45 protein-coding genes and 1 tRNA gene are annotated in these 40466 nt (G+C 65.0%); 19 read left to right on the top strand and 27 right to left on the bottom strand.

The features are described from left to right. Positions 1-140: 140 nt before the first annotated feature. Complete coding sequence (locus RBB42_RS23920; RefSeq protein ID WP_305971942.1) at positions 141-920, top strand: TerB family tellurite resistance protein; 780 nt, start codon at positions 141-143, stop codon at positions 918-920. A gap of 96 nt (positions 921-1016) precedes the next feature. Here the strand turns inward: RBB42_RS23920 and RBB42_RS23915 are convergent. The 6 genes from RBB42_RS23915 to RBB42_RS23890 form a co-directional block, all read right to left on the bottom strand. Then, positions 1017-1091: transfer RNA gene (locus RBB42_RS23915), tRNA-Gln, on the bottom strand. Positions 1092-1151: 60 nt separating this feature from the next. After that, entirely contained in the window at positions 1152-2150 is a 999-nt protein-coding gene (locus RBB42_RS23910; protein ID WP_305971941.1) for a GGDEF domain-containing protein, read from the bottom strand. After that, a complete protein-coding gene (locus RBB42_RS23905) occupies positions 2147-2749 on the bottom strand; it encodes a heme NO-binding domain-containing protein (RefSeq protein ID WP_305971940.1) in 603 nt (200 codons plus the stop codon). The genes RBB42_RS23910 and RBB42_RS23905 overlap by 4 nt, the downstream gene beginning before the upstream one ends. Positions 2750-2861: 112 nt before the next feature. Next, positions 2862-4436: a trimethylamine methyltransferase family protein gene (locus RBB42_RS23900; protein ID WP_305971939.1), complete on the bottom strand. Its 1575-nt coding sequence runs from the start codon at positions 4434-4436 to the stop codon at positions 2862-2864. Between the two features lie 83 nt (positions 4437-4519). After that, complete coding sequence (locus tag RBB42_RS23895; protein ID WP_305971938.1) at positions 4520-5227, bottom strand: HAD family hydrolase; 708 nt, start codon at positions 5225-5227, stop codon at positions 4520-4522. Next, a complete protein-coding gene (locus RBB42_RS23890; protein WP_305971937.1) occupies positions 5224-5508 on the bottom strand; it encodes a DUF3572 domain-containing protein in 285 nt (94 codons plus the stop codon). Before RBB42_RS23890 ends, RBB42_RS23895 begins: the two co-directional genes overlap by 4 nt. A gap of 127 nt (positions 5509-5635) precedes the next feature. On the opposite strand from RBB42_RS23890, the gene RBB42_RS23885 reads away from it, so the two are divergent. After that, the gene (locus tag RBB42_RS23885; RefSeq protein WP_305971936.1) at positions 5636-7084 is read left to right on the top strand and encodes a diguanylate cyclase; all 1449 of its coding nucleotides are present in this window, start codon (positions 5636-5638) and stop codon (positions 7082-7084) included. A gap of 16 nt (positions 7085-7100) precedes the next feature. On the opposite strand, the gene RBB42_RS23880 is transcribed toward RBB42_RS23885, so the two are convergent. The 4 genes from RBB42_RS23880 to RBB42_RS23865 all read right to left on the bottom strand — a co-directional run bounded on the left by RBB42_RS23880 (position 7101) and on the right by RBB42_RS23865 (position 9285). Continuing rightward, entirely contained in the window at positions 7101-7634 is a 534-nt protein-coding gene (locus RBB42_RS23880) for a periplasmic heavy metal sensor (RefSeq protein WP_305971935.1), read from the bottom strand. Between the two features lie 3 nt (positions 7635-7637). After that, positions 7638-8042, bottom strand: coding sequence for a hypothetical protein (locus RBB42_RS23875; protein ID WP_305971934.1), 405 nt, complete (start codon positions 8040-8042; stop codon positions 7638-7640). Next, positions 8035-8622: an RNA polymerase sigma factor gene (locus RBB42_RS23870; protein ID WP_305971933.1), complete on the bottom strand. Its 588-nt coding sequence runs from the start codon at positions 8620-8622 to the stop codon at positions 8035-8037. Before RBB42_RS23870 ends, RBB42_RS23875 begins: the two co-directional genes overlap by 8 nt. A gap of 84 nt (positions 8623-8706) precedes the next feature. Then, positions 8707-9285 (bottom strand): EF-hand domain-containing protein, encoded by a 579-nt coding sequence (locus RBB42_RS23865; RefSeq protein ID WP_305971932.1) that lies wholly within the window; start codon positions 9283-9285, stop codon positions 8707-8709. Between the two features lie 220 nt (positions 9286-9505). Here RBB42_RS23865 and RBB42_RS23860 point away from each other — a divergent pair, with 220 nt between their 5' ends. The 3 genes from RBB42_RS23860 to RBB42_RS23850 are packed head-to-tail and all read left to right on the top strand — an operon-like array spanning position 9506 to position 11429. Next, positions 9506-9895, top strand: coding sequence for a DUF983 domain-containing protein (locus RBB42_RS23860; RefSeq protein WP_305971931.1), 390 nt, complete (start codon positions 9506-9508; stop codon positions 9893-9895). Positions 9896-9904: 9 nt separating this feature from the next. Further along, positions 9905-10618, top strand: a complete 714-nt coding sequence (locus RBB42_RS23855) for an NUDIX hydrolase (RefSeq protein WP_305971930.1) — start codon at positions 9905-9907, stop codon at positions 10616-10618. Between the two features lie 46 nt (positions 10619-10664). Then, positions 10665-11429 (top strand): alpha/beta fold hydrolase, encoded by a 765-nt coding sequence (locus RBB42_RS23850; RefSeq protein WP_305971929.1) that lies wholly within the window; start codon positions 10665-10667, stop codon positions 11427-11429. A 147-nt stretch (positions 11430-11576) separates the two neighbouring features. Here the strand turns inward: RBB42_RS23850 and RBB42_RS23845 are convergent, their stop codons facing one another. After that, a complete protein-coding gene (locus RBB42_RS23845; protein ID WP_305971928.1) occupies positions 11577-12542 on the bottom strand; it encodes a LysR family transcriptional regulator in 966 nt (321 codons plus the stop codon). A 65-nt stretch (positions 12543-12607) separates the two neighbouring features. Between RBB42_RS23845 and hisD the strand changes: the two genes are divergently transcribed. The 3 genes from hisD to cuyB are packed head-to-tail and all read left to right on the top strand — an operon-like array spanning position 12608 to position 15597. Further along, entirely contained in the window at positions 12608-13921 is a 1314-nt protein-coding gene (hisD, locus tag RBB42_RS23840; protein ID WP_305971927.1) for a histidinol dehydrogenase, read from the top strand. A 3-nt stretch (positions 13922-13924) separates the two neighbouring features. After that, positions 13925-14935, top strand: a complete 1011-nt coding sequence (gene cuyA, locus RBB42_RS23835) for a D-cysteate sulfo-lyase (RefSeq protein WP_305971926.1) — start codon at positions 13925-13927, stop codon at positions 14933-14935. Beyond that, positions 14932-15597, top strand: coding sequence for a cysteate racemase (gene cuyB / locus RBB42_RS23830; RefSeq protein ID WP_305971925.1), 666 nt, complete (start codon positions 14932-14934; stop codon positions 15595-15597). Before cuyA ends, cuyB begins: the two co-directional genes overlap by 4 nt. A 9-nt stretch (positions 15598-15606) precedes the next feature. Here cuyB and RBB42_RS23825 read toward each other — a convergent pair whose 3' ends face one another. From RBB42_RS23825 to RBB42_RS23815, 3 genes are all read right to left on the bottom strand, one after another. Then, positions 15607-15960, bottom strand: a complete 354-nt coding sequence (locus RBB42_RS23825) for an arginine transporter (protein WP_305971924.1) — start codon at positions 15958-15960, stop codon at positions 15607-15609. An 88-nt stretch (positions 15961-16048) separates the two neighbouring features. Beyond that, positions 16049-17716 carry a tetratricopeptide repeat-containing sulfotransferase family protein gene (locus RBB42_RS23820; RefSeq protein WP_305971923.1) on the bottom strand — a complete coding sequence of 556 codons (1668 nt, stop codon included), beginning with the start codon at positions 17714-17716 and terminating at the stop codon, positions 16049-16051. A 62-nt stretch (positions 17717-17778) separates the two neighbouring features. Further along, complete coding sequence (locus tag RBB42_RS23815) at positions 17779-17970, bottom strand: hypothetical protein (RefSeq protein ID WP_305971922.1); 192 nt, start codon at positions 17968-17970, stop codon at positions 17779-17781. 196 nt (positions 17971-18166) lie between these two features. Between RBB42_RS23815 and RBB42_RS23810 the strand changes: the two genes are divergently transcribed. The 3 genes from RBB42_RS23810 (at position 18167) to RBB42_RS23800 (ending at position 21370) form a co-directional block, all read left to right on the top strand. Then, positions 18167-18787: a hypothetical protein gene (locus tag RBB42_RS23810; protein ID WP_305971921.1), complete on the top strand. Its 621-nt coding sequence runs from the start codon at positions 18167-18169 to the stop codon at positions 18785-18787. Positions 18788-18949: 162 nt separating this feature from the next. Beyond that, entirely contained in the window at positions 18950-20755 is a 1806-nt protein-coding gene (lepA, locus tag RBB42_RS23805; protein WP_305971920.1) for a translation elongation factor 4, read from the top strand. Between the two features lie 291 nt (positions 20756-21046). Continuing rightward, positions 21047-21370, top strand: a complete 324-nt coding sequence (locus tag RBB42_RS23800; RefSeq protein ID WP_305971919.1) for a hypothetical protein — start codon at positions 21047-21049, stop codon at positions 21368-21370. A gap of 15 nt (positions 21371-21385) precedes the next feature. Here the strand turns inward: RBB42_RS23800 and RBB42_RS23795 are convergent, their stop codons facing one another. Next, entirely contained in the window at positions 21386-21664 is a 279-nt protein-coding gene (locus tag RBB42_RS23795) for a hypothetical protein (RefSeq protein ID WP_305971918.1), read from the bottom strand. Between the two features lie 95 nt (positions 21665-21759). After that, the gene (locus RBB42_RS23790) at positions 21760-22602 is read right to left on the bottom strand and encodes a DUF1353 domain-containing protein (RefSeq protein ID WP_305971917.1); all 843 of its coding nucleotides are present in this window, start codon (positions 22600-22602) and stop codon (positions 21760-21762) included. A 140-nt stretch (positions 22603-22742) separates the two neighbouring features. Between RBB42_RS23790 and RBB42_RS23785 the strand changes: the two genes are divergently transcribed. Next, the gene (locus tag RBB42_RS23785; RefSeq protein WP_305971916.1) at positions 22743-22922 is read left to right on the top strand and encodes a CTP synthetase; all 180 of its coding nucleotides are present in this window, start codon (positions 22743-22745) and stop codon (positions 22920-22922) included. Here RBB42_RS23785 and RBB42_RS23780 read toward each other — a convergent pair. Beyond that, positions 22913-23362: a low molecular weight protein-tyrosine-phosphatase gene (locus tag RBB42_RS23780; protein WP_305971915.1), complete on the bottom strand. Its 450-nt coding sequence runs from the start codon at positions 23360-23362 to the stop codon at positions 22913-22915. The two genes, RBB42_RS23785 and RBB42_RS23780, sit on opposite strands and share 10 nt — an antisense overlap. 46 nt (positions 23363-23408) lie before the next feature. Between RBB42_RS23780 and RBB42_RS23775 the strand changes: the two genes are divergently transcribed. Further along, the gene (locus RBB42_RS23775) at positions 23409-24107 is read left to right on the top strand and encodes an NAD-dependent deacylase (protein WP_305971914.1); all 699 of its coding nucleotides are present in this window, start codon (positions 23409-23411) and stop codon (positions 24105-24107) included. A gap of 32 nt (positions 24108-24139) precedes the next feature. Here RBB42_RS23775 and RBB42_RS23770 read toward each other — a convergent pair whose 3' ends face one another. The 4 genes from RBB42_RS23770 to meaB all read right to left on the bottom strand — a co-directional run bounded on the left by RBB42_RS23770 (position 24140) and on the right by meaB (position 26610). Continuing rightward, positions 24140-24619 (bottom strand): copper chaperone PCu(A)C, encoded by a 480-nt coding sequence (locus RBB42_RS23770; protein WP_305971913.1) that lies wholly within the window; start codon positions 24617-24619, stop codon positions 24140-24142. A gap of 43 nt (positions 24620-24662) precedes the next feature. Then, positions 24663-24971 (bottom strand): hypothetical protein, encoded by a 309-nt coding sequence (locus RBB42_RS23765; RefSeq protein WP_306043439.1) that lies wholly within the window; start codon positions 24969-24971, stop codon positions 24663-24665. A 144-nt stretch (positions 24972-25115) separates the two neighbouring features. After that, positions 25116-25403: a 50S ribosomal protein L28 gene (rpmB, locus tag RBB42_RS23760; protein ID WP_305971911.1), complete on the bottom strand. Its 288-nt coding sequence runs from the start codon at positions 25401-25403 to the stop codon at positions 25116-25118. A gap of 226 nt (positions 25404-25629) precedes the next feature. Beyond that, positions 25630-26610 (bottom strand): methylmalonyl Co-A mutase-associated GTPase MeaB, encoded by a 981-nt coding sequence (gene meaB, locus RBB42_RS23755; protein WP_305971910.1) that lies wholly within the window; start codon positions 26608-26610, stop codon positions 25630-25632. A gap of 109 nt (positions 26611-26719) precedes the next feature. Here meaB and hrpB point away from each other — a divergent pair, with 109 nt between their 5' ends. Beyond that, positions 26720-29179, top strand: a complete 2460-nt coding sequence (hrpB, locus tag RBB42_RS23750; RefSeq protein ID WP_305971909.1) for an ATP-dependent helicase HrpB — start codon at positions 26720-26722, stop codon at positions 29177-29179. A gap of 69 nt (positions 29180-29248) precedes the next feature. Here the strand turns inward: hrpB and argF are convergent, their stop codons facing one another. The 3 genes from argF to RBB42_RS23735 form a co-directional block, all read right to left on the bottom strand. After that, positions 29249-30175 (bottom strand): ornithine carbamoyltransferase, encoded by a 927-nt coding sequence (gene argF / locus RBB42_RS23745; RefSeq protein ID WP_305971908.1) that lies wholly within the window; start codon positions 30173-30175, stop codon positions 29249-29251. A gap of 74 nt (positions 30176-30249) precedes the next feature. Next, complete coding sequence (locus RBB42_RS23740) at positions 30250-31431, bottom strand: aspartate aminotransferase family protein (protein WP_305971907.1); 1182 nt, start codon at positions 31429-31431, stop codon at positions 30250-30252. A gap of 217 nt (positions 31432-31648) precedes the next feature. Next, a complete protein-coding gene (locus RBB42_RS23735; RefSeq protein ID WP_306043846.1) occupies positions 31649-32770 on the bottom strand; it encodes an acyl-CoA desaturase in 1122 nt (373 codons plus the stop codon). Between RBB42_RS23735 and RBB42_RS23730 the strand changes: the two genes are divergently transcribed. Both RBB42_RS23730 and RBB42_RS23725 read left to right on the top strand, forming a co-directional pair. Next, positions 32769-33749 carry a membrane dipeptidase gene (locus RBB42_RS23730; RefSeq protein WP_305971905.1) on the top strand — a complete coding sequence of 327 codons (981 nt, stop codon included), beginning with the start codon at positions 32769-32771 and terminating at the stop codon, positions 33747-33749. The genes RBB42_RS23735 and RBB42_RS23730 overlap by 2 nt on opposite strands. A gap of 21 nt (positions 33750-33770) precedes the next feature. After that, positions 33771-34808, top strand: a complete 1038-nt coding sequence (locus RBB42_RS23725) for a zinc-dependent alcohol dehydrogenase family protein (protein ID WP_305971904.1) — start codon at positions 33771-33773, stop codon at positions 34806-34808. Between the two features lie 2 nt (positions 34809-34810). Here RBB42_RS23725 and ybiA read toward each other — a convergent pair whose 3' ends face one another. Together ybiA and RBB42_RS23715 are read right to left on the bottom strand one after the other, a co-directional pair. After that, positions 34811-35251, bottom strand: coding sequence for a riboflavin biosynthesis intermediates N-glycosidase (ybiA, locus tag RBB42_RS23720; RefSeq protein ID WP_305971903.1), 441 nt, complete (start codon positions 35249-35251; stop codon positions 34811-34813). A gap of 56 nt (positions 35252-35307) precedes the next feature. After that, a complete protein-coding gene (locus RBB42_RS23715; RefSeq protein ID WP_305971902.1) occupies positions 35308-36450 on the bottom strand; it encodes an amidohydrolase in 1143 nt (380 codons plus the stop codon). 101 nt (positions 36451-36551) lie between these two features. Here RBB42_RS23715 and RBB42_RS23710 point away from each other — a divergent pair, with 101 nt between their 5' ends. The 3 genes from RBB42_RS23710 to RBB42_RS23700 all read left to right on the top strand — a co-directional run bounded on the left by RBB42_RS23710 (position 36552) and on the right by RBB42_RS23700 (position 39581). Continuing rightward, positions 36552-38201, top strand: coding sequence for a hypothetical protein (locus RBB42_RS23710; protein ID WP_305971901.1), 1650 nt, complete (start codon positions 36552-36554; stop codon positions 38199-38201). Beyond that, positions 38198-38719 carry a hypothetical protein gene (locus tag RBB42_RS23705; RefSeq protein WP_305971900.1) on the top strand — a complete coding sequence of 174 codons (522 nt, stop codon included), beginning with the start codon at positions 38198-38200 and terminating at the stop codon, positions 38717-38719. The genes RBB42_RS23710 and RBB42_RS23705 overlap by 4 nt, the downstream gene beginning before the upstream one ends. A 64-nt stretch (positions 38720-38783) precedes the next feature. Continuing rightward, a complete protein-coding gene (locus RBB42_RS23700) occupies positions 38784-39581 on the top strand; it encodes a phytanoyl-CoA dioxygenase family protein (protein ID WP_305971899.1) in 798 nt (265 codons plus the stop codon). A 54-nt stretch (positions 39582-39635) separates the two neighbouring features. Here RBB42_RS23700 and truA read toward each other — a convergent pair whose 3' ends face one another. Further along, a complete protein-coding gene (gene truA / locus RBB42_RS23695) occupies positions 39636-40403 on the bottom strand; it encodes a tRNA pseudouridine(38-40) synthase TruA (RefSeq protein WP_305971898.1) in 768 nt (255 codons plus the stop codon). Positions 40404-40466: the final 63 nt, after the last annotated feature.

The following is a 40466-nucleotide window of genomic DNA, read 5'->3' as shown; positions in this document are numbered from 1 at the left end:
AACCAACCCGATCAGCAGGTGCAACGAGTAGCTTAAATTACGCCAGTTCCTATCCAAAAGATGGGGAGTAGCTCAATGTTGTCGAGGACGATCTTCGGTTCAAAGCACAACTCGGTATCGGAGATGACGTCTATGCCACGGTGCGGCTGAAGAAAGCAGTCTTCGAGGCCTGGGATGTTGCTGGAGTTGCGGCTACAGGAGCTCAAGTCGCTAGTTCGGCTTTCGTCGCGCAGAAGTTTTTTGCTGCTCCGAGTTTGCTGGCTTCCATCGGCATCGGAACCGCAGCCACACCTATCGGATGGGTTGTCGCTGCGAGTGTTATCTCGGGTGGAGCGTGGGTGGGCATCACAAGATATCTCAAGTCCGACGGCGGCAAGACCAAGGTCATACCCGAGTTCATCAACACGCCTATCGATGTTCTGGGGCTCGGGCTCTTCGACCTGATGGCACCGCTGGCACTGAAGATTGCCGCAGTGGACGGCCATGTCCACGAACAAGAACTCAGGGCGATCAAGGACTACTTCGTCCGGCAGTGGGGATACTCGGAACAGTTCGTGGACGCAGGACTTGAGTTCGTCAGCCAGAAACGCGACGACTACGAGATCAGGGCGACCGCCGCCACTCTCTCAGCATTCGCGCGGGACAATCCGGACTGCAAAGCCGATGTGATGCTGGGCGACATACTCGCTTTCCTGCGGGAGGTGATGGAGGCCGATGGACGGATAGACGAGCGTGAGGAAATGGCAATCGAGCGCGTCGAGACGGTGTTTTCTGAAGAGATGCGTTTTTCGGTGTCCAGAAATGTTGCGCCTATCGCAGAGGCAACGGGTCGGTTGGTAGGCCGCGTCAGTTCCGGTATCGGTTCAGCTCTTCGAAGTCGGACGGTCCAACAAGATAAAGGCTCGCAAGGATCAGACTAGGAGCAGACCGTCTGGGGCATCGTTTGGGTCACTGAGGCCGCCCCCCAAGAGCCTGAAGCCCTTGAAGCGCAAGACGTTACGAGCGAAGCGAGTAACTGGCTGGGGTGGTAGGATTCGAACCTACGGTACGCGGTACCAAAAACCGTTGCCTTACCACTTGGCTACACCCCAACCGTGGCGCGCTACTTACGATGAGGATTCAGCGGGATCAAGACCAAAATTGCAGGAAATTCACTTACTCGCCACCTTCGTCGGACCTTCCCCCGCGGGGCCTTCTCCGAAGAAGCAGAACTGCGCACGCCCAGCGCGTTTTGAGGCGTAGAGCGCCATGTCTGCCTGTTCCAGCAACTCATCCGGATTGTCGATACCCCCGCCGGCGGTCGCAATGCCGATACTGGCGGAAACCCGGCACTCCCGCCCATCGTAGCTTACTGGTTGCTCGATCCTGTCAATGAGATCGCCGGCAATCTCGCCAAGGCGCTCGGGCTGCATCGAACCGCCGAAAACAATCAGGAACTCGTCTCCACCGACGCGGACCGCGGTATCATCCTTGCGGATCACATCCGTCATGATGCGAGCGACATGCCGCAACACCAGATCGCCGGCCGCATGCCCCAAGGTATCATTGACCTGTTTGAAGAAATCGAGATCGATATGCATCAGGGAAAACGGCCCCCGTCCACGCTTGAAACGCTCCAGCACGGCGTCAAGCGCACGGCGGTTGCGCAGCCCGGTCAGCGTGTCCGTGTAGGCCCTCTCCTCGGCGGCAACCATTGCGCCCTGAAGCCGGGTGTTCAGGTTCCGAGAGGCATCCATCGCAGCGGATTTTGCCTCGACCAGGTACAGCATTTCGACAGCGAGATCCGTGGGCGCAAAGTCCGAGCTCGTCAGAGCATAGTCGCGCACCGCGCTCATCACGTGGATGCCGAAAGACAGGTTGATCACGGCGCCACCCTGCCCATCGGCAACAAGCACGCCGTAGAGTTGTGTACGGACGCCCCCCCGCAGCCGCAGGCGAATCTTGCGGCCTTCGGTCTGCATGAGTTGTTTCATGCAGGTCACGGCGCGCGGGCGAAACACCTCGAACACCTCCAGGAAGAGCGCGCCCTCAAGCGGTTCGGGACTGATCTTGTGCAAGGTCGGACCGGCCTGCCGGATATGGCCCGAAGGCTCCAGCAGCAGGTGCATCGGACAGATCAGATGCAGGATTTCCTCGGGGAGGATGCTCATCCCTCGCCCCCACCACCGCTGCTTGCGGCCAGTTCGAACTCGCGCCCCTCGGCATAGGCGGTCTCGATCACCGTTACCATCAAATACTGTTCGCCCCGACGCCCGCTTTCGGTATCGAGAAGAACCAGCGCGCCGTAGTCGTCGGCCATCGCCCGCAAGACCCCCATCATGACGTATCCGAACCCGGGCAGGCCATCGCCCACCCGCAACTTGAACTGGGTGCTGCCGTTATCCGTCAACTCCAGGTCAGGCAGGACAAGATCGGCGACCACCAGGCGGCTCCGGTCCGGGAGGTCGTCCAGGGAATGCAAGAACTCGATGAAATCGACGCCCCCGAAGCGCAGCAGGCGGCGCAAGCCCTCGCTGTTGGGGTGCGACACGAGGTAGGTACCCACGTCCTCCCAGATCGCCTCGGCAGGCTTATCAAGCACGGTTTCCGCCGCACTGATCAGCGCGCTGTAGGTTTCGGGCGCATAGTTCAGCATCGCCTCGAAGTCGGGCATCTCAAGACCCGCCTTCTCGGCAACGTCGGCCCATATCCCGGGGCCATATGTATCCTCCACAAAGACCTGGAAGGTCCGCAGGATCAACCCATGCATCTTGCCATTCCTCAACGCCTTGGTCGGAGCATGGCGATCAGCGATTAAGAATCCGGAAACAGGTACAATTGCCCGAATTTCCGCAAGGGAACTCTCCACCTCAGGTCCTGGGTCAGAAGTCCGTCGGCGCCCCACCCTCTGCCTTGCGGCGCGCGACAAAGTCCTCCAGTTCCTCGCGGATCGCCTGATCCATCGGCGGCGCCTCGAACTCGTTCAGGATGCGTTTGAACAGCGTGTGCGCGCGTTCGGCCGTCCAGACGGCACCAGTCGCCTCCCAGGCCTCGAAGTTCTTCCAGTCCGACAGGAAAGGTTGGTAGAAAGCGGTTTCGTAGCGCTCTTGCGTGTGGTCAACACCGAAGAAATGGCCGTTGGGTCCCACTTCACGGATCGTCTCGACCGCCAGCGCATCGTCCGAGACATCGCAGATCTCGGGTTCGAGGTAGCGCTGGATCTGCTGCAACACCTCGCAGTCCATGATGAATTTCTCGGGACTGGCGACCAGCCCGCCTTCCAGCCAGCCCGCCGCGTGATAGACCATGTTCGTGCCCGACTGGACCGCGGCCCAGAGAGAGTGTTCCGTTTCCCACATGGCCTGTCCATCCGGCACGTTGGCGGCGCAGACCCCCGAAGACCGCATCGGCAACCCGTAGAAACGCGCCATCTGGCCGGTCATCTGGGTCGCGCGCATGTATTCCGGCGTGCCGAAGGCCGGGGCGCCGGTCTTCATGTCGACGTTCGAGGTGAAGGTCCCGATCACGCAGGGAACACCCGGGTTGATGATCTGCGCCAGCACCACTGCCGCCAGACCCTCGGCCAGGGATTGCGCCACTGCGCCCGCCATCGTCACCGGCGCCATCGCACCGGCCAGCGTGAAGGGGGTCACAACCAGCCCCTGCCCGCGCCGGGCCAAGCGCATCCAGCCGTCCATCATCGGGTAGTCGTGTTTCAGCGGCGAGGTCGAGTTGATGTTGGTATACATCCGCGGAAGCGCCTCGAACTCTTCGTGGCTGATCCCCTGGCTGATGCGCACCATTTCCATCACGTCCTCGACCCGCTCCTGGCCCAGGGAATAGGCGTGCATGACCTTGTCCGTCAGCGTCAGCTTGTCAAAGACCACATCCAGGTGACGCACGCTTGCATGCACGTCCACGGGCTCGACCGGATAGCCGCCCGCGAAATGGATACAGTTGAAATACTGCGTCAACTTCAGCAGGTTCGCGCATTGCTGCCGGGTGCCCGAGACCTTCTTTCCGATCTCCAGGTCATAGTAATTCGGCGGAGAAGAAACGTTGCCGAAGAGGATGTGCCCGTCGCCGATGGTCAGTTTGCGGTCCGGATTGCGCGGCATCAGCGTGAACTTCGCCGGGGCCTTGGCGAGCATCTCCATGACCATGTCACGTCCGATGCGGACGTTCTCGCCCTGGACGGTGCAGCCCGCGGCACGCAGGATCTCGACCGCCTCGGGGTGCAGGAACTCGATCCCGATCTCTTCGAGGATGCGCATTGTCGCATGGTGCAGGCGTTCCACGCCTTCCTCGGTCAGCGGTTCCGTGGGGCGATCGATGTTGAGTGGCAGGCGCCAAGGCATCTGTTCGATTGCCGCGCCGTCGCGGCGACGGTTGCCCGCGCGCCCCCCGGTCCGGCGGCGTTTCTGGGCGGTCAAGGTAGCTTCAACGGCATCCGGCATGGTGGCTCTCCGTGTCTGGTGCCCACCATCACACAGCGCCCGCACCGCGCCTTCCTTCGCAAAACCGACGAAATCGGTCGCTTTCAGGTTCCGTGTGCAGCGAGCCAGTCCGGAAGATACCCGATGTCGGGCAGAACCACGTCCGCCATCGGCGCCAGGGTGTCCGCATCCGCCATCCCGGTCAGCACGCCGGCCGTCCACATGCCTGCCGCCCGACCGGCGGCAAGGTCGTGAAGGCTGTCACCGACCATGATCACACGGTCCGGCGCATGGCCTGTCGCCGAGGCAAAGGCCAGCAAGGGCGCCGGCGACGGCTTGGCGCCGTGGCCGCTGTCGGCCCCGGCGACGAAATCGAACATCCCCTCGATCCCGGCGGTTCGCAGGTGCGCACGCGCCACGGATTCGCTGTCGTTGGTCATCACCCCCAGGCTGAGCCCGCGCGCAGCCAGACCGGCGAGATAGGGCACCAGCGCCACCGCCTCGCTCAACGGGGCGTCAGCCGCTTCGGCGATGATCGTCGATTCAAGCTCTTCGATACTGCGTTCGGGCAGGATGGGCGCGATCAGTTCCGCCACCTCGCGGTTGGTCCCCGCGATCACCGGACTGCCCGGCAGGAAACGGCCCGTTTCCAGATCGAACATCAGGACCCGCGCCAACCCGTGTCGCCTCAGGTCATCTCCGCCGGCCAGATTTACGATCAGACGCGCCGCAAAGGCGTTCCAGGTTTCTGCAAAATCGAAAAGGGTGCCGTCCTTGTCGAAAAGCACCGCCTCGATCGCGGCTAAAGTCATGTCCAGTGCACCGTTTCCCCGCCCGGCAGGGCCATCCGCGCAGCCATAGGATCCTGCGGTCGAAGGCCTTGCGCCTCGCAGAACTCCATCACCCAGGCGTCATCCATCAGGAGGAAATCGAGAACGGACCCTTGGAAGGTGGGGTCCTGCAGCCCCTCCCGGAAATCCTCCTGAGAGGCCCCGGTTGCGCCTAGAAAGACCTGCAACAACTCGTCATTTCCGGCCAGCCAGGCCACAGCCTGCAAGCCGACGGTTTCGGCGGCTTCCCGCGACAGATCCATTTTGATCTCTCTCCGAAAGGGTTTCTTAACCAATAATCATCAAAGCTGAGTGTTAAGAAAAGTGCAAGCGCAGCTAACTGCGGCTAACCTGCATACGCGGGGGTATCGAAAGATGACCGGAAGGATATTGATAGTCGATTCGGTTCCGACGAACCGCATCATCCTGCGTGTCAAATTGTCAGCCGCCTACTACGACGTGATCCAAGCCGACAGCGGCGAGACTGCGCTGGCCCTTCTGCGCAAGCTCTCGCCCGATCTCGTGATTACTGCCACCGAACTCCCCGACATGACCGGGCGTGCGCTCTGCGCCGAAGTCAACAAGTTGCCATCCAGCGTGCGCATCCCCGTGGTGATCCTGCATGGCGCCGATGACCCCGGTGAACGGCTCGCCTCGCTTGCGGCGGGCGCTGACGATGTGCTGACCCGTCCGGTAGATGACCTTGTCATGCTGGCCCGGCTGCGCTCTCTTCTGCGTGCCCGCGACGCAGAGGCCGAACTGCAACTGCGCGACGACACCCAGCGCGCGCTCGGCCTTGCGGAAGAGGGGGCTGCTTTCGTGGCACCGGGCCTTGTGCGCCTGGTCTCGCCGCCAAAACTGCCCGAGACGAAGGTCCTGAGCGAAGGGCTGGCCACCCGCATTTCCGACCGGATCGAGGTCGTCGACCCCGAGGACGCGCTGCGCGAACACGCCCGCGCACCGGATGTCGTGATCGTCACCGAGGCGCCGGGCAGTTCCGGCGAGGCCCTGACGCTCTTGCCGCAACTGCGCGCCAGCCGTCACACCCGCCATTCGGCGCTGATCTACATTGCGCAGCCCAACCAGCAGCGCGAGGCGGCAAGCGCGCTGGACATGGGGGCGAACGACCTGCTCAGTTCGGGCCTCGACCTCGACGAACTGGCCATCCGGCTGAAGAAACAGATCGAACGCAAGCGCACCAACGACCGGCTGCGCGCCAACATGCGCGACGGGCTACGCGCAGCGGTCTGCGACCCTCTCACGGGGTTGTACAACCGACGTTACGCAGTGCCGCATCTGTCGCGTCTGGCAGACCGCGCGGCGGCTCAGAAACGCCCCTATGCCCTTCTGCTGGCGGATCTCGATTTCTTCAAGCAGGTCAACGACAACCACGGCCACGGCGCCGGAGACGCGGTTCTTGTCACCCTGGCGCAGCGTCTCAAGGACAATCTGCGCGCCGCCGACCTGATCGCGCGTTGGGGAGGCGAGGAATTCCTGGTCGCCATGCCAGACGCCGGCCGAACCGCGGCCAAGCGCACGGCGGAACGGCTTTGCCGGATCATGTCGCGCCAGCCAGTGACCCTGCCCGACGGCAGGCAGCTGACCGTGACGCTGTCGATCGGGGTCGCGATCGGTCGCCCCGGCCATGACACCAGCCCGCTGGAACTGATCGAACGCGCGGACGAGGCGCTTTACGCGGCCAAGGACAAGGGACGCAACACGGTGGTCATGGCCGACACGGTACGTCCATTACCCACGGTTGGGTCCACGTCACTGGCCAAATCCCTACCTGTCAGCAACGACAAAGAAGCCGAGGCGCGGCGCGCCGGGCTGACTTGACGAAAATCCGCCGCGCTCAGTCGCGCGGCGGTTTCGGCGACTGGCGTCCGTCCTTGTCGCCATCCCGCCGGTTTCCGCGGCTGCGCATCCGCTCCAGTTCGGATTCCAACCTGTCGGCATAGGCGCGACGCTCTTCCGGGCTCATCTCGGCCAGGAACTTCAACAGGACCTCCTGACCGCGCGCCCGCACTTCGACGCCGCGGGCGGCCTGATCCGCCAGCAACGCTGCAAGAGCGGCCTGGTCGAACGGGTCCTGCCGCAGCAGGTCAAGACCGCGCTGGTAATCCGCCAGATAGCCCGCCCGCATGGTACCGGCATCCTTGCGCATCGCCCGCCACAGCCCGCGGCGCAATTCGCGCCGCTGGTCCTCGTCGAAGGCACGCGTGTAGGGCAGCACCGGATCGCTTCGGTCGCCACGCGGCGCAGGCGGCCCGTTGAGGAAGAATCCCACCGCCGCGCCAACCACCAGCAGGTTGAGCGCCAGCGACATGAACAGCAGAATGCGCAGCCAGCGTCCGGGCCGAGCCGTGTTTTTCTTTTCCGACGCCATTGCCTACCCTTCCATCAACGCAAGGTCGAAACCGCTCAGAGGATCGACACCGAGCGTTCCCAGCCCGGCGGCATCGCCGCCCCAGAAAACCGACAGACTATCCTGCGAGCTGACCCCGATCAGGATCCCCGCCGCGCAGGCAGTCGCCAGCCCGGTCACCCCGATCCAGCCGCCGAGCGCCTCGCGCAATTGCGCCAACCGTTCCGGCCTGCGCGGCAGGACAACCGGCGCCGGGGACGACACGCGCGGCTGCTCGGCCAGCGCCTGTGCCTCGATCCGGGCCAGGAAATCGCCGCCCGGTTGCGGCGTCTCGGCGCGGGCGGCGGCAAAAAACAGCCCCAGCGCATCGTCCTCCTGCCTGCCTTTGGGCAGCACAGGATCGTCCCGGTTGTCCTTGCGCTCAGTCATCGTCTTCATATCCCAGTTCTGCGCGGCGCCCGATCAGCGCCGCCTCCAATGCCCGCTTGCCCCGCGCCACCAGACTCTCGACCGCGCGCGGCCCGATGTCCATGATCTCGGCGATCTCGGGGTTGGGCAGCCCCTCGATATGACGCAGGATCACCGCCTGGCGCTGCCGGTCGGGCAAGGCATCCAGCGCCCCCTGCAGAGCCTCGGCGCGGGCCTGCTGCTGCAGTCCCGCCGCCGCCGAGGGCGTCTCGTCCACCGGCTCGGGTACCGAGTCGATGTCCGTCCCCCCACGCCGCCGCCGGATGCGATCGATGCAGAGGTTCGCCGTCACCCGGTACAGCCAGGTCGAGACCTTGGCCTCGCCCATGCGCCACCCCGGCGCCGCACGCCAGAGCCGCAACAGCGCTTCCTGCGAAACGTCCTCTGCCTCGGCCCGGTCGCCGCCCAGCATCCGCATGGCATGTGCGAAGACGCGCGGCGCAAGGCGCTGGGTCAGAACCCGCGCCGCACTGGCGTTGCCGGCAGCGTAATCCGCCAGCAGGTCTTCGTCGGCTGCCGTACTCATGGCTTCGAAAGGCATATCCCGTCCATCGTTCCGCGCTATCCCGGCAGCTCGCCGTGTGCAACGGTCCGGGCGGCGGCCTGCGCCGCCCGGTCTCTTCAATCAGCTGTCGTCCGACATGTTGGGGCCACCAAAGAACGGAAAGCCCATGCCGCCGTGATGGCCATGCCCGCCACGCTGACCGTGTTCGCGGTCCTTGTGCCCAAAGCGGGCCTTGCCGCCGCGATGGAAGGCACCACGCGCCTTTTCGATCTCTTCCAGGGTCAGCGCGCCATCATCGTCAGCATCCAGCCGGTCGAACATGTCCTGGGGCGCGCGCCGGTCCGGACCTGCAGCCAGTTCATCGGCACTCAGCAGCCCATCGCCGTCCTGGTCCAGCCGCTCGATCATCTGCTGCATTCGCGCAACGCGGCGGGCATCGCGGGCTGCCGCGATTTCTTCGCGCGACAGCTTGCCGTCACCGTCGGTGTCCGCGGCCTCGAACCGTGCGGTCTTGAAGGCCTCGATCTCTTCCTTGGTCACCTTGCCGTCGCCATCGGTGTCGATCTCGGCAAACATTTCCTGCATGACGGCGCCACGCGGCCCGTGGTCGCCAAATTCCATGCCCTTGGCCGAGGCCAGACCCGCGGTGCCCATCACCACGACCATCGCGCCAGTGATCCAGAGTGCAGTCGTTTTCATTTCCTTGTCCTTCCAGAGTTTGTCTCGGGTGTACAAGCCGCCCGCTCTCCGGGCGTCTCTGCAGGCTATCACGGCCCAGCCCGGCAATTCCGTCGCAAGAAATTTCGGCTTTGCCTTCACGCTGCCGTGATCTGTGACATCCGGACGCAATGACGTTTTGCACCCTTCCGCAGCATCGTCCGCGCCCCCATCCTGCATCACGGTAACGCGTATAACTGAGATGGACGACATGCCGGACACTCCGGAAAAAGACAGCCTGTGGCCGACGCTTTGGCGGGGCTGGAGGCGACGCTGCCCCAATTGCGGGAATGGCCCGTTGTTGTCGGGATACCTGACCGTGCGAGATCACTGCCCGGTCTGTCGCCAAGAACTGCACCATCACCGGGCGGACGATGGCCCGGCCTACCTGACGATCCTGATCGTCGGGCACCTGATGGCGCCCCTTCTGCACGTGGTCTTTACCACCTGGCGCCCGGAACCACTGGTCCTGTTCACGATCTTTGGCGTTGGCTGCGTCGCGCTCTCGCTCTATCTTCTGCCCCGATTGAAAGGGGTGATCGTGGCCTTCCAGTGGGCACGCGGCATGCATGGTTTTGCGCCCCCAAGCTGAGGGACGCAGATGACCGAGACGACGACCAAGCCCATCGACAAGACCGCGATCCGCGATGCCGCCACGGTGGTTGTCCTGCGCGACAGGGCCACGCGCCCGCGCGTCCTGATGGGACAGCGCGGCGCCAAGGCCGCCTTCATGCCCAACAAGTTCGTCTTTCCCGGTGGCGCGGTCGATGCGCAGGACGCGCAGATACCGCTGGCCCGCGCCCTGCCGCCGCTCTGCGCCGCGCGGCTGAGCGAAGATTCCTCGCCGGAGATGGCCCGCGCGCTGGCCGTCGCCGCCGTGCGCGAACTGTGGGAGGAAACCGGGCAAATCCTGGGCGTTCCCGCCCCCTGGCCCGAATCGATCCCCGAAGACTGGTTGAAGTTCGCCGGCACTGGGCACCGCCCCTCGGCCGAACCGCTGCAGTTCATTTTTCGCGCCATCACCCCGCCGGGACGTCCGCGCCGCTTCGATGCGCGGTTCTTCCTGCTCGACGCGGATGAACTCGCCTCGGACCCGGATGATTTCGACGCCGCCACGGACGAACTTTCCCACCTGCAATGGATCGCCGTGGACGAGATCCGCGATTACGACATGCCCTTCATCACCGAGGTCGTTCTGGCAGAAGTGGCGGCGCGCGCGACGGACGCCACCCCGCCCGCCTCCGTCCCCTTCTTCCGCAACGACGATGAAGAAAGCCTGTTCCTGCGCCTACACGGCACGCCGATGCGCGATTGACGCGCGACCACTGGCCCTTGACCACCGCGCATCGTATGTCTTGCCCATGTTGAACACGCTTTCTCACGGCACGCCCGACGGTATCCCCCTTGTCATCGTTCACGGGCTATACGGCTCGGGGCGTAACTGGGGAGTGATCGCCAAGCGCCTGTCCGACCGCTGGCACATTTTGACCCCGGACATGCGCAATCACGGCGACAGCCCCCGGACTGAAACCCACAGCTACCCCGACCTCGCGGGGGACTTGGCAGAACTGATCGACGCCCACGGCGGACGCGCGCATGTGGTCGGGCATTCAATGGGCGGCAAGGCAGCAATGGTCCTGGCCTTGCAACACCCCGAGAAGCTGGCCTCTCTTCTTGTCGCGGACATCGCGCCCGTTGCCTATACCCACAGCCAGATCCAGTTTATCGAGGCCATGCGCGCGGTTGACCTCTCCCGCGTCGAAAAGCGCTCTGACGCGGTGGAACAACTGGCGCAGCATGTCGACGACAAGACGCTGCAGAGTTTCTTTACCCAGTCTCTGGACGTGCAGAACAAGCGGTGGAAGCTGAACCTGGACACTCTGGCCCGGGAAATGCCCAAGATTCTGGGGTTTCCCAAAATCGAGGGGCGCTACGAAGGACCGACGCTGTTCCTCTCGGGCGGTCAGTCCGACTATGTGCAAGCTGAACACCGCCCCCGTATTCGCAAACTGTTCCCCAAGGCGCGGTTTGCCAAGATCCCGAAAGCAGGGCACTGGCTGCACGCCGAAGATCCGCGCGGGTTCGAGGCCTCTGTCCGGGCTTTCGTGGACCACGTCGAAGGCTAGCCGACCAAGGGCAGTTTCACGATTTTCGAAACTGCGGCATTTCCTTCCCAAAACAGACGATTGCCCCGTGGACAGGGCATGCCCTTAGGGCAATCTGGCGTCATGCGACAGGTCAACGTGCTGTTCGCGCGCCGATGCCGCGCGCCGTCAGCTTTCCATCACCCTCAGCTCGCCCTCCAGCCAGGGCAACTGCGCCAGCGCCGGGGCAATGACCATGTCGCTCACCAGCATCCGCATGGTGCGCGCAACGTCGCGCGGCACCCGGTCCGCCCAGTCCGTTCCGGCAAACAGCGAAATGGTGCGCGAGAAGGGTTTGAAGGGCACGGGATGCGCCTCCATCTGCTCGTGGTAGCGCCCGGCGCGCATGTATCCCAAGGGCGTGGTGATCGCCCAGCCCATGCCACGCGCCACCAGGGTCATCAGCGACAGGTGTGCCCCGATCTCGAATCTTTCGGCGAATTCCAGCTTTTGCCGCGCCAGGTGAGCCTCGATCTGGCGCCCGATCAGCTGTGCACGATCGTAGCGCAGGATCGGCAGCGCCCGCATCATCGCCTCGACCCCGCCCGCCGCCTCGACCGCACCGCGGGCGCAGACAAGGATGTAAGGGTCTCTTACCAAAGGATATTCGACGATTTCCTCCATCACCTCGCCGCTGCTGGCAGAGATCGCCAGATGCAGTCGACGCGCCTTGATCTCCTCGGAGATCTCGTGGCTGGGCGCGGTGATCAGCTTGAACCGGCAGCGCGTCATGCTCTCGGCCAGGATGGTGACCAGGCGCGGCGTCAGGTCGTTGTCGAAATCGTCGATCACCCCAAGGCTCAGCGTGCTGAGATGGGTGAGATCCATCACTGTCAGTTCATTCTGAGCCAACCGCAACTGCCGCAGTACCGCCTGGGTCCGCCCCAGGAACGACCGGCCCGCCGGGGTCAGCTGCATCGGCCGACGCCCGTGATCCAGAAGGTCCACGCCCAGCGCCCCTTCAAGGTTGCGCATCTGCTGGCTGACCGCGGGCTGGCTCAATCCCGTCATCTCGGCCGCTTTGGCGACCGAGCCAGTTTCCGCCAGCGCCTCGAAGACCTCGAGCCCGCGCAACGTCACGCCTTTCATCAACATCGCAGAATCTCCGAGGTCACAATTTCCGTTTTTGTGAACCTGTCCGCCCACGTCAAGGAAAACGCATGTCCCGCCTGATCAAATCCGCCCCCGGCCTGCCCCCCGCCTCGATCGCGGAAATTTCCGACACCGTGCAAATCATGTTGGCCCGCCTCAAGAGCGGCGGCGCAGAGGTCGCGCGTGACTATGCCGGCCGCCTTGATGGTTGGACCGGCGACATCACGGTATCGCCCGAAGAGATGCAGCACGCCGCCCGCCAGGTGCCCGATGCATTGAAACAGGCGCTGGCCTATGCACATGACAACATCCGCCGGTTTGCCGAGGCGCAGCGCGCTTCGGTCCAGGACTTCGAGATCGAACTGCATCCGGGCCTGACCACAGGTCAGAAAAGCCTGCCGGTTTCGGCGGCCGGTTGCTACGTCCCCGGCGGGCGGTACGCGCATATCGCATCGGCATTGATGACCATCGCCACCGCCCGCGCCGCCGGCGTGCCGCATGTCACCGCTTGCGCCCCACCCCGTCGCGACGCGGAGGGGACCGCGTTGGGAATAGATCCGGCGACGCTTTATGCCATGCAACTTGCCGGGGCCGACACGATCCTGACCCTGGGCGGCGTGCAAGGGATCGCCGCGATGGCTTACGGTCTTTTCGGAACACCCCCCGCCGACGTGCTGGCCGGCCCCGGAAACGCCTATGTCGCCGAGGCGAAGCGCCAGCTTTACGGTCCCGTGGGCATCGACATGTTCGCCGGACCGACGGACGTGTTGATCCTGGCCGATGCCACTGCCGATCCGGAACTGGTCGCTCTGGATCTGGCAGGACAGGCCGAACACGGACCGACCTCGCCCTGTTGGCTGGTGACGGATCACGAACCGCTGGCCAGCCGCGTGGCAGAGATCATGCCGCGCACCTGCGCACGCCTTGGCGGCGACAATGCCCGCGCCGCCCGCGAGGCCTGGGAGGCGATGGGCGAAATCGTCCTCTGCCGCAGCCGCGAGGAGATGGCATCCGAGGCCGACCGCTATGCCCCTGAACACCTGCATGTCCAATGCGCCGACCTGCTCTGGTGGCAAGCGCGCCTGTCCAGCTACGGCTCGCTGTTCCTGGGGGCCGAGACCACCGTCGCCTTTGGCGACAAGGCTTCCGGCCCCAACCACGTCCTGCCCACCGGCGGCGCCGCGCGCTATACTGGCGGGCTCTCGGTGCACAAGTTTCTCAAGACCGTCACCTGGCAACGTGCCCGCGACGAGGCCCTGCCCGCCCTGGCCCATGCCACCTCTGTCATCTCGCGGGCCGAAGGCATGACCGGACACGCCTTGACGGCAGAAGCCCGCCTCGCAAACCTGTCCCCACGCGCCTGTGCCGCAAATGAAAGTTGAAAGATGAACCTCGCCAAATTCCCCCGTGTCCGCCTTGCCCATCTGCCCACGCCGCTGGAACCGCTGCCTCGTCTGACCGAATTCCTTGGCGGCCCGGAAATCTGGATCAAGCGCGACGATTGCACCGGCCTGTCGACCGGCGGCAACAAGACCCGCAAACTGGAATTCCTCATGGCCGAGGCGCTGGAGCAACGCGCCGACGTCGTCCTCACCCAGGGCGCAACCCAGTCCAACCATGCCCGCCAGACGGCGGCGGCGGCGGCGAAACTGGGCATGGAATGTCATATCCTGCTCGAAGACCGCACAGGCTACAATCACGAGAACTATCGCTACAACGGCAACGTCCTGCTGGACGTGCTCCACGGCGCCTCGATCGAACATCGTGGGCCTGACCTGGACATGAACGCCGAAATGGAGGCCGTGGCCGAAACCATGCGTGAGCATGGCAAGCGTGCCTACACGATTCCCGGCGGCGGATCGAACGCGACAGGCGCGCTCGGCTACGTCAACTGCGCGCTGGAAATGCTGAACCAGTTCGCCGAGACAGGTCTGCGCGTCGATCACATCGTCCACGCCACCGGCTCTGCCGGGACACAGGCCGGACTGATCACCGGGCTGTGCGCAATGAACGCCGGTATCCCGCTGCTGGGGATCGGGGTGCGTGCGCCCAAAGCGAAACAAGAGGAAAACGTGTACAACCTTGCCCTGAAGACCGCCGACAAGCTGGGCTGTCCGGGGGTGGTCGCGCGCGAGGCGGTGGTTGCCAACACGGACTACGTCGGCGACGGCTACGGCATTCCCGCCGAAAGCACGCTGGAGGCGATCGACCTCTTTGCCCGGCACGAGGCGATCCTGCTGGACCCGGTCTATTCGGCCAAGGGGGCTGCGGGACTGATCGACCTGATCCGCAACGGCCATTTCAAGAGCAATGAGCGCGTCGTCTTCCTGCACACCGGCGGCGCCATCGGGCTGACCGGCTACACCCATGCATTCGACGTGAAATCCCGCGCATGAAGCCCGTCGGCATTCTCGGCGGGATGGGGCCACAGGCCACCATCCTGCTGATGCAGAAACTGCTCGATGCGGTGCCGGCGCAGGACGACGCGGATCATGTCCCGGTGATCGTGCATCAGAACCCGGGCGTCCCCTCGCGCATCGCCGCCCTGATCGATGGCACAGGTCCCTCGCCCCTGCCCGTCCTGCAAGAGATGGCCCGCGACCTGGCCGCTGCGGGGGCGACCGCGCTGGCCATGCCTTGCAACACCGCGCATCATTATGCCGCAGGTATCCGCGCGGCCACCGATCTGCCGTTTCTCGACATGCTGGCCGCCACCGCGCAGACGCTGGAGGGCAAGGGGCGCGTCGGCATCCTGGCCTCGCCGGCGACACGGTTGACCGGGATCTTCGATACCTACCTCGACATGCCCTTCACCGCGCCGCCGGACGACGCGCCGCTGCTGGGGATGATCCGCGCGATCAAGGCCGGTGCGCCACCCGAAGAGATCCTGCCGGCGTTGACCGAAGAGGCCCGGCGCCTGCAAGAGCGCACCGATCACATCCTGATCGCCTGCACCGAGCTTTCGCTGGCCGCCCCCTTGCTGCCAGGGGACGTGGCCTGGACGGACAGCCTTGATTGCCTGGTTGCGCTAATCCTCGCACACGCCCGGTCCGGGTGACGGTCCGGCCTACTGCCCGCGGCAAACCTGTTCGGCGCGGGCGGCAAAGGCCTTGTATTTCTTCCAGAACACCTCGTGCCGCGGGTTGTCCGATTGCCGGATTTCCTGCGCCCGATGCGGATCGGAAAAGAAAGAGACCGCCAACCTCTGATCCGACACCGAAAGGTCCTGATCGGCGACCCCCTGTACGCACCCGCACAGGCGTCGCGTCGCCCCCTGCCGACCCGCCGCCACGCAGGCGTTGGCGATCGGCCCCGAACTGATGCGCACTTGCGGCGCGGCCCCATAGCTGCGTTTGGATGCTGTTCCGCCACCACAGGCTGCCAGCCCAAGGCAGGCAGCCAGAATAACTGCTTGCTTCATCTCACCTGTCTCTCGTTGCCCGGACGCGAATTTTTCGTCTACCCCGGCACTGCCCTCGGGCGCATCATGCGCCAAACAGGGAAAAGCTTCAAGAATCAACGCGCAGCCGGGAAAAGGCTTTGCCGACCCAGGGCGCATAGGGCGCCCAGGCATCGGTTGGCACCTTGTAGACCGACTGTCGCACCTGCCCCGCCGACGCCGTGTGCACCCGGCGTCGATTATCCTGCGGCGCAAGGCAGGCGGCGTCCCACTCCAACCCCAGGTCGGCGATCAACGCCCGGATCTCGGCCCCGGGGTTGGCGGTCAGCGCGGCATGGTCCAACCGCCGAACCCTGCCGGGCCATGCTGCTTCGCACCGGTCCGTCCAGTCGCGGTACAACCCGTGATAGGCCACGACGTCATCGAGGTCATAGCAATAGCCCAGCGACTGCGCGGTGAAATACTGCCGAAGGTTGGACCAACAGACCGAAGCAGCGTCCCGCACCACGTGCACGATCCGCGCCTCCGGCACGGCAGCGCAGATCAGCGGCAGAAAGCAGAAGTTGTGCGGCATCTTGTCGGTCACGCACCGCGCACCGCCACCCAGAGCCGCCAACCCCTGCAGGTAGCCCGCGCGCAAGTCCTGCAGGGCCGCCTGGGTCACGGGCGCCCCGGACAGGAAATCCCGTGCCAGATCCGCAAAGAGCGAGAGCTCCCCGGCACCTGCGACCTCGGCATGGGACGAGATGATCTGTTCCGTGAGGGTCGTCCCGGATCGGGGCATCCCGAGGATGAAGATGGGCACCACCGGCGCCGGCGCGACCTCTTCCAAAGGAGTAGCTTCCAGCGCGCGCAACCGTTCGAACAGGCCCCGATCCTGCGAAATATCGTAGCCCATCAGCGCCTTGCGCAGTGCATTCCCCTGCTCCAGGTAAGGCCAGGCCCGATCCGGTTGTCCCAGTTTGTCAAAGGCGTGAAACACCCCGAAGCAGATGCGCGCCCGGTCCATGGGCGATTGCGCCGGATCATCGTGCAGCGCCAGCATCTGCGCCAGTTGCGCATCTTCTCCTTGCCAGGTCTTCAATCCGGCAAGGTTCCGATGCGCCTCGGCAAAGCCCGGCGCAACCTCGATCGCTTTCAAGTAGCAGGCCTGCGCCTCTTCGAAACGGCCCTCCTCGTAGGCAGATACGCCAAGGATATTGTGCGCCACAGCCACGTCCGGCACCCGCGAGATCACCTCACGGCACAGGCTGGCGGCCTCGGGCAGATCGCCCCTGTCCGCCAGCACCGCAGCGAGTTCCATCATGGCACCCGTATGCCCCGGCGTGAACCTCAGCGCGGCGCGCGCCTCTGCCTCGGCTGCATCCATGCGGCCAACCGCACGCAGGGCCACCGAATGGTTCACACGCGCCTCCGCCAGGTCCGGGCGCAGCTCTGCCGCCCGAGCCAAGGAGGTTTCCGCCTGGGCGTAGGCCCCCAATTCCAGCAGGACACCCCCGTGGATCTGCCACAGAACATAGCTTTCGGGATAGATCGGCAGCAGGCGCGCCGCCTGTTCGGCCACAAGTAGCGTCTCCCCGGCCTTGTGCGCCTCGACGAGTTTTTCCAGCAACTGCTGCGACGGCGCGAGCTCTGGCAGGCGGGCAATCAGGGCCCGCGCCCGCGAGTTGCCGGGATAGCGCGCCAGCACGTCACGGCAAAGCGCACGTGCCTGTGCCATGTCGCCCTTGCGTTCATGTGACCTGGCCCGTGCCAGAACCGCCTCGACCTTTGCCATCGCCTGCCCCTTCTTGCCCGGGGCACCCTAGGCATGTCGGGGTAAACAGCGGGTTTCCCGGATCAACGCGTCCCGCCAAGACCGCCGTCGCTGGCAAAGCCGCCCGCAAGGGTCTTTCCCGTCCCCGAAGCCCCGGCAAACCCGTCGATCCGGGCGCTTCGATCCGTGGTCTTACGTTCTTGGGGCTCCGCTTCGACGGCAACGGCGGACAGACCCGCAAGAACAAGAATGGCGATGGCAACGGTACGGGTCATCAAACTTCTCCAATCAACTGTGAGGACCATATGGGCGCAAAATTCGGCGGCACGGTCCGGAAATCCCCCAGAGACGCCCATGCCCCCATTCAACCTGTTGCCGTTTCCCACCATCCCGGCGCCGCGTGAACCGCACAGCGTTGCCCCGGGGACGTCCATTTGCCAAGGAAATCCCGTCAAAGAAGGACCTTCGGAAATGCGTCAAAAGGCTCTGCTGGCCTGCTTCCTGGGCACAATCGGACTGGCCGGCTGCGATGTCGATAGTGGCGGACTCGACCGTGCACGGCAAAACTTTGGCGTGACCGATCCCAAGCCTGGCGCTTTCCAGGTTTGCGGCAGTTACAACTGCCGCAAACGCGTCGCCGTTTCACTCAGCCCCGCCGAATGGTCCAGCGCCAGAGCGCCTCTGCGCAGCCACCCGCGCAACGCTGGCGCCGAGCGCCGCGCCCTGGCCGAGACCCTGCGCCGGCTAGAGGTCGTGGTGGGACGCAAGACTGGATATGACCGCGACAGGGCCGGATCGACCTTGCAGATGGGCGTCAAGGCGCAGGATTGCGTCGACGAAATGGTGAATACCGCCGTCTACCTCAAGATGCTGGACGACGCCGGCGACCTTCGCTTTCACCGTCCCGGCCAACGCGTCACGATCGGCTTCATGACGCGCGAATTCTGGACCCACACGGTTGCCTCGATCTTTCAGAAGGACACGGGACAGGAATTCATCGTCGAGACCTGGGCCGTGGACTTCGGCGAAACACCCTACATCATGGATCGCAAGGACTGGGCGGCGAACGAACCGCTGCGACGGGACTTCTGAAGGGCCTGCCCGCTGCTTCGGCCTCCGCTTCCCGGCAAGATACGGCGATGGCCAAGCACCGGCGCGCAATCGCTGTTGCGCGCCGCATCAGCACGACCATGCCCGGGACGCCCCGCCCATCTCCACTTGACCAAACCCTTGTTCCACAGCATATCGCACGTCATGAGCACACCCCTGTCCCGCATCCGCAACTTCTCCATCGTCGCCCACATCGACCACGGGAAATCCACCCTGGCCGACCGGCTGATCCAGCTGACCGGAACCGTCGCCGAGCGCGACATGAAGGCCCAGCTTCTCGACGCAATGGACATCGAGCGAGAGCGCGGCATCACCATCAAGGCCAACACCGTCCGCATCGATTACCCGGCGCAGGACGGGAACACCTATGTCCTCAACCTCATCGACACCCCCGGGCACGTCGACTTTGCCTACGAGGTCTCCCGCTCCATGCGCGCGGTCGAAGGCTCGTTGCTGGTGGTCGATGCTTCGCAAGGGGTCGAGGCGCAGACTCTGGCCAATGTCTATACCGCCATCGACGCCGACCACGAAATCATCCCGGTCCTGAACAAGGTCGATCTGCCCGCCGCCGAGCCCGAGCGCGTGGCCGAACAGATCGAGGACGTCATCGGCATCGACGCAAGCGATGCATGCCTGATTTCGGCAAAGACCGGTATCGGTATCCCCGACGTGCTCGAGGCGATCGTCAACCGCCTGCCGCCTCCGCATGGCGGCGACCCGGACGCGCCGCTCAAGGCGATGCTGGTCGACAGCTGGTACGACCCCTACCTTGGCGTGGTTGTCCTGATCCGCATCATGGATGGCACCCTGAAAAAGGGCGACAACATCCGCATGATGCAGACTGGGGCGAAATACGGCGTCGACAAGCTGGGCGTCTTCCGCCCCGCCATGCAGGACGTCAAGGAACTGGGCCCCGGCGAGATCGGCTTTTTCACCGGCTCGATCAAGCAGGTCCGCGACACCAAGGTCGGTGACACGATCACCCATGACAAGAAACCCTGCGCCGAGCCGCTACCCGGGTTCAAACCCTCGATCCCTGTGGTCTTCTGCGGTCTCTTCCCGGTCGACAGTTCGGAGTTCGAGGACCTGCGGGACGCGATCGAGAAACTGGCCCTGAACGACGCCAGCTTCTCCTACGAGATGGAAACCTCGGCGGCGCTCGGATTCGGCTTCCGCTGCGGTTTCCTCGGCCTGTTGCACCTTGAGGTCATCCGCGACCGGATCGAGCGCGAATATGACATCGAGCTGATCACAACGGCCCCTTCCGTTGTCTACCATGTCTACATGAAGGATGGCACGCGCACCGACCTGCACAATCCGGCCGACATGCCTGACCCGTCCAAGGTCGACCACATCGAGGAACCGCGCATCAAGGCCACCATCATGGTGCCGGACGAGTTCCTGGGCGACGTGCTGAAACTCTGCCAGGATCGGCGCGGGCTTCAGCAAGACCTGACCTATGTCGGCGGCCGGGCGATGGCGGTCTACGACCTGCCGCTGAACGAGGTGGTCTTTGATTTCTACGACCGGCTGAAATCGGTGACCAAGGGCTATGCCAGCTTCGACTACGAGATCACCGATTACCGCGAAGACAACCTCGTCAAGATGCAGATCCTCGTGAACGACGAGCCGGTGGACGCGCTCTCGATGATGGTGCACCGCGACCGGGCCGAGATGCGCGGGCGTGCCATGTGCGCCAAGCTCAAGGACCTGATCCCGCGCCAGATGTTCAAGATCCCGATTCAGGCGGCCATCGGCGGCAAGGTCATCGCGCGCGAAACGTTGAGCGCCCTGCGCAAGGACGTGACGGCGAAATGCTACGGCGGCGACGCCACGCGGAAGAAGAAGCTTTTGGAAAAGCAGAAGGCCGGCAAGAAGAAGATGCGCCAGTTCGGGAAGGTGGAGATCCCGCAAGAGGCGTTCATTTCGGCGCTCAAGATGGACGAATAGTCCATCCCGGGCCTTGAACGGCTGAATGGATCACTCTGTACCCGACCCCGGAATTTCGACGGACTTCCATCACGCAAGCACATTGCGTTACCGTAGGATGTCGCTTGCCATTCTCTACGCTGCGCAGGGTCTCCGATCCATCCCCTGCCGCACACGGGGCGGGGAGGTCGGGGTGGCAAAACTCCATCCTGCCCGGTCGCGGCGCCGCCGCCTCCCAGGGCCCTGTAACACGCCGCCTCTCTTCGAATCCCCCTTTGCCCCGGGCGCGCGACCCCCTAATGTCCCGGCCTCATGCGACTGCCCCTTCGACTCGCCCTGCTCTCCGTCACCCTGCCCGGCCCGCTGGTTGCGCAGGAACCGGGGGAGTGTATCGGGCATGACCTGAAAAGCCCCGACCAGCGCATCCAACTGCTGGCGCCCACGCATACTTGGACGCTCTACAATCTTGGCCCCGGACAGGTCGTGATCCATGCCAGCAGTGGACAGAGCCTGCCCGGCCCCGCCCCCAGCAGCGAGCCGCAACCCAGCCCCTTCCGGGGCGAGGCAGGCACCAGCTATGCGCTGTCGCTGGACGGGCCGGGGCTGACAATCGTCTATATCTGTCCGGGCACCTGATCCCGGAACAATCTTTCAGCCGGACGCGCCGCGCGCCGCTTCGGGGTGCTCTTTCAGGAAATGGTGCAGCACGCCGTAAAGCTCCTTGGCGTGCGACTTGTCCCCCCGGTGCAGTGCCTCGCGGATATCCTCGCAGATCATCTGCTGGAGCCTGGCCGGCCCGTGGTGCTGGTGCATCATGTATTCGGCAAGACAGGTGGCGCTTACCTGTGGCAGGTGATCATGCTCGGCCACCGCCTCGATCTCTTCGCGCGTGAGGCAGGTCATGTCCTCGATATCGTCCAGCGTGATCATGTTTTTCTCCTCCCGGATCGCCGCACATCGGGGAGAGGATAGACCAAGGCCGCAAAGGCGACCTTGATCCGGATCAGGCGGGGAAAGGGATCGGCTCAGGTGCCGTTGACGCCAAGACCCGGGTCGGTGACTTCCGGGTCGTCCGAATTGAACTCGTAGAAGAAGCTCTCTTCGTCGTCGTACTGGAATTCATCGCTCGCGTCAGGCCGCTGGTTGTGTATCATTTCCTTTTCGAGCCGGCGCAGGTAGGCGATCAGCCGCGGCAGGGGCGGGCGATTGCGCTCGATGTAGCGCTTGGCCTTGCGCATCGCATCCTGCTTCTCCCAGACCGGGACCGTGTCGAGCGGATTGTAGAAGGCCGGCCCTCGCGGCGCCCCCTGGCCCTGCGTCGACACGACCGCCCCCGTGGGATCGGCCCAGCGCGGGCCGCCCAGCCAGACAGCGGCGAACATGATCTTGGCGCGGATTTCCGGCGTGCCGCCAACGATCAACCCGTCGTAGAACATGACGTGGACGTCTTGCCATTTCGCACGGTGAAACACCGGTCCCCGTTCGTTGCCGACACCGCAATAGGCGTCATGCACGGCCGCGGCATTGATGTACTCGGGCGAGGTCGGATCCCCGACGATGCTGATGAATATCTGGGGGATCGACGCGCCATCCGTCAGGGTTCTCGGCGGGGCATTCCACGACTTGCCCTGGGCATCGACAAAATCCAGAGGATCGGCCGTCGGGAAGAACTTGTACGGGCGTCGCGGAAGTTCGACAGGCTCATCAAGGACACGCAGCGGCGACTGGCTGAAGGTGCAGCCCCCCTGCGGTCGGGTCAGGCAGGAAATCTCGGGCGCCTCGGCGCGGCTGCTCTGGGCGATGTAGGTTGTCGGGTCGCATCCCGCCACGGCGAGGGCACAGGCCGACAGTAAGGCAAGTTTGCGCATGGTCTATCCATTGGATCAAAATTGATGCCGTGAACCTACGAGAGTCGCCAATGCCGATCAAGCGGCACCTGACCCAGATCAAGGATTCCGCATGCAGCCCTCAGTATGTGTCGCAAGAACACGCACATCCGGAGGATGCCATGCTTCGCCTCGCCAGTCTTCTGCATTCCCTGATTTCAACATCCTTGGCCGGGACATTCATCATCGTCGCGCTGGTCGCGGGACAGGTCACGCTATATCCGATCATTGCCGCGGCCATTGCCGGGTTCGTGATCGCAGCCCCGGTCTCGTGGTTGGTCGCACGTCAGCTCTACAACTGATCCAACAACCCGTCGGCGCAGCGCTCGATCAGGTCCAGCGTTCCGTCGAAGTCACGCGTGTAATAGGGATCGGGCACCTCGACGGCGCCAAGCGATGGGGCATAGTCCGTCATCAAGCGCAGCTCTGCCCCACCCGTTGCCGGTGCCATCTCGCGCAGATCGCGAAGGTTCTGTCCGTCCATCGCCACGATCAGGTCGAAGCGCCCGAAATCGCGCGGCGTGACCTGCCGCGCACGCAGGGCCGACATGTCATACCCGCGCAAGCGCGCCGCCTTTTGCATCGCGGCATAAGGCGGCTCTCCGATGTGCCAGCGACCGGTGCCCGCGCTGTCCAGGTCCACCGCCATGCCGCGCGCCTCTGCCCGCGAACGGACCACGGCCTCGGCGGAAGGAGACCGGCAGATGTTGCCGAGGCAGACAAAGAGGATACGATGAGCCATGTCACGGTCCTAGCGAGCCGTGGGAAACAGGGCAAGGACCGAGAACATGACCGGCAAGATCGTCATCCTGACCGGGGCCGGGCTGTCCGCGGAAAGCGGGCTGGGCACCTTCCGCGACGAGGACGGGCTTTGGGCAAGGCACAAGATCGAGGACGTGGCGACCCCCGAGGGCTTTGCCCGCAATCCATCCCTCGTCCATGAATTCTACAATGCGCGACGGCGGCAATCCGCAAGCGCCTCGCCCAATGCCGCGCATGAGGCCTTGGCGCGCCTGCAAATGTACTGGCCCGGCGAGGTCGTGTTGGTGACCCAGAACGTGGATGGGCTGCACGAAAACGCCGGAGGCGAAGCGATCCACATGCACGGCACGCTGGCCGGGGCGCTCTGCGCCGCCTGCGGGCACCGCTGGAGCGCCCCCGAGAGAATGCAGCCCGAGGACCCCTGCCCCGCCTGCGCCGCGCCCGCGACGCGACCGGACGTGGTCTGGTTCGGCGAGATCCCCTATCACATGGACGAAATCGCGGAGCACCTGCAGGACTGTGCGATTTTCGCCGCTATCGGAACCTCCGGCCAGGTCTATCCGGCGGCGGGATTCGTCGTCGAAGCGGCGCTGGCCGGAGCTGAAACCGTGGAATTGAACCTGGAACGGACTGAGGTGTCACGGGCCTTTACGCGGCACCACATGGGCAAGGCCACCGAGGTCGTGCCCCCCTGGGTGGACAGCCTGCTGGCCCGGCAGGTGTAAGGGCAGGCCCACAGGCCTGCCTCATCACGTCTTCAGTTGCTCGCGCCCATCCCGGCGCCGTGCCCCATCCCGTGCCTCGGCTGGCGGTCCAGATCGACGGGAATTTCGACGACCATATCGCCCGCTTTTTCAAACGTCAGCGTCACGGCAACCGTCTCGCCCTGTTCCATCGGGCCTTTCAGCCCCATGAACATGACGTGATCCCCCCCACGTTGCAGCATGTGCGCGCCACCGGCCGGCACGGGAAAGCCCTCCTCGACTTCCATCATGCGCATCACGCCTTCGCCCATGTCCTTGTGCGTGTGCAATTCGACGCGCACGGCGATGTCGGACTTGGCGGCAATCAGGCGGTCATCTTCCGCACCGGTGTTCTCGATCATCATGAAGGCGGCGCCGGCCTTGGCCAGCGGGCCAGAGCTGCGGGCGTAGGGATCCGTGATGACGATTTCGGCAAAGGCGGGTGTGGCAAGGGCCAGCGCGCAGGCGCCGGCAAAGAAGGTCTTCAGGGTCATTTCAATATCCTCGGAATTCTCTGTCAGTCATGTGGTCTGTCTGTCAGAGAATAGGTGGAGGGCCCCGCACCCGGACCTGCGCCTTGGCCTGCCGGGGCAGAATCTCCTCGGGCTGCTGCCAATCCACAGTGCGCCAAGTCAGACCCGGAGCAAAGGAGAGCGCGATGGCGCCGGTCTCTACGAAAAGAGCCGTCGCGGCATCGGGACAGATGTGCGGCGGTTCGACCGGCTGACCCTCGGCATCCACGAGGACTGTCACAACGGTCAGCCCCCGGCAGATCACGATGCTGCCCGCCGGGTCCGCCTGCCCGCGTGCATAGGCGGCAGACAGGCCCGTAAGGGCCAGCACCATCGCCAGCAAGATACCTATTGAGGTCCGGAGTTTCCGCATCGTTCCGGTGATATAGACGCCCTTTCCGGGCATCCCAAAGCGACAAAAGGAAACAGCCCCGTGACCTATGCCACGGGGCTGTCTTCACTGTCCCTCAGGAAAGCTTCAGGCTTCGGCCTGTGCCTTCATGATCTCTTTTTTGACCTTCAGGGCGCGATCCGAAAGCTCGGCATCTTTCGCCTTGGCCAGGAACTTGTCCAGGCCGCCACGGTGGTCCACCGAACGCAGAGCATGCGCAGTGATGCGCAGCTTGATGCCGCGGCCCAGCGTCTCGGACTGCAGGGTCACGTCATTCAGGTTCGGCAGGTAACGCCGCTTGGTCTTGTTGTTGGCGTGGCTCACATTGTTGCCCACCATCGGGCCCTTGCCGGTCAGTTCGCAGACACGCGACATCGCTTCGTCCTCATCCACTGGTGGCAAGGCCTTTGCCCCGCCGGTCTCATCCTTGCAGCATACCCCGGTTCGAAGCGAATCGAGGACCCTGCCAATATCAAAGGGCGCCGCCCGTTTTGGTTATTCGGGGGGCGCCCGGAATCTGGTCTGACGGTGCATATGCAGATGCGCGGGTTTCGTCAAGTCCCTGTTGCAAGGCTTTCCGCGCCGCACCTGACAAAGCGGCTCATCCCATCTGCAGGTAGTCGCGCAACAACTCCTCCGCTGCGGCCGAGGGCGTCAGTCCGCCTGCCTCGACGTCGCGCGCAAGCGCCTCCAGCGCGCCCTTGACCGGTTCCCGTTTCAACCTTGCCAGAAGGCGCTCACGCACTTCGGCCTCGAACCAGAATCGCGCCTGTTCGGCACGGCGGCCGGCGAAATGCCCGGTCTCACGCCGCCAATCGGCGAGCGACTGCATCTCTTCCCAAGCCGTCACCAGGCCCGAATCCTCCAGCGCCGAAACCGTCATCGCCTTCGGAAAACCCTCGGGGTCCTGCGGACGCTTGCGCAACAGGCGCAGCGCACCGGCGTAATCCGCACAGGTTCGAACGGCGGTCGCCTTGAGATCGCCATCGGCCTTGTTGACCAGCAGGATGTCGGCCATCTCCATGATGCCCCGTTTGACCCCCTGCAACTCATCGCCACCGGCCGGCGCCAAGAGCAGCAGGAAGAGGTCGGACATTTCCGCCACCATCGTCTCCGACTGGCCGACGCCCACGGTCTCGATCAGCACCACGTCGAATCCCGCCGCCTCGCAAAGATCGATCGCCTCACGCGTGCGGCGGGCTACACCGCCCAACTGCGACTGCGACGGCGAAGGCCGGATAAAGGCGTTGCGCTCGCGGCTGAGCCGTTCCATCCGTGTCTTGTCACCCAGGATCGACCCGCCCGAACGCGCGGAACTGGGATCCACCGCCAGCACGGCGACCTTGAGGCCCTGTGCCGTCAGCATCATCCCGAACGCCTCGATGAAGGTGGACTTGCCCACGCCGGGCGTGCCCGACAGACCGACGCGCAGCGCCTCGCGGCCATGTCCCTTGACAGCCTCGAGTAGCGCCAGAGCCTGCGCGCGGTGATCTGCCCGCCCGCTTTCCACCAGCGTGATGGCACGCGCCAGGGCACGCCGTTCGCCCGCCAGGATGCGGGTCTTGAGATCCTCGATATCCATGTGTCCATTTCCCGCGCCCGCGTGGAAAAGTCCAGAGCCGCGACGTCGCTGTCGGGCCCCATTCCCGCCGCCACTTTCCAAGCCTCGCATGGTCGCTCATAACGCGACCATGACCAGACTGCCGATCGACGACGCCCTGCCAGGGCTGATCTCTGCCCTGCGTGACCACGCGCGCGCGGTACTGCAAGCGCCCCCTGGTGCGGGCAAGACGACGCGCGTGCCGCTGGCGATGCTCGACGCCGGACTGACATCCGGCAAGATCGTCATGCTGGAACCCCGCCGTCTTGCCGCGCGCGCCGCCGCTCAACGACTGGCGGAACAACTGGGCGAAGAACCCGGCCAAACCGTCGGCTACCGCATCCGGGGCGAGTCGAAAGCTTCGAAAGCGACCCGGATCGAGGTTGTCACCGAGGGCATCCTCACCCGCATGATCCAGTCCGACTCGGAAATGACCGGCATCGGCGCCGTGTTGTTCGACGAATTCCACGAAAGGTCCCTGAACGCCGACCTGGGCCTGGCGCTCTGCCTCGAGATCGCCGATGCACTGCGCGATGACCTGATCCTGCTCGCCATGTCCGCCACGCTGGACGCGCAGCCCGTGGCCGACCTGATGCAAGCGCCAGTCGTGACCTCCGAGGGCCGCAGCTTTCCGGTCGATACCCGCTGGCTGCCCCAGCCCCTGGCCAAGCGGCAAAGATTCGACCAGGCAATGGCCGACCTGATCCTTAAGGCCCACGACGAGACAGAGGGCGGTATCCTCGCCTTCCTGCCCGGCGAGGGCGAAATCCGCCGGACCGAGGCATTGCTGAAATCACGTCTGCCCAAGGACACGCATCTGCGGCCGCTCTTCGGCGCGATGGACCTCGCCGCGCAACGGGCCGCCATCCGCCCGGAAACCTCCGGGCGCAAGCTGGTGCTGGCGACCTCGATTGCCGAAACCTCGTTGACGATCGAGGACATTCGCGTGGTCGTCGACGGCGGCAAGGCGCGCCGCGCGCGCTTCGATCCCGGCTCAGGCATGTCCCGGCTGGTCACCGAACGCGTCACCCGTGCCGAGGCGACGCAACGCGCCGGTCGTGCGGGCCGTGTCGCGCCCGGGATGGCCTACCGACTCTGGACCAAAGGTGAGGAAGGCGGGCTAAGCCCCTATCCTCCCGCAGAAATCGAGGCCGCTGACCTGGCGGGACTTGCGCTGGAAATCGCGCTCTGGGGCGCAGATCCCACGGAAATGCCCTTTTTGACGCCTCCGCCTGATGGCGCCTTTGCCGAAGCGCAAGCCCTGCTCGGATTCCTCGGCGCGCTGGACAACGAGAACCGGATTACCACGCACGGCAGGGTCTTATCCACATTGCCACTTCACCCAAGGCTTGCACATATGGTGACTCTTGGCGGGCAGAAGTCCGCCAATCTGGCTGCACTCTTGTCCGATCGCGATCCACTCACATCGGCATCCACAGACCTTGCCCTACGCCTTGATGTGCTGCGCGATCCGCGCGGATTTTCCGAGCGAAGGCCCGAGCAGATCAACCGTGGCGCCCTGGAACGCATCCGTGCAGAGGCGAAACGCCTGTCGCAAAGCATAAGGAAGCGCAACAAACCCCCTGAAATGGACCAGGATTTCAGCGATGCGGAACTGGCGGCCCTGGCCTATCCCGACCGCATCGGGCTGCGCCGCAAAGGAGAGGCCGCCCGCTTCCAGCTGTCCGGCGGCAAGGGCGCGGTCATGGAGGACCATGACCCGCTGGCCTGCGAGCGCCTGATCGTCGTCACCGACACGGACGGCAACCCGCGCGAGGCGCGCATCCGCCAGGCCATCGCGATTTCCCTGGCCGAGGTTCGCGCGCTCTTTGCCGACCGGATCGCCTGGCAGGATCTCTGCGAATGGTCCAAGCGCGACCGTCGCGTCATTGCCCGCCAGCAGGAACGGCTGGGGGCCATCGCTCTGGATGATCGCATCTGGAAAGACGCCCCCGAAGAGGCCGTGGCCCGCGCCATGCTGGACGGCGTTCGCGACCTGGGGATCACCCTGTCGGATGCCGCCCGAAGGTTCACAGCCCGCGTCGCTTTGGCTCGCGAGGCCGGGCAGGACCTGCCCGACATGTCCCCCGAGGCGCTCATGGAGACGCTCGAAGACTGGCTCCTGCCCTACCTCGGCGGCGTCCGCACCGCCGCTGACTGGAAACGCTTTGACCTGTTGCCGCCCCTTCGCGCCCGGCTGGACTGGCCCCAAACGCAGGCACTGGACGCAGCCATCCCGGCGCATTTCACCACGCCGCTCGGCCGCAAGGTGCCAATCGACTATTCCGGCGAACACCCGGAGATCCAGTTGCGCCTGCAGGAACTCTTTGGCCAGACGTCACATCCGATGGTGGGACGTACCCCGCTGCGGATCACCCTCCTGTCACCCGCCCAGCGTCCGGTGCAGACCACGATGGACCTGCCCGGCTTCTGGTCCGGGTCCTATGCCGACGTCCGCAAGGACATGCGCGCGCGCTATCCCCGGCACCCCTGGCCCGAGGACCCGACGCAGGCCGACCCCACGCTGCGGGCAAAACCGCGCGGCACATGACAGGCGTGGCTGGCGGGTGGGCCGCTGACGCGCGCAGGCGCGGCAGTCGGGGCGCTCGGCAGCCCGCCTTCAGGCCCCGAGGCAGTAGCGCATGATGGCCTTCTGCGCGTGCAGCCGGTTTTCGGCCTCGTCCCAGATCACCGAATGCGGCCCGTCCATGACCTCCGAGGTCACCTCCTCTTCGCGATGCGCGGGCAGGCAATGCATGAACAGGGCGTCAGGCTTGGCCGCTTCCATCAGCTTGGCGTTCACCTGGTAGGGGCGCAGCATGTTGTGGCGCCGTTCCTTCGCACTCTGCGCGTCATGCATTGACACCCATGTATCCGCGACGATCAGGTCCGCGCCTTCGACCGCACGCATCGGGTCGCGCTCGATGGTGACTGTGGCACCCTCGTTGCGCGCCCAGCCGACGAACTCCATCTCAGGGTCCAATTGAACCGGGCCGGAAAAGGTCAGGTCGAATCCGAACTGGCCGGCCGCGTGCAGGAACGAGGCACAGACGTTGTTGCCATCGCCGCACCAGACCACCTTCCTGCCCGCGATCGGGCCGCGGTGTTCCTCAAAGGTCTGGATGTCGGCCATGATCTGACAGGGATGTGTGCGGTCGGTCAGGCCGTTGATGACCGGCACGCTGGCGTATTCCGCCATCTCTTCCAGCACGGATTCGTCAAAGGTCCTGATCATGATGAGGTCGACATAGCGCGACAGCACGCGGGCGGTGTCGGCGATGGTCTCGCCGTGGCCCAGCTGCATCTCGCTGCCCGAAAGGACCATGCTCTGTCCGCCCATCTGGCGCACGCCCACGTCAAACGAGACGCGCGTCCGGGTCGAGGGCTTCTCGAAGATCAGTGCCACCATGCGGCCCGCCAGCGGTTGGTCGTCATCGGGGGCTGCCTTTGGCCGCCCGTCGCGGGCGGATTTCATCGATTTGGCCTGATCGATGATCGACCGCAAGGCGGCCTTGTCGGTTTTGTGGATATCAAGGAAATGGTTCATGTCATTGTTCTTCTTGCAATTCGGGGGCACGACGGGCGCCACCCCCGATGTCCCTTTTCGGCCCGCGGCCGGTTTCAGGCAGAGACCGTCGTTACGGCGGAGGCAGCAGCATCCAGCCGCTTGAACGCCTCGCCAATCTCATCTTCGCTGATGTTCAGCGGCGGCAGCAGGCGCACGATATTGTCCGCGGCCGGGACGGTGATGACCTCGGCATCATAGCCCGCCTTGACCACATCCACGTTCGGCAGCTTGCACTTGAGCCCCAGCATCAGACCGTTGCCGCGCACCCCCTCAAAGACATCCGGATGCGCCGCGACCAAGCCTTCGAGTTTTTGCCGCAAGAGGCCCGCGCGGACGCGGACCCCCTCGAGGAATTCGGGATCGGACACAATGTCCATCACGGTCTTGCCCACGGCACAGCCCAGCGGGTTGCCGCCATAGGTCGAGCCATGCGTGCCCGCGGTCATGCCGAAGGCTGCCTCTTCCTTGGCCAGCACGGCACCCAGCGGAAAGCCCCCGCCGATGCCCTTTGCGACCATCATGATGTCCGGTTCCACGCCCGCCCATTCATGCGCGAACAGCCGTCCGGTCCGTCCGACACCGCATTGCACCTCGTCGAGGATCAGCAGGATGCCCTTTTCGTCGCACAGCGCACGCAGGCCTTTCAGGCACTGGTCAGGAAGCGTGCGGATGCCGCCCTCTCCCTGCACCGGCTCGATCAGGATCGCGCCCACGGTCTCGTCGATGGCGGCGTGCAGCGCGTCGTGATCGCCCCAGGGCAGGGTCTTGAACCCGCCCAGCACCGGGCCGAACCCCTTGACCATCTTCTCCGAACCGGAGGCCGCGATGGCCGCTGAGGAGCGCCCGTGGAAACAGCCCTCGAAGGTCAGGATCGTGGTCTTGTCCGGCTGGCCTTTCTCGTACCAGTACTTCCGAGCCATCTTGACCGCCAGTTCGCAGGACTCGGTTCCGGAATTGGTGAAAAAGACCGTATCGGCAAAACTGGTTTCCACCAGCTTGTCGGCCAGCGCCTGCTGGTTGGGAATCTCGTAGAGGTTCGAGACATGCCAAAGCTTGCCCGCCTGGTCGGTCAGTGCCTTGACCAGCTCGGGGTTCGCATGGCCCAGCGCGTTGACGGCGATGCCGCTGCCCAGGTCCAGGAATCGGCGCCCGTCTTCCTCTGTCAGCCAGCAGCCCTCGCCCTTCACGAAATGCAGGGGCGCGCGGTTGTAGGTGGGCAGAACGGAGGGGATCATGTCGCAGTCCTCGAAAGTGTGGAAGCCCGATTGGTGGCAAGGCCGGGGGGCCAAGTCAAGAAGGGCCATGTTTTGAAGGGAGATATGACGCAGGACGTCACGCCCGGTCAGGGGCGCGGAAACGATGAGCTCAGGCTCGTCGGGTTCGGGTCGCGTGCATCATGCTGCGCAGATAGACGGATAACGGGCGAAAGAAAAGCGTTAAAACACGGGCGTCTCAGTCTAGCCGCCGCAGACCGGCGCGCGGCGGGGCGCTGTGCGGCAGGCGGATGCCGCGGGCCAGCCCCAGCCAGGCCAGCGACTGGATCAAACGAAAGCCCGGATCCGACTGTCCCGGAAGGACGCCCAGCCGCGCGGAATGCGGAAAGGCATGGTGATTGCCGTGCCAGTTCTCGCCGAAGGTGATCGGGCCAAAACAAGGCAGGTTGTACCCCTGCACCGGCAGTCCGTCGATGGTCCAGTCCTGCTGCCCACCCTTGTGGGCCGCGTGGCCGATGGCCCAGTGCCCGGTCAGCGAGACCACGATCCGCAGCGACACCCCCCAAAGCACCCAGCCCCAGCCGCCCAAGGCAAACAGCACCAGCGCGACGGGAAGTTGTTGCGCCCACCACAGGCGTTCGATCCCGCGATAGACCTGGTCCTGCGCAATCTCCGGTTCGATCTCGAAAACCGGCGGATGGTCGAGCCGGAATTCGCAATGCATCTGCCACCAAGCGTCTTTCAGCGGCCCGGCGCCGTGCGACGGAAGCGGCGGGCAGTTGGCCTGTCGCTGGTGCCAGTCGCGCATGTCATGGGCGCGGATCATGCCAAAGGGCCCCGCCATGCCGACAAGGACACCCAACCAGACAAGTAGATACTCCAAGGGCTTGGAGGTCTCGAAACTGCGATGGATCAGCAGGCGGTGCATGCCGACGGAATGACCCGCGCAAATGGTGATCCCCGTCAGCAGCAGGAATACTGCCAGACCACCCCAGGACGGAAAAACCGTAATCGCCAGAACACCGCCAAGGGCATGCACAAACCACCAGATGGACTTTGCCGGTGCCCAGTGGATGCGCCCGGTGCAGGGGTCAGTGCCCGGCACGACCCTCACCCGTTCACTGGACACAATACCCATCGTCGGGGCCGGGCTTGCACCCGCGTCCATGTCTTGCGCTGCCTGGAACATTGCGCCCTGCACCTTCTGCCACGGTTGCCGAAGGATCGGCCAGAGCCTGCCTTCAGCACAAGTCAGGGATTCCGCCGCGGGTGCCTCCGGATCATCGGGACGAACGGGCAGCCAAGGGGCGCTGTTGACGGCATTGCGTGAAACAGCGCACAGGGCTAGCGTCTTCGTCATGACAGCACCGCTTATCGACAACCTGCAATACTGCAACTTTTCCGAAAAGGTCTTTCGTCAATTGCGCGCGGGCGGCGTGGACGCGATCCATGTCACCATCGCCTACCACGAAAGCTTTCGCGAGATGGTGCTGAACCTCGAACGCTGGAACCGCTGGTTCGAACGCTATCCCGATCTGATCATGCGCGGGACAGAGGCGGCGCATGTCCGCGAGGCCCAGGAGACCGGCCGCACCGCCGTCTTTTTCGGGTTTCAGAATCCCTCGCCCATCGAGGATGACATCGGCCTTGTCGAGATCGTGCACCAGCTGGGCGTGCGCTTCATGCAACTGACCTACAACAACCAGTCTCTGCTAGCGACCGGCTGCTACGAGGAAGACGACACAGGCCTGACACGCATGGGCCGCGCCGTGGTGGCAGAGATGAACCGCGTCGGGTTGGTCATCGACATGAGCCATTCGGCAGAGCGTTCGACGCTGGAAGCGATCGACCATTCGACCCGCCCCATTGCCATCACCCATGCCAATCCCGACTGGTGGCACCCCGCCCTGCGCAACAAGTCGGACGAGGTCCTGCGCGCCCTGACCAACTCCGGCGGGATGCTGGGCTTTTCGCTCTATCCGCATCACCTGGCGGGCGGCACGAACTGTTCCCTCACCGGGTTCTGCGAGATGGTGGCAGAGGCCGCCGATCGCTACGGGGCAGACAACCTCGGCATGGGCAGCGACCTGTGCCAGGACCAGCCGGACAGCGTCGTCGAATGGATGCGCGTGGGGCGCTGGACCAAGAACATCGACTATGGCGAAGGCTCGGCCGCCGCGCCCGGGTTCCCGCCGATGCCGGACTGGTTCCAGAACAACCGCGACTGGGACAACATTCGCGACGGGCTGCGCGAGATTGGCTTTTCGCGGGCCGAAACGGACGGCCTCCTGGGCGGAAACTGGCTGCGGTTCTACGAGATGAGCTTTGGTCCCGCCTGACGGGGCCTGAAAGGACACCCAATGAAAGCCATGCTCTATGAAGCTTTCGGCGCGCCGCCGAGGCTCACCTCCCTGCCCGATCCCGCGCCCGCACCGGGTGGCGTCGTGCTGAAGGTCGAGGCGACGGGCCTCTGCCGCAGCGATTGGCACGGATGGATGGGGCACGACCCCGACATCGAGCCGCCGCATGTGCCCGGACATGAATTGGCCGGCACTATCGCGGCGGTTGGCGACGGCGTCACGCGCTGGTCCGAGGGCGACCGGGTGACGGTCCCCTTCATCTGCTCCTGTGGCAACTGCCCGGAATGTCACGCGGGGCAGCAACAGGTCTGCGACAACCAGTTTCAGCCCGGCTTCACACATTGGGGCAGCTATGCCGAATACGTCGCCCTGCCGCAGGCCGACCTGAACCTCATCGGGTTGCCGCCGGACATGGCGTTCGACACTGCGGCCAGCCTGGGTTGCCGATTTGCCACCAGTTTCCGCGCCGTAGTCGACCAGGGACGGGTCTGTGGCGGCGAATGGATCGCCGTACATGGCTGCGGTGGCGTGGGCCTCTCTGCCATCATGATCGCGCGGGCGATGGGCGCGCGGGTCCTGGCGGTGGACATCGACGCGGACAAGCTGGACATGGCGCGCGGCGTGGGCGCCACGGCAGTCGTGGACGCGCGCGCCGGGAACGTCCCGGAGGCCGTGCACGACCTGACGCGCGGCGGCGCGCATCTTTCGATAGATGCACTCGGCCACCCCGACACCTGCGCCAACTCGATCCTGTGCCTGCGCAAGCGCGGCCGACATGTGCAGGTCGGCTTGCTGCTGGCCGACCAGAGCCGCCCGCCCCTGCCGATGGATCGCGTGATCGGCTGGGAACTGGAAATCCTAGGCAGCCACGGCATGCAGGCGCATCGCTACGGAGCGATGCTGGACATGATCGCCAGCGGCGCCTTGTCGCCTGACCAGCTGATCGGAGAGCGGATCAGCCTGGAAGAGGCGGTGCCAGCGCTGATGGAGATGGACAGTTTTCAGGCGCGCGGCGTGACGGTCATCACCCGGTTCTGACCTCAGCCACGCAATTCCTCGCGCACCTGCATCAGGATCTCGCCCAGCCGGTTCAGCCCCTGCCCGTCCGGCCCGGATCCCCAGTAGGCATCCATCGGCGCGTTCTCCACGATCAGCGCATCCCGGGTGGACAGCAACAGGTCTCGCGGCCCCCGATGCAGGGTGAACTTGTCCCGCACGGCCTCGAGCATGATCCCGTCCTTGACCTCTTCCCAGTCATCACGCAGCGGGATCTCGCGGGACATGCCCAGCGCCTTGGCCTGCTTCGGACGCGAGCACAGGCGGATGCGTTCACGGTGGGCCATGTCGTGAAACTTCATCGCCTGGAAAAAATGCTCGACCGTACGCCACCACAGGCCCTCCTTGTCCACGCCATAGGGCGCGAAGTTCGAGAACTCTCCGTATGGGTCGGTCTGGGCGTAGAAATAGATGGTGTCGGTCATGGCCCCAGAGAGCCCGAAAGCGGTCGCGCCGCCAGTCCGGTATTCCCGACGTGCCCTCAGCCGGCCTGCGCGTCGATGGCGCGCAGAAAGACAGACGCGCCGATCCCGATCAGCTCGTCCGGGAAATCATAGTCCGGATTGTGCAGCGCCGGCGCTTCCTCTCCGGCACCAAGGAAGAACATGGCAGAGGGCATCCTGTTGCCGAACAGCCCGAAATCCTCCGAGGCGCGCATGGGCACGGCGGCGTCCTTGCGCGGCAGCCCTTCGACCGCGCGTTCCAGCAGAGTCACCGCCTCGGGCGCGTTCACACAATGGCCAAAGGCCTCGTGCACCGTGATTTCAGTGTCAAAGCCCCGTGCCGCTCCGGCGATCATGCCGCGTGCCTCGGCCTCGAGATCGGCCATCTGGTCATCCAACAGGGTCCGCAGGGTGACGTAAAGATCGGCTTCTCCCGGGGCTACGCCAAAGGCCGGGACACCCAGCCGGGCATGTGTCACGGTGGCCAGCCGGAACCCCGGGTCGTCGGTCGGCAGATCCCGGCCGAGCCCCGCCAGTCCCGGGATCAGGGCGGCCAGCGCCACGCCCGGCGACTGGCCCGTCTCAGGCTGCGAGGCATGGGCGGTTCGCCCGTTCAAACGCACGCGCAACCCGCGCGAGGCACAGTTGACCGGCCCCTGTCGCAGGGCCACAGCGCCCAGCGGCAAACCGGGCAGATTGTGCAAGGAAATCGCCATCCGCGCGCCCAGCGTCGCAAAGCGCGGGTCCGCCAGCACGGCGCGCGCGCCCGCGCCGGTTTCTTCGGCCGGCTGGAACAACAGGATCACCCGACCCGTGGGCGGGTTTCGCGACAGGGCCTGCGCCACCGCGTGCAGGATCGCCATGTGGCCATCGTGCCCGCAAAGATGCGCCACGCCAGCCTGTTCCGACCGCCATTCGGGCGTGCCCGTTTCCTCGATCGGCAGGGCGTCCAGTTCGCACCGGATCAATAGCCCGCCTTCCCCTTTGCCAAAGACCGCCGCCACGCCGGTTCTCCCCAGCCCGGTAATGACCTCGGACGCACCCAGGGTCCGCATCTCTGCGGCGATGCGCAGGGCAGTGGCGTGTTCGGCCCCGGACAATTCCGGCGCCCGGTGCAGTGCATGGCGCAAGGCCCGCGCCCGTTGCACGATGTTCGCGTCGATCGCATCCGCTGCCGACATGCCATCCCCCTTGCTGATAGCGCAGCCTTTCACGGTGCAAGGCCCGGACGCAAGCCCGGCAGGCCCTTCCCAGCTTGCGATCTAGCTGGCACAGTAACCACATGAAGGATCTCGCCTGCCCCTCGCCCCGGACCGGTCTGCGCCCGCCGTCACAGGTCATGCGCCTGCACCGCATGGGCGCCAGCTTTCCCACGCGGTTGAGCTTTCTGCGGGTTCTGACCCGGCGCCTGGCCGCCGAAGGCGCCAGGCTGCGGCGACCGGTCTGGAACATCGGCGCAGATGGTTTCGGCCATGCGGTCTATACCATTGCATTGGGCGGGTACGACTACAGCCTTGTCGCCGTCTCGACCCACCTCCCCGACGAGATGCGCACTGACCGCGTGATCGCAACGGCCTGGGACACGGCCTACGTCCTTTACGACGGCATCCCCAACGCCGAGGAAATCGCCCGCATCTGCGCCGCCGCCCCGCAGCAGGAGGCCGCCCGCTACACGGAAAGAGACCTCGTGCTGTCGCGCGCGAACAAGTCCCTGCGGCTCTTTGCCCATGTGGTCGAGCGCCTGCGTAAGGGCCAGCAACCGGATGCGGACTTGGTCAACCGGGTCGGCTACCTGATGCGGACAACGGCGGTCTACGGAAATGGCAAGTTCGGCATCGCCGACCGAGGCCTGATCGCGGACCGCCCCGGGATCGAGGGTGCCTTTGCCGCCGAGATGCTGACGGTCTGGCTCATCCGCAGCTTTACCCACGATCTTGTCGAACACCTGGGCGGCGCGGCCCTGGATCCGGCCCTGAAACGCCACCTTGGCATCGGCAATTCAACAGGGCTGGGCATGGCCCCCTTCCTGGTGTCGCATCCCGTTCTGCTGAACAACTGGATGCAGGCACGCGAAACCGCGCTGGCAAGGGTCCGCGCCCTGCCCGCGCTGGACCCCGCAAATCGCTCCCGGCTGACCGATCTGTGCAACCGTGTCGCCGCGCACCTTGATGAATGGCAGGTGCCCGACCCGGACCATCAGGCGCGGATCGACCGGATCCGGACCGAATGGCCGGCACTGCGCGGCTTTGTAGAGGACCTGCCGGACGACGCGCCCATCGACGCGCTTATCCGCCGGTCCGAGGCATTCTCGGTCGATACGCAGGAACTGTGTGTCGCGCTGGCGCTGGAACCGTTCGGAGACATCGTGGACGACCTCGCAGCAGCCATGACCGACCCGCTGGCCCCGCCGGCAAATGGATTTGAGGACGCCCGATCCCTGCGCGCGGCCATCGAGACGCATTTCGACTGGGCGCTGCAGTTGGATTTCGACGAGGCCGCACAGCAACGCCGGTTCTGGTACGTTTCCGAGGAAAAGCTGGAACCCCGGCTGGGCGATCGTTTCGACGACCCCGGGGCAGAACGTGAAAGCCCGCTGGACATTGGGCGGCGCGTACAAGCGCTTTGGCGTGCGCTGGACGGCGTCACGGACCTGCGCGCCTTTCGCTCCGCACGGCCCGAACATGAACTGGCCCTCGCCCGGGTCGCCTGTCTGGTCGCGCATCCCTATGCCGAAATCCGGGACAACCTGATCGCCGAAAGCTGTCTGCCGATCGACATGCTGCGCTGCAAGCTGGCCTTTTTCGGCGCCACCAAGTTCGATCCGAAATCCGACCGCTGGACCCGCATCACCCTTGCCCAAGGAGCCCCGCTGCCAGAGGACCTGGGGACTGCGCGGGCCGATGACTGGTGGCTTGCGGGGTTGGGCGCATGAGCTATTCCGCCAATGAAATAGCCGCCCTCGCGCAAAAGGCCGCGCGCGGCGCCGGCTTCCCCCCGCACCAGGCCCAGGTCTTTGGCGCCGCTGCGGTGCAGTACCTCGCCGGCGGCGGAGAGGCGCAGGCCTTGCTGGACGCGCTGTCCGATCCCGGCGACAGCCCGATCCTGCGCCTTCCGCTGCTGGTCGAGGACATCCGGCGTGCCGTCGATCTTGCCGGTCCACGGATCACCCTCACCCTGCAATCAGGGGACGAGGCGCTGGCTCCGGCCTATGCCCGGCTGGCCGGCCTGCACATCGCGCTCGCCGAGCTGGGACAAAGCGAGGACGGATTGCCACGGTTGCTTTTGGAAACCGGTCCCGACCGGGACGGGGCCGCAGCCCTGCCGCCGCGCATCGCGGTGGATCCGCCTTTGATGGATCGGCTGTCCTCCCTCGCGGCCCGGACATATGTCCCGGCATCGGACAGTTCGCGCAGCGCCGGCGCAGGCGCGGGTGACATCGACAACGACTGACCCGGGCGCCGCTTGCCCACACCGGCGCCCCGTGCTTCTCTCCGCCCAAATTCAGGAGACTCCCATGCCCCACCCTTTGCTGACCGAGGCCGACATCGACGATTACCAGCGCAACGGCGTGGTGGTTGTGCGGGGTCTCTGGGCCGACCTGGTCGAAACCCTGCGCGCCGGTGTGGCCCGCAACATGGCAGAACCAGGCCCCTACGCGGCTGAAAACCTCAAGGAAGGCGAGGCCGGGCGTTTCTTTGATGACTACTGCAACTGGCAGCGCATCCCCGAGTTCGAAGAGGTCATCCGCAGCTCCCCCGTGGCCGAGGTGGCGGCCGACCTGATGCGGTCGGACAGCGCGCAGCTGTTCCACGATCATGTGCTGGTCAAGGAACCGGGCACTTCAAAGCCCACGCCCTGGCACCAGGATGGCCCGTATTACTTTGTCCAGGGCCGCCAGACAGTCAGTTTCTGGAGCCCGCTGGACCCGGTGCGCGAGGCCACTCTGCGCTGCGTCGCCGGATCGCACCTCTGGGAAAAGCCCGTGCTGCCAACGCGCTGGCTGTCCGAAGAGGATTTCTATCCCGACGCGGATGCCTATATGCCGGTGCCGGATCCAGACGCCGAGGGCATGGAGGTTCTCGAATGGGCGCTGGAGCCGGGTGATGCCGTGGCCTTCAACTTTGCCATCCTGCACGGTGCGCGCGGCAATGACAGCCCGACACGGCGCCGTGCCTTTTCGCTGCGGCTGGTGGGGGATGACGCGCGTTATGTCACGCGCCCCGGCCCCACTTCGCCGCCCTTTCCCGGTCACGACATGGCAGAGGGCCAGCGTCTGCGCGAGGATTGGTTCCCGATCCTGTTCAACCGCTGATCTCGGTCCGACGGGCGCCTTTTTGGTCCGCAATTCGCAAGGCTGCGGGTCGCCTCAGGCGAAGGGATCGTCCGGATAGCCGACGCCCATCAGGCTAAGCCCGTCCGGCGGGCAAACGGGTCCGCAGGCGGCGCGCGACTGCGCCTCAAGCGCGGTCCTCACGTCTTCCGGCGCCCAGGCACCGGCGCCGACCCGTTCCAGCGTGCCAACGATAGAGCGCACCTGGTTGTGCAGGAAACTCCGGGCGCGCAGGAAGAAATGCACTTCGGGTCCGGCCAGCCCCTTGACCCGCCTGATGGTGATTTCATCCATCGTCTTGACCGGCGATTTCGCTTGGCACATGACCGACCGGAATGTGGTGAAGTCGTGCTGACCCAGCAGGTAGGCCGCGCCGTCGCGCATCGCCTCGACGTCCAGTTCGTGGTTGACGCGCCAGACCTGTCCGGCCTCCAGCGTGGCAGGCGCCCGCCGCATCAACAGCCGGAACAGGTAACGCCGCTCGACCGCCGAAAACCGTGCATGCCACTCGTCGGAAACCGCCGCTGCGGCACGGATTGCCACCGGTGAGGGCTTGAGGTGAAAGTTCAGCGCTTCGGACAGGCGAAACGGGTCCCAGGTCTTGTCCATGTCGCAATGGGCCACCTGACCGCGCGCATGAACCCCTGCATCGGTTCGCCCGGCCGCAGCGATGGTATGGTCACGCGGCTCCAGCCGGGCCAGCGCGGCCTCGATGGCCGCCTGAACCGAAGGCTGATCCGCCTGCCGCTGCCAGCCCGCAAAGGGACGGCCGTCATATTCCACCAAAAGCGCATACCTGGGCATGACGCGCCTCCTAGCCGCACGCCGGGCCAAGGGCAATCCCGCCGGGCTGTCCCGCGCGCGGCA

It is taken from the genome of Mameliella sp. MMSF_3455 (assembly GCF_030733205.1).
Classification (GTDB): domain Bacteria; phylum Pseudomonadota; class Alphaproteobacteria; order Rhodobacterales; family Rhodobacteraceae; genus Antarctobacter.
Note: the sequence above shows the minus strand (reverse complement) of the source record. Positions and strands in the feature narration are given on the sequence as shown.

Bases quoted from the DNA above. Each gene is read 5' to 3' on its own strand.
- RBB42_RS23875 (WP_305971934.1), bottom strand. From the start codon at position 8,042: ATGACTGAGCGCAAGGACAACCGGGACGATCCTGTGCTGCCCAAAGGC.
- RBB42_RS23825 (WP_305971924.1), bottom strand. From the start codon at position 15,960: ATGAAGCAAGCAGTTATTCTGGCTGCCTGCCTTGGGCTGGCAGCCTGT.
- ybiA (WP_305971903.1), bottom strand. From the start codon at position 35,251: ATGACCGACACCATCTATTTCTACGCCCAGACCGACCCATACGGAGAG.
- meaB (WP_305971910.1), bottom strand. From the start codon at position 26,610: ATGGATATCGAGGATCTCAAGACCCGCATCCTGGCGGGCGAACGGCGT.
- RBB42_RS23770 (WP_305971913.1), bottom strand. From the start codon at position 24,619: ATGACCCTGAAGACCTTCTTTGCCGGCGCCTGCGCGCTGGCCCTTGCC.
- RBB42_RS23790 (WP_305971917.1), bottom strand. From the start codon at position 22,602: ATGCGCAAACTTGCCTTACTGTCGGCCTGTGCCCTCGCCGTGGCGGGA.
- RBB42_RS23795 (WP_305971918.1), bottom strand. From the start codon at position 21,664: ATGATCACGCTGGACGATATCGAGGACATGACCTGCCTCACGCGCGAA.
- RBB42_RS23905 (WP_305971940.1), bottom strand. From the start codon at position 2,749: ATGCATGGGTTGATCCTGCGGACCTTCCAGGTCTTTGTGGAGGATACA.
- truA (WP_305971898.1), bottom strand. From the start codon at position 40,403: ATGCCCAGGTATGCGCTTTTGGTGGAATATGACGGCCGTCCCTTTGCG.
- RBB42_RS23705 (WP_305971900.1), top strand. From the start codon at position 38,198: ATGAGCTATTCCGCCAATGAAATAGCCGCCCTCGCGCAAAAGGCCGCG.
- RBB42_RS23765 (WP_306043439.1), bottom strand. From the start codon at position 24,971: ATGGTGCTGGCCCTTACGGGCCTGTCTGCCGCCTATGCACGCGGGCAG.
- RBB42_RS23890 (WP_305971937.1), bottom strand. From the start codon at position 5,508: ATGGATCTGTCGCGGGAAGCCGCCGAAACCGTCGGCTTGCAGGCTGTG.
- RBB42_RS23895 (WP_305971938.1), bottom strand. From the start codon at position 5,227: ATGACTTTAGCCGCGATCGAGGCGGTGCTTTTCGACAAGGACGGCACC.
- RBB42_RS23910 (WP_305971941.1), bottom strand. From the start codon at position 2,150: ATGAGCATCCTCCCCGAGGAAATCCTGCATCTGATCTGTCCGATGCAC.
- RBB42_RS23810 (WP_305971921.1), top strand. From the start codon at position 18,167: ATGCGTCAAAAGGCTCTGCTGGCCTGCTTCCTGGGCACAATCGGACTG.
- hisD (WP_305971927.1), top strand. From the start codon at position 12,608: ATGTCCCGCCTGATCAAATCCGCCCCCGGCCTGCCCCCCGCCTCGATC.
- RBB42_RS23900 (WP_305971939.1), bottom strand. From the start codon at position 4,436: ATGCCGGATGCCGTTGAAGCTACCTTGACCGCCCAGAAACGCCGCCGG.
- RBB42_RS23800 (WP_305971919.1), top strand. From the start codon at position 21,047: ATGCGACTGCCCCTTCGACTCGCCCTGCTCTCCGTCACCCTGCCCGGC.
- RBB42_RS23860 (WP_305971931.1), top strand. From the start codon at position 9,506: ATGGACGACATGCCGGACACTCCGGAAAAAGACAGCCTGTGGCCGACG.
- RBB42_RS23715 (WP_305971902.1), bottom strand. From the start codon at position 36,450: ATGTCGGCAGCGGATGCGATCGACGCGAACATCGTGCAACGGGCGCGG.
- cuyA (WP_305971926.1), top strand. From the start codon at position 13,925: ATGAACCTCGCCAAATTCCCCCGTGTCCGCCTTGCCCATCTGCCCACG.
- hrpB (WP_305971909.1), top strand. From the start codon at position 26,720: ATGACCAGACTGCCGATCGACGACGCCCTGCCAGGGCTGATCTCTGCC.
- RBB42_RS23775 (WP_305971914.1), top strand. From the start codon at position 23,409: ATGACCGGCAAGATCGTCATCCTGACCGGGGCCGGGCTGTCCGCGGAA.
- RBB42_RS23855 (WP_305971930.1), top strand. From the start codon at position 9,905: ATGACCGAGACGACGACCAAGCCCATCGACAAGACCGCGATCCGCGAT.
- argF (WP_305971908.1), bottom strand. From the start codon at position 30,175: ATGAACCATTTCCTTGATATCCACAAAACCGACAAGGCCGCCTTGCGG.
- RBB42_RS23865 (WP_305971932.1), bottom strand. From the start codon at position 9,285: ATGAAAACGACTGCACTCTGGATCACTGGCGCGATGGTCGTGGTGATG.
- RBB42_RS23785 (WP_305971916.1), top strand. From the start codon at position 22,743: ATGCTTCGCCTCGCCAGTCTTCTGCATTCCCTGATTTCAACATCCTTG.
- RBB42_RS23850 (WP_305971929.1), top strand. From the start codon at position 10,665: ATGTTGAACACGCTTTCTCACGGCACGCCCGACGGTATCCCCCTTGTC.
- RBB42_RS23700 (WP_305971899.1), top strand. From the start codon at position 38,784: ATGCCCCACCCTTTGCTGACCGAGGCCGACATCGACGATTACCAGCGC.
- RBB42_RS23880 (WP_305971935.1), bottom strand. From the start codon at position 7,634: ATGGCGTCGGAAAAGAAAAACACGGCTCGGCCCGGACGCTGGCTGCGC.
- RBB42_RS23735 (WP_306043846.1), bottom strand. From the start codon at position 32,770: ATGACGAAGACGCTAGCCCTGTGCGCTGTTTCACGCAATGCCGTCAAC.
- RBB42_RS23725 (WP_305971904.1), top strand. From the start codon at position 33,771: ATGAAAGCCATGCTCTATGAAGCTTTCGGCGCGCCGCCGAGGCTCACC.
- cuyB (WP_305971925.1), top strand. From the start codon at position 14,932: ATGAAGCCCGTCGGCATTCTCGGCGGGATGGGGCCACAGGCCACCATC.
- RBB42_RS23815 (WP_305971922.1), bottom strand. From the start codon at position 17,970: ATGACCCGTACCGTTGCCATCGCCATTCTTGTTCTTGCGGGTCTGTCC.
- RBB42_RS23730 (WP_305971905.1), top strand. From the start codon at position 32,769: ATGACAGCACCGCTTATCGACAACCTGCAATACTGCAACTTTTCCGAA.
- RBB42_RS23820 (WP_305971923.1), bottom strand. From the start codon at position 17,716: ATGGCAAAGGTCGAGGCGGTTCTGGCACGGGCCAGGTCACATGAACGC.
- RBB42_RS23870 (WP_305971933.1), bottom strand. From the start codon at position 8,622: ATGCCTTTCGAAGCCATGAGTACGGCAGCCGACGAAGACCTGCTGGCG.
- RBB42_RS23710 (WP_305971901.1), top strand. From the start codon at position 36,552: ATGAAGGATCTCGCCTGCCCCTCGCCCCGGACCGGTCTGCGCCCGCCG.
- RBB42_RS23780 (WP_305971915.1), bottom strand. From the start codon at position 23,362: ATGGCTCATCGTATCCTCTTTGTCTGCCTCGGCAACATCTGCCGGTCT.
- RBB42_RS23740 (WP_305971907.1), bottom strand. From the start codon at position 31,431: ATGATCCCCTCCGTTCTGCCCACCTACAACCGCGCGCCCCTGCATTTC.
- RBB42_RS23845 (WP_305971928.1), bottom strand. From the start codon at position 12,542: ATGTTGATGAAAGGCGTGACGTTGCGCGGGCTCGAGGTCTTCGAGGCG.
- lepA (WP_305971920.1), top strand. From the start codon at position 18,950: ATGAGCACACCCCTGTCCCGCATCCGCAACTTCTCCATCGTCGCCCAC.
- rpmB (WP_305971911.1), bottom strand. From the start codon at position 25,403: ATGTCGCGTGTCTGCGAACTGACCGGCAAGGGCCCGATGGTGGGCAAC.